The sequence below is a fragment of the Lentibacter sp. genome (genome assembly GCF_965657785.1).
Taxonomy (GTDB): Bacteria; Pseudomonadota; Alphaproteobacteria; order Rhodobacterales; family Rhodobacteraceae; genus Lentibacter.
The window spans coordinates 1-56,427 of the sequence record NZ_CBFHPP010000014.1; the positions used below are offsets into that span (position 1 = coordinate 1).

Genomic DNA, 56,427 nt, shown 5'->3' on the forward strand with positions numbered 1-56,427 from the left:
TGTGCGAACAGTGCAGCGGTTCGATCCCGCTATGCTCCACCAAAACCCTTTCATCACGATTGATCTCCCAGCACTCCCAACAGCGCACAGGCGCTGACTTAACGCACAAAAATGTGCGAACAGTTCAGCGGTTCGATCCCGCTATGCTCCACCAAAACCCTTTCATCACGATTGATCTCCCAGCACTCCCAACAGCGCACAGGCGCTGACTTAACGCACAAAAATGTGCGAACAGTGCAGCGGTTCGATCCCGCTATGCTCCACCAAAACCCTTTCATCACGATTGATCTCCCAGCACTCCCAACAGCGCACAGGCGCTGACTTAACGCACAAAAATGTGCGAACAGTGCAGCGGTTCGATCCCGCTATGCTCCACCAAAACCCTTTCATCACGATTGATCTCCCAGCACTCCTAACAGCGCACAGGCGCTGACTTAACGCACAAAAATGTGCGAACAGTACAGCGGTTCGATCCCGCTATGCTCCACCAAAACCCTTTCACTACGATTGATCTCCCAGCACTCCCAACAGCGCACAGGCGTTATGTGTTTGCGTGACATATGAAAGGGCGCGTTTTCTTCGCAGAAAACGGGGCGGAAAATTCGAATTTTCCGTTGGGGGATGGGTGGCGCTTACAGGGCGCCGCGCAGGTTCCAGAGCTCGGGGAAGAGCTCCACTTCCAGCATTTTGCGCAGGTATTGCACGCCACTTGTGCCGCCTGTGCCGCGTTTGAAGCCGATGATGCGCTCCACTGTCGTCACATGATTGAAGCGCCAGCGGCGGAAGTAATCTTCCAGATCAACGAGTTTTTCGGCGAGCTCGTAGAGGTTCCAGTATTTGGCCGGATCCTGATAGACTTTGAGCCACGCGGCCTCCACCGCCTCATCGGCCTGATGGGGCGCACGCAGGCGGAACACCTCGGGCGCAAAGCTTGTGCCTGTTTCGGCCGCCAGTGCGCGCAGGGCGACGTGATAGAGCGAGGGGCGGGCCAGCTCGTCTTCCAGCAACTGGTGCAGCTCGGGGCGGTGCTCATGCACTTTCATCAGGTTTTCATTGCGGTTGCCAAGGACATATTCAACGAGGCGGTATTGGTGCGACTGAAAGCCCGATGAGCGGCCCAACGTCTCGCGGAAGGCGGTATAATCGGAGGGCGTCATGGTGCGCAGAACGTCCCATGCAGAATTGAGCTGATCGAAGATGCGCGACAGGCGGGCACACATCTTGAAGGCGGGGGCGTAATCGCCTTTCTCCAGCAAGGCGCGGGCGGCTGAAGCTTCGTGCAGCGCGAGTTTGATCCAAAGCTCGCTGGTCTGGTGCTGGATGATGAAGAGCATTTCGTCATGCGCGGAAGAGAGCGGCGTTTGGGCCGAGAGGATTTGATCTATGTGGAGGTAGTCGCCATAGCTCATGTCACGCGCGAAAGACATTTGCGCGCCGTCTGTATCGGGGTTGTAGCTGTCGCTCATGACGTATCCTTTTGGCTTTGGGCGAGGGTATGTCTGCCTGTGCTCTCATTCAATCGCAACGCCGTCGCGCTTGCGCGTCTGCGTATTGCGCGCGCACTGGTCTGTGCGGCGCCACGAGTGAGAGGCGCCGCCCTTGCTTAGGGAATGAGAAACAACGTGATCGCGGGGAACATCACAAGGATCACCACGCGGACCAGATCGGAGCCGACGAACCACATCACCGCGCGGTAGGTGTCACGCATGGGGGTTGTTTTGTCCATTGCGTTGATGATGAAGAGGTTCATGCCCACGGGGGGCGTGATCAGCCCGACTTCGACCACGATCAGCACGAGGATGCCAAACCAGATCGCCACGTGTTCTGGCGTCATGCCGAAATCAAGCTGGCTGATCACCGGAAAGAAGATCGGGATGGTCAGCAGGATCATTGACAGGCTGTCCATGAGGCAGCCGAAGACGAGGTAAAACGCCAGCACGATGATGAGCACGGTCCAGGCGCTATAGCCTTGGGCGACGACCCATCCAGAGAGTTCCTGCGGCACTTGGGAGAGCGCAAGGAAGCCGTTGTAGAGGGCTGCGCCGAGGACGATGAAGAAGATCATGCCTGTGGCTGTGGCTGTGGCGATGATGCTTTCTTTGAAGACGGCCCAGCTCATGTTGCCCGAAGCGAGCGCGATCAGGCCTGTGCCAGCCGCGCCGATGGCGGCGCCTTCTGTCGGCGTGAACCAGCCCGCATAGATCCCGCCCACAACGAGGCCGAAGACGACAAGCACGGGCCAGACATCAAGCAAGGCGCGCCAGCGCTCGGCCATGGGGACAGGCTCGCGTGTGCCTGCGGCGTCAGGGTGCACGCGCACATAGATCGAGATGGTGATGATATAGCCAAGGGCGGCGAGAATGCCGGGGATGAAGGCGGCGAGGAAGAGCTTGGCGATGTTTTGCTCTGTCAGGATCGCGTAGATCACAAGGATCACCGAGGGGGGGATGAGAATGCCGAGGGTGCCGCCTGCGGCGAGTGTGGCTGTGGAGAAGCCGCCCGAGTAGCCGTAGCGGCGCAGCTCTGGCAGGGCCACGCGCGACATGGTCGCGGCTGTTGCCAGCGAGGAGCCGCAGATCGAGCCAAAGCCTGCGCAGGCGCCGACGGCGGCCATAGCCACACCGCCTTTGCGGTGGCCGAGGAAGCTTTCGGCGGCTTTGAACAGCGCTTGGGACATCCCCGAGAGGGTCGCGAACTGGCCCATCAGCAGGAACATCGGAATGATCGTCAGGGAGTAGGAGGAGAAGGTGCTATAGGTCTCGTTTTTGAGGCGCGCCATGAACATATTGGTGTCGCCTGTGGCAAACCAGAGGCCGCCGATCCCTGCGAGGAGCATGGCAAGGCCAATGGGCGCGCGCAAAAAGATCATCAATAGCAGGGCGGGGAAGGACAGAAAGCCCAGTTCAAGCATAGTCAATGGGACGCTCCTTCGGAGTGAGGCAGGTAGGCGCGGCCTGTGGCCAGCTCGGCGATGCGCGCAAAGGCACAGTAAAGCGCGACAACACAGGCGACGAGAGAGGCCGCAAAGCTGGCGGCGTAGGCCCACCAGATCGGAAACTGTAGCAGGAAGGTTGTCTCGTTATACTGCATTTTGTCGAGCATACCGACATAGAGACGTGCAGCGATGAGCAGGATAACCGCTGTCAGAACGACCTCCCAGAAGGCCATCAGGGCCTTATTGGTGCGGCGTGGCAGGGCCGAGGTAAAGATATCGACAGTGGCATGGGCCCCGTAGAGTTGGGTCAGCGGTAGGAAGGCAAAAATCGCAAAGGCAACGCCCGCTTCGAGCAGCTCGAAATCGCCTGTGATCGGGCCAACGCCTGTCTGGATCAGCCAGTCGCCAAGCCCCCCGAGGCTGCCAGCATGGCCCAGTGTATTGAGCGCGCGGCCCGTGACGCTGACAAAGGTCAAAACGACCAAGGCACAGAGCACAAGGCCGCCAAGCACCGCCATAATCCGCGCCAGTTGTGAAACATACTTAAGCATTGGATCCCTCCCAAGACCGCCATATCACCGACCGATCGGTCGAAAATATGGGTTGCGCGCATACCTACACAGAACCCTAGGGCGATCAAGCCCGTGTTTCTACTTATTTCGATTTATCGGGTGACTTCTGTCGGCTGGAAGATCGGGCCTTGGGCGGTATTTTCATAAAACACCCGAATGCCAAAAACCTCATTCAGCCGCGTCTGCGTGAGCACCTCGGCCGGCGGGCCATCGGCCACAAGGCGGCCTTGGGAGAGCATCAAAATACGCGTGCAGTGCCGTGCGGCAAGGCCAAGGTCGTGCAGCGAGACGATCACAGATTTGCCCGCGTCTGCGAGGGCGGCAAAGCTTTCCATTGTGCTGATCTGGTGGGCGGGGTCAAGGCCGGCGATGGGCTCGTCCACCATCAGAAGCGGCGTTTGCTGCGCCAGCGCACGGGCAATCAGCACGCGCGCCTGCTCGCCGCCAGAGAGCTGGTTGGCGAGGCGCTCGGCGAAATCTGTCAGGCCCATTTCGGCGAGGGCCGTATCCACGGCGGCCTGATCTTCAGGGCGCAGTTTGGTGCCGCGCGGCAGATGTGGGATACGGCCCAGCGCAACCACGGTTTCAACCGTCATCGGCCAAGCGATATCGCGCGCTTGAGGCAGCCACGCCACAGCGCGGGCGCGCGCAGCAGGCGACAGCGCCGTCAGGGAGCTTGTGCCTTTGGCGGGCAAAAGGCCGAGAGCGGCGCGCATCAGCGTGGTCTTGCCCGCCCCGTTTGGGCCGATCAGCCCGACACATTCGCCCGCCCCGATCGACACGGTGACATCATCCACCACAGGGCATTCGCCGCGCAGGGCTGTGAGGCGCTCAAGCGAAAGCAGCGGGCTCATGACAGCTCCTTTCGGGTCTTGAAGATAAGATGCAAAAACAGCGGCGCACCGATGAGGGCCATAACGACCCCGAGCTTGAGATCGCGGTCTGGCATGATCAGGCGCACAGCAATATCAGCCGCCAGAACCAGCGCCGCCCCCCCGAGCGCCGAAGCCCAGAGCAGCCGCGAGGGGCGACCCCCCACAAAGGGGCGCAGGATATGCGGCACAACAAGGCCGACAAAGCCGATCGCCCCCGCAACAGCCGTCCCTGCGCCAACCACGCAGGAGACGCCAACCACCAGCGACAGCCGCAGGCGGGAGAGATTGACCCCCATCGAACTGGCCGCATCTTCGCCCAGCGTGAGCGCATCAAGGCCGCGGCCCAATGTGCCAAGCAAGCCCCACCCCAGCGCCATAACCGGCAGGGCCAGCCAAACGTGAAGCATGGAGCGGTCGGCCAGCGACCCCATCATCCAGAAGACAATCTCGTTGGCGGCGTATGGGTTGGGCGACAGATTGAGCACCAGAGAGATCAGCGCGCCCGCCATCGCAGAGATCGCTATCCCCGCGAGAATAAGCGTCATGGAGGCCCCGCGCGGCCCCGCCAGCATCAGCACAAGCAGCACGCCGACAAGCGCCGCTGCCAGCGCCGAAAGCGGCAGCGCCAGCGCAAAAGCCGCCGCAAAGCCTGTTTGCAGCGAGAGCACAGCCCCGAGCGCCGCCGAAGAGCTGACCCCGATCAGCCCCGGCTCTGCCAGAGGGTTGCGCAAGTAGCCCTGCATCGCGGCCCCCGCAAGGCCGAGCGACGCACCAATCATCACGGCAAGGAGCGCTCGCGGCAGGCGGATTTCGCGCATCACCAATGTGAAGGGCGTTCCGTCATCGGCCAGAAGGGAAGACAGGCTTTGGGCAAAACTCGCTTCGGCAGGGCCAATAGCGAGCGAGGCCGCAAACAGCAGCGCAACAACGGCACCGAGAAGACACATCAAACGGATCATGGGAAAAGCGCCTCGCGTTTTGCCACCAACTCCTCAATGGCGCGCAGAACGAGAGGCGTGCCACAGGCCCAATCGCGGCTGACCATGCTGACGGGTGCGCCGCCGCCTGTGACCGCGCGCACAACAGGGTGCTGCGGCACCTCTTCGGCGCGCGAGGCCCCAGCGTAGGGCGTCGAGCTCATCACCAGATCTGGTGCGCTCATGGCAAGGCGTTCAAGCGGCATACGGCCACCATAGTCTATGCCCAGCTCGGACGCGATATTGATAAAGCCGGCGGCGGCGATCATTTCGTCAGGCAAGGTATGCGCGCCCGAGGTATAGCCGTTGGCGGCATATCCGACAGCGCGCGGGCGGATCACCGGAGCCGCGGCCGCAAGGCGCGCAAGCCCCGCCTCAAACGCCTCCACAAGCTCGGCCGCGCGCGCCTCGCGGCCCAGCGCCGCGCCTATCTGACGCAAGCGCAGCGGCACATCTGCAAGGCTGCTCGCCGGAGCCAAGCGCAAAACAGGCACGCCCAACCGCTCCAGCATTTCGACAGAGGCACGCGCCGTATAGGTGCCCGCCAAGACAAGATCGGGCTTCATCAGATAGATTTCTTCGGCGCGGGCGGAGTTGATATGAAAGGCGCGCGCCTCCTCCACCATCCCCGAAATGCGCGGATCAATCGCGAGGGCCGAGAGCGAATAGAGCTGGCCTTCGCCCGCGACCAACATGGCAAGCTGATCGGTACAGACATTCATCGAGACAACCTTCTGAGGTGTCTCGCCATAAACTGCTGCGCCAGCCACAATAGCCAGCGCAGCGGCACTTATGAGCCTAGAAAGACGCACGAACGCCAAAGTATAGCGCGCGGTCGGAGGTGCCGTAGCCACCTGATGTTTGATACTCTTTGTCAAAGAGGTTCTCGACGCGCAGGTAAAGCTCTGACGTGTCTGAGACGGCATAGTTTAGCGTGGCATTGGCAACGGTATAGTCAGGCATGGCACGCAGTGGTGATCCATCTTGCGCGCGGCCAGCGATATAATTGGCGCTCAGACCAAGCGAAAGACGCTTATTTAGGTCAGCCTGCACACCAATCACCAAGTCATGATCTGGCACGCGGCGCAGTTGATTGCCGCTAGCATCAGCCGTATCAGTGTAGGTGTAAGAGCCTGTGAGCATCACAGAATCAGACAGTGCAAATTCACCATAAACCTCAAGACCTTGGGTCACGCTTTTACCTGAGATTTGATCATAGGAATATGTCGACAAGCTGTAATCGATCAGATTGTCGATCTCGTTATAAAATACGACAGCCTTGATTATGGAGCCTGACGTATATGCGTGCTCCAAACCGATATCAAAACTCACTGACGTTTCGGCTTGCAGTGCTGTGTTGCCAGACCATACGTCATAAAGCTCGTAGAGCGAGGGCGCGCGCGCACCATTGCCAAGCGAAGCACGCAGAGTTGTCGCCTCAGACGTCCGCCATGCCAGAGCTGCTCGGCCTGTCAGTGCGCTGCCAAACGTGGAATGATCTTCGAAGCGCGCTGCGAATGAAACATCCACATCAGAAGACAGTGGCGTCAGAACCTCGGCAAAAACAGCAGAGGTCTTTGTCTCTGCATAAAAGGCATCAAGTTGGGCCGTTTCTTTTGCATGGGTGAAACCAAAGGACATTTGCCCGGCTGGAAGCGCGGTTGTGCCCTTATAATCAAATGCGGTCCGCTCCCCTTCAAACGACTTGGTATAGATTGAGGAGGGCTCACGGCTGTGATTGTTAGACACTGCAATCCCAATTTCGTGATCAACACGCTCGCCATCAACCCGGGCAAAGACACGCGCTGCCTTGCGTGTGTTGAAATAAGGAACTTCATCGTCAACCACGCGAAACCCCTGCGAGGGGTCTGACTGCTCAATGTTAGTGTTTGTATCCGTGTAAAGAAGCGAAGCGCCCAGCGTCAGCACATCAGTTGCCGCAAACGTCGCGCTCAAGAGAGCGTTTGTTCCTTTTGAGGCGTCCCGCTCTATATTGCCATCATTTTCCTCTGCTGAGGAGAAGCCGTCTGATTTAAACTGGGTCAGTGAAAAAGACAGGTCTATGCGCTCAGTCTTACGCAGATACCCAAAAGTTGCGCTTTGCGTATCATATGAGCCGACTTCAGCGCCAAACGTGTAGCGCTCACCCTCTTCGCTCAGGCGCATCGCTGCCATGTTGACCACGCCACCAACAGCAGAAGATCCATAAAGCGCAGATTGCGAGCCCTTCAAAAGTTCGACACGGCCGATACCCTGATTGAGAATACCGCCCCAGTTGAAGAGATTTTGCGGGCCTGTTGTGTCGGTTAAATTGATGCCTTCAAAGAACACAGGCACATATTTTGAGGGCAAGCCGCGAACAGACATCAACTGTGTCGCTCCAACAGACCCGTTACCCGCAAAAGCAACACCCGGAAGCGCATCGATCTTGGAAATCACCTGCTGCGTGCCACCGCTTTGCAGCGCGTCTTCCGTTACAACCTCGGTTGTTGTGCCTGTCTTGCTCAGCGCAGTCGGGACCGAGCTTGAAAACAACGTAATCTCCCCAAGATCAAACGCCTCCTGAGCGTAGGCGGGTGTATGGGCGATGAGCAACGCCAGAGCGGCGGATGCCTTGAGTGTAGAGTGCATTTGGTCCTTCCCCTGCGCGATCCGCGCAAGTCATTTATACGGGAGAAGGCATAGCCCCCCCGTGGTTACAGCGAATGCCACCACGACGGAGTGTCCGTTACCTATGCGCCCCTCGCACACGGGTAGGGTGAACATCCTGGCAGGTCTCCTGACTTGCGGGTCGGGGCTTGGCTGGGCCTTCCCACCCTTTTGAGGCAGTGGCTTTGATCAGCTTCGCTCGCCGCTTACAGTTGCGGGGGCAGTTGTGGAGTTGGCTCAAAAGCCGCACCACATTCCCTATTCACCGGCAAATGCCGGACCAGAATGTCGCAGTCCTATTACGACTCCTTCATTTGCGTCAAGCGCTCAGAGCCTCAAAGCCGCAATTAACTTTTTCTTTCCAAAAATATCCACGGGGGGAGTGGCCGAAGGCCGCGGGGGGCGCGTGCGCCCCCCCTTAATCAAACCTGCGGGCGCGTGCGCCCCGCTAAACAAACCTGTGCGCGCAGAGCGCGCGCCATTGGGCCGCCTTGTGGGCCGCCTCGCGGGGCCTTTTGGCTCAGGTGCGCGCCGCCTCAAAACCCGACCAGGCCGCTTCAAAGGCCTCAAAGTCAAAGCCCTCTTTGCGGGCGGGGTCCAGCACCAGCTTTTCTGTTTCCAAAAGCTTCAAGATGGCCTCTTCCAGCCCCTCCATCACCTCAGGCGGGATCACCAGCGCGCCGTGGCGGTCGGCGTGGACAAGCTCGCCCTCCTCCACGCGAAGCCCCATAATATCGGCTCCCGTTCCAATTTCGCGGACATGGACAAAGGCGTGGCTCGGCCCGATCGAGCCTGCCACAACAGGAAAGCCCGAAGGCAGATCGCCCAGGTCGCGCATCACGCCATTGGTGAGCGCGCCTGAGAGGCCGAAGCCTTTGTGCACCGTTGTGTTGATCTCGCCCCAATAGGCGCCGACAGCGTCGGGATAGTCGAGATCCTCCACAACAGCCAGCGCGGGGCGCGGCCCGCCTGCCATGTGGCGGTAGTAGTCCATGCGCCGCGCCTTGATCACCTCAGGGGCCTCTGTGGGCGGGGCCAGTGCCGCGATTTTGGCGGTGCGGGCGTAGCCGACCATCGCCCCCTCTTCGGGCGCGGAGGCAAGCATCGTGCCACGGGTAAAGCGGGCAAAGCCGCGTTTGCCTTGGGCCACTTCTATGGCGTTGCAGACTGTGGGGGTATCGACCTTTTTGAGCAGGTCCAGCAGGGAAGGTGTCATTTGACGCGCGCCGCCCCATCTGAAAGAGATTTTAGCTTGGCATAGGCAATCGCAGGGTCGACAGCGCCAAAGCCTGCAAAGGTTCCAAAGCCGCAATCAGACCCGGCAATCACCCGATCCTGCCCCACAATATCCACAAACCGTGTCAGCCGTTCGGCCACAAGATCGGGGTGTTCGACAAAGTTTGTAGTGGTGTCCACAACGCCCGGAACCAGCACTTTATCTTCGGGGATGTCTGCCTTGCGGTCGCGAAACACCGCCCATTCGTGGCCGTGGCGCGGGTTGGAGGTTTCAAACAGCATATAGCGCGCTTTGGTGCTCATCAGGGTGTCAAACATCTTGCTCATCGGGATATCGCAGCAATGCGGGCCTTCGTAATTGCCCCAGCAGATATGCACGCGGACTTTCTCGGCGGGCACGTTTTTCAGCGCGTGGTTGAGCGCCTCGACATGGCTGGCGGCCACTTTGAGGAAGGCCTCATCGCTCATCTCAGTAAACAGCATATGGCGCGAGAGCGCGAGATCAGGGCAATCGAGCTGCAAATCCAGCCCCGAGGCGACGATGGTTTCGTATTCTTCCTTCATCGCGTCTGCCAGCGCGGCCAGATAGGCTTCGCGGGTTTTGTAGTGATCATTCTGCAAGAACAGCGAGATCACCCCGGGCGAGGCCGCGTTCATAAAGCCGCGCTCGACCCCTTCGGCCGCCATCGCGCTTTTGAGGTTGGATATATCTTTTTGCAGCTCGCCCTGGCCTTTGGATTTCACCTCACCGACGCACATGGGCCGCGCATATTGGGGCGTGCCGCCATCATTGGCGAGGCGCTCCAGAAAGCTTGGGAACATCTTGAGATCGGCGGGCGCATTGCGCGGGCTGTCGCCGTCAAAGCCTGTGTAGCGGTCTTTGACGTAGGTGGCATAGCTGATCTTTGATGTCTCGCCATCGCTGACAATATCAATGCCAGCGTCCTTTTGCTTGGCCACCGTGTCGCGCACAGCCGCCGTCATGCAGGCGTCAAAGGCGGCTTGGTCATAGTCTTTGCCGTGTTCGCGCGCAAAGATGAAATCAACCACCTCCTGCGTGCGGGGCAAGCTGCCGACATGGGTTGTCTTGATCGTCATTGTGCAATCCTTTCAGTCTTTGCGCGCCATCAGAACGGAGTGGCGGCCACAGTCGGGGTCTTCGGCCAGATAGGCCGTGAGGCGCAGCCCGTTGGCCTCAAGGCTATGTGCATATTCGGCGGGAGAGAGGCTGGCATGAAAGACGGTGCTGCCCGCAACCGTCCCTGTTGTCTGGCCCGCGTGGGGGCCAACCGTTGTCATCAATGTGCCGCCCTGATTGAGCAATGCGGCGAGGCGGGGCAGCGTCTCTCTCTGTTCGTTTTCTGTCAGGTGGAAAAAGCTGTTCCAGGCAATCACGCCATCAAAGCGTTTCTCCATTTTCAGGCTGCGCATATCGCCAAGTTGCCAGTCTTGGTCGGGCCAGCGGGCACTGGCGATTTCAAGCATCGCTGGCGAAAAGTCGACGCCCGTATAGGCAAAGCCCTCGCCGATCAGCCACGCCGCAATCGGCTCGCCCGCGCCACAGCCAAGGTCGAGCACAGAGCCGCCCTTGGGCAGCCCGTCGCCGAACCGTGTCAGCCAGCGCGCCTCCGAAAGCGTGCGCGAGCGCGCTTTGTCATATGCGCTCGCGTTGGCCTCATAAATGTCGCGCGTCTGGTCGGACAGGCCGTTCAGCTCGTCCACGTCAGACCTGCGGGATCATTGGTTGCGACAACGCGGTAAAGCCCTGCCTCGCCTGTCATCGACGGCTCGCAGGTATAGGCTGTGTTTTCAGGCACTGACATCGTATCGCCCGGGGCCAGTGTTTTGCTCAGCCCCGCGCAGCGCACACGCCAATGGCCTGTGACAGGCATCAGCACGGTGGGTTTGTCTGAGGTTTGCTTTGTGGTGAGGGCCGAGCCACGGGTGATGAAATCAACCTCAAAGCCGGGTTTGTCGCGGATGCTGGCTGTCTCGCCGATCACCTTTGCGGGCGCGGTGTCGGCCATGCCATAGAGGTCAAGATAGCGGCGGACATAGCCTTGAATCACCTCGGAGCTTGTGGGCGCGCCGAAGCTGTTGGCCTCTTCTTCGGAGAGCTTCGCCATGGGCTTCACCCCGTCAGGCAGGCTTTGGCCTTTCTTGGTGTCATAAAGCTTGCCTGTTTCAGCGAGGATCAGCCCGTGATCAGCCGCGTCCTCGATCACCTGTGGCGCCCAGACCACGCCGCCGCCTGCATCGTCGCCGCCGAGCACCGCCATGATCATGGCGTAATCTTCGCCGATATTCTCAAAGCCGCGAAAGATCCCTGTCGGGATATTGAAGATATCGCCCTTTTCAAGGATCACTTCGCCTGCGTCGCCATAGCGGCCCCAGAAGAAGCGCCAGCGCCCCGACAGCACAAAGAACACCTCCGCGGTGCGGTGGGTGTGCAGGCTGTTGCGCACGCGGGGCGGCTGGCCTGCTGCGCCGATGTTGAAGCCGTGCGGCAGCCCGATATGCACGTGTTGATCGGGGCTTTCGGAGACGCCGCCGCCAATAATTGTGAAGTTTTCTTTTTGGTCACTTCCGGGCGTATGGGCGTCGATAAAGGCCGTTTTGCAAGGCTGAAGCTCGCCGTAGCGCACAATGCGGTTTTCGAGGTCTTGGGGTGTCATGGGGTTTGTCCTTATCTCAATTTTCTGTTGTCTTTGTCCTGTGTGAACGGCGCTAGGAGCCGGGCGGACGCAGATTGAGCCGCCTTGCGCGGCGGCTCGCCAGAAAGCCGTGACGGCGCTTGAGATGTCGAGCACGAAAGGTCATCAAAGGTCGCCTGTTTGCATCAGGATCTGCTTCCAGACAGCTGTTTCGTCAAACAGGGTCCATTCACGGCGCAGGCGGATATCGCTGCCGACAAGCTCGCCCCATTCGGCCTGAGAAATCCCGAGGAGATAGACCTCGGCCCCTGTGGGCACACCGAACGCGCCCCAGCCTGTGTGTTTGCCATGAAGCGACCAGCGCAGCGCAGAGCGCGGCGGCATATTCGGATCATCGCGGCCAATGACGTGATCAATCTTGAACTCGGCATCTGGAAAGGCCGCGCGCAGCCCCATCCAGAACTCATCGACCGCGCCCCAGCCGTGGCCTGTTTCGCCACCGGGATAATGCGAGGTGACGGCGCGGTCATAGCTTTGCTCTATCAGGCGCATATCAGCGTTCATCATGCCTGTGAGCAGCGCGGCGTGACGCTGGCCCCATTCGTTCTCGTTGCCACGGCCTTTATAGGGGCCGACTTTGTCAGTCTTGGGCGTGAGCGGCTGCACGCAGCGCTCGGGGCCGCCTTCGCGGGCGATCAGATCGCGGGCGAAATCCTTGGCCTCCCAGCCGATCTGGCGGACAATCGCGGTCTGGTCGCGGATCAGCCATTCGTCATTGATCTGGTTGTCGATCGCGTGACAGTCCGCAAGAATCCGGTAGCGCAGTTTTTTGCCCGAGGCCGCGCCATAAACGCCGTCATGGGCGTGGGTCGCTGTCGAGATGATCCGGTGTGAGGACAGCATCCCGTCATCGGGCGTGCCTGACCAGATCACATCTTCGCCCAAGAGCTGACGATCAGGGAATTCGGCGAGTGTTGCCATTGTCGCGCCAATGACCTTTTCGTTGCCGATCACCACCGAGGCAGGAGAGCGCACGACGATATCGGGCGAATAATAGTGGTGAAGCGTGGCGATACCACGGTCTTCCCAGATTTCTTTGGTGATGCCGATAATGTAATCGGGGAAATCCTTGAAGTGGTTTGAGAAGCCTTTCATGAGGTCCATCCTTTGGGAATTTTGGCAGAGCCGCGCACAACAAGGGGGCCGTCGATCCGGATTTGTTGAGGCGCGGCGGACTGCGTGTTGATCTGGCTCAAGAGGAGCGAAACGGTTTGGGCCACCATACGGCCAGCAGGCTGGCGCACCGTGGTCAGGCTATAGGCAGGCCAAGCGGCCATGGGCACATCATCATAGCCCACCACCGAGACATCTTGGGGCACGCTGAGACCAAGCTCAAAGCGCAGCGTATCCATCACCGCGAAACACATATGGTCATTGGCGACAAAGACCGCTTCGGGCGGATCGGCGGCAAACATCCGCAATGTCGCCTCGCGCGCGCCTTGCATGGTATATTGGCCGACCTCACGGCTGTGCAGCGACAGGCCCGCTTTGGCAAGCTCTTGCGTGAAGCCAAGCTCACGGTCGCGTTGTGTCGAGGCGCCTTCCCAGCCTGCGATATAGCCAATCTTTTTGTGGCCCGCAGCGAGCAGGAACTCGGCCACTTTCTGGCCACCGGCAAGGTTGTCTGATGTGACGGCCGAAATTTCGGCACTGTCCTGAGCACGGTTGAACAGCACAAGCGGCACCCCCGCCACACGACAGCGCTCTGTCAGATCAGACGACATCGCCACCGAGGCGGCGACAATCCCGTCGACTTGATAATCAAGGATCTCTTCGACCACCCCGTCAATATCACCCGCCGTTTGGGAGGCCATGAAGACCAGCACATGATAGCCCTCGGCCTGAAGCGCATTGGAGAGCCGTTGCAGCGCTTCGGGGTAGAACTGGTTGTCGAGATAAGCGACCACAAGCCCGATGATACGGCTTTTGCCCGAGACCATGGCCCGCGCCAGAACATTGGGACGATAGCCCAGCTCTTTGGCGGCTTTTTTCACTTTCGCCGCTGTGGCAGAAGAAGCCGACGCCCCAGGCGTAAAGACACGGCTCACCGCAGACTGGCTCACGCCTGCCTTGGCTGCAACTTCTGCCGAGGTGACCTTGCCCATCCCCATCAGTCGGCTGTCCAACCTCCGTCAATCAGCATCGAGCTGCCTGTGACAAGGCTTGAGGCCGGCGAGGCCAGATAGAGCACCGCACCCATGATATCCTCGACTGTGCCCGTGCGGCCCAGCTTGATTTTCTCTTCGATCCAAGCGACGCGGGCGGGGTCTGCGAAGGTTGGCTCTGTCAGAGGCGTGCGAATGAAGGTCGGGCAAATCGTATTGATACGGATGCGCGACTTGCCCCATTCGATCGCCATGGCTTTGACCATGCCTTCAAGGCCGAATTTCGAGGCACAGTAGACCGCGCGATCAATCCCGCCGACATGGCCCATCTGGGAGGAGATGTGAATAATGCTGCCTTCAATCCCTGCGTCCTGCATGGATTTGGCAGCCCATGCCGAGAGAAAATAGGCTCCGCGCAGATTGATATTCATCACCGCATCAAAATCTTCGGGGGCCGTGTCAAAGGCGGGGCCGTGCTTGGCATAGCCCGCCGCGTTCACGACAATATCAAAGGGCGCCTGCTCTGTCAGAACGCCTTGAATGGCCTCAAGGTCAGACACATCGAGCGCCAGAGCTTCGGCAGACCAGCCCAGCGCTGTCATTTCTGCCACTGTTGCGTCAAGCCGCTCCAGCCCGCGTGCGGAGCAGACCACGTGAGCGCCCGCTTCGGCCAAGGCCACAGCGCAGCCCTGACCAATACCGGAGGAGGCACCTGTGACCAGCGCACGCTTGCCTGAAAGTTTCATCGAAGGGGTTTTGGGAAGGGTCATGAGCTTAGTCCTGTCGGGATATTGAGGGGCGATACGTGACGCACCTTATTGAACTCGCGCAGGCGTGCAAAGACATCAACCCCAAGTTGGCGATAGGCATCAAGCAGGTCGACCAAGACCCAGTTTTCGCGGATCTTGCCGTTTTCCAGCCGCCAGAAATCGAGGCTACGCATGGTGATTTTTTTGCCAGACGGCGCAATGCCCATCCAGCCATCATGGGTGACGGTCTGGATCATGTTGGGCCAGCCCGTCACAGCCGCATACTCGCCCTCGCCAAAGAAGTGATAGGTTATGTCGCTGACATATTGGCCACGGTCGGGCATGGCGCTGAGAAACGGGATTTGATGCCAGTTGCGAAAGCCCGAAACGCCACGGCCTGTGCCGATCCCTGCGGGGCCATACCAGCTCATCCGTTCGTGCCAGAAGCGGTCCATTTCCATAACCTCAGGCCCGCCTTGGGAGGGGTGACGCTTCATATGCTCCAGCATATCGACGATGTGACGCTTGGTTGCCTCGCCTTTGGCGGCATCATAGGGCGCAGTCTGGAGGCCATCGCAGGTTGCTGGCGCGGGCACCGCCCACTCACGGCCCAGTGAGGGCGCCATTGGCCAAGCGCTGGCCTGCATCATCAGCTCGGGGATATCCCAGATCGCCTGAAACTCGACGATCTTGCCCTCTTCCATGCGGTAAAACTCGTGAAAGCGCATATGGGCCATGTGGCCTGTGGGCGGAATATCAAGCCAAGGCGCGGCAAAGGTTCCTGTGTAATAGCCGCCACAGCCGACCCATTCGGCACCGTTATCATCAGGGCCTGCCATGACGATGTAATCACGGCGCTCCAGATCGGGGAAGGCCGCAAAGAGCCCCCCATAGGCGGCCTCATAAAACGCATCTGGCCCTGTGCTGTCGCCCAGCGGGTGGCAGTGGTGAAACACCGCATCAGGCACAGCGGCCGCTTTGAGCGCGGCGCGCACGCCCGCTTCGCTGAAGTCATACATCGCGGCGCGCAGGGGCGCTATGACTGCTTTGTTCCGGGTTTGAAGATCTGTCACCGAGCTTACTCCGCCGCGTCGCGATAGGGGGCGCCTTCGCCGTAAGGCACATTCAGCCCGCCGTAGCGGCGCACGCGAATGTTGCATTGCTCGGCATGGCCGACAAAGCCTTCGAGCATACAAAGGCGCGAGCCGTATTCACCGATCATCGTGGCGGCCTCGTCTGTCAGAACGCGCTGGTAACTGTGGGTTTTGAGGAATTTGCCAACCCAGAGACCGCCTGTGTAGCGGCCTGCCTTTTTGGTGGGCAGGGTGTGGTTTGTGCCAATGACCTTGTCGCCATTGGCGACATTGGTGCGCGCCCCAAGGAACAGCGCGCCATAGCAGGTCATATGCTCAAGGAACCAATCATCACGATCTGTCATCACCTGCACGTGCTCGGAGGCGATATCGTCGGCCACAGCGAGCATCTCGTCATAGGTGTCGCAGACAATCACCTCGCCGTAGTCTTCCCAGCTTTTGCGGGCGGTGTCGGCTGTGGGCAGGATTGTCAGGATGCGTTCGATTTCGGCCATGGTGGCGCGGGCGAGCTTTTCGGAATTGGTCAGCAAGACGCAGGGCGAGTTGTAGCCGTGCTCGGCTTGGCCCAAAAGATCGGTGGCGCAGAGCTCGGCATCGGCCGCGGTTTCATCCGCGATCACCATTGTCTCTGTCGGGCCTGCGAAGAGATCGATTCCGACACGGCCAAAGAGCTGGCGCTTGGCTTCGGCCACAAAGGCATTGCCCGGACCAACGAGGAGGTGCACGGGGGCGATCGTTTCGGTTCCGATCGCCATGGCACCGACGGCCTGAATGCCGCCGAGCACATAGATTTCATGGGCGCCGCCAAGGTGCATCGCAGCAATCACCGCAGGGTTGGGCACCCCATTGAAGGGCGGCGTGCAGGCAATAATACGCGGCACACCCGCAACGCTCGCAGTGGCGACAGACATATGCGCGGAAGCCACCATGGGGAATTTGCCGCCCGGCACGTAGCAGCCGACAGATTGCACAGGGATATTCTTGTGGCCAAGGATCACACCGGGTAGCGTTTCGACTTCGATATCCAGCATGGAGTCGCGCTGCGCTTGGGCAAAGTTGCGCACTTGCTCCTGAGCAAATTTCAGATCGGCCATTTCCTGCGGCGAGACCTGCGCGATGATCTCTTCGATCTCGGCGTCAGAGAGGCGGTATGTCTCGCGGTCATAGCCATCAAACTTATTGGCCAGTTCGCGCACGGCCACGTCGCCGCGGGCTTCGATGTCTTTCAGCGTGGCGGCAACCGCATTGGCAACTTGGGCGTCGTCTTCGGCGCGGTCGGCGGCGGGTTTGCCTTGTTTGAGGTATGTAATGCTCATGCCAGTATCCTTCTTAAATGTTGTTCGGTTGGGGCGGCGTGCGCTCGCCCCTGTCAAATGTTTCCCAGCCTTCGCCTGCGAAGACGTCATGGCCGAGTTGTGCCAGCACATGGGGGAAATCAACCATCACGTAATTGTCTGTGATCTTGCCGTCTTCCACTTTCCAGAAATCCATATAACGGATTTCGATCCGCTTTCCTGTGGCAGGAATGCCCATGAACTCGCCGTGATGTGTCGCCTCTTGGCGGCCAAAGGCGGCGGCCCACTCGCCCATAAAGAGGCGGGCTTCATCAACACAGACCTTGTCGCCAAAGGCGGCTTGGAAGGGCTTTTGCCAATTGTCCTGAAACGCCTGAAGCCCGTGCTTTGTGCCGCAGCCTGTGTTGCCCATCCAGCGGAAGCTCTGGGCAAAAAACTCACCGATGTCTGCGATGCGGTGGTCATTCAGGCCATCAACCATCCCTTCGATCACCGCTTTGGTCTCGGCGGTTTTGCCAAGGTCGGTGTCGCGGGTGAGCGTGGCTTGTTCGGGGCGTGCGCCTGCCATGGGTCTGTTCTCCTAGCCTTTCACAGCGCCAGCGGTCAGCCCGCTGACGATCTGACGTTGAAAAATCATCACGAGCAAAAAGAGCGGTGCCGTGATGGAAACGGCGGCAGCGACGGCCACGACCTGATCTGTGGTTGTGGTCTCCATGTTGAACATCCCTGCAATGGCGGGAACCATGGTCTGGTTTTGCGCATCAAGCAGCAGGGAGGTGACGAGGAAGTCGTTGTAACCGAGCAGAAAGCTGAACAGACCTGTGGTGATCACACCTGGCCACATCACCGGCATAATCACACGGCGAAAGGCCTGAAAATGCGAGCAGCCGTCAACGCGCGCGGCTTCGTCCAGCTCGGCGGGAATGTTCTGAAAGAACGAGCGCAGCATCCAGATTGTGAAAGGCTGGTTGATCGCCACCAAAACCGCAATCACCGCCCATGGCTTGCCATAGAGTGTCGGGGCGTTCTCGCCCAAGATCGGCGCGAGCCATTCAGCCGAGCTGATGAAAACAGGCAGATAGCCCGCCACCAGAACCGAATGCGGCAGCGCCCGAAACACCAGCGCGACAATGAGAATCCAGAACGCCAGATTGGAGCCCGAGCGCGCAAGGCCATAGCCCGCCAGCGTGCCGACTGTTAGCGAAACAGTGACCACGCCCGCTGTCACCAAGAGAGAGTTCTGGAAGTTCTGCGAGAAGCCGCGATCAACCCAGACCGTGACATAATGTTCGGTCGTGAAACCCATGATGTTCTGACCGAGCGGGCCGAGCCATGGCCCCAGAACGGAGCTGAGCCAAGGCGCAACACCAAAGAGCAGCACCAGCGCGCCAAGCGCCACAGCCGCGCCACCGACCAGCCAGCCAACCACCTGAACGCCACGGGGCGAATAGGCCTCGACCAACCCGCCCAAGCGCTTGATCACAAAGCGCGCGGTGAGCCAGACAACGCCCGCAAAGAGCGCAATATCAAGAAGCGAAATGCCCTTGCCTGCGGCCAAAGTATTAGGGCCGAAGACAACACTGAGGGCATTGTCGTTGAAGGCATCAACCGGAGCCTTGAAGCTCATCACCAAGATCCAGAAGATCGGGAAGGCGGCCACAAGGCACCAAAAGGCAAGGAAGGACGCCGAGGCAAGTTTGAGGCCCGCAGGCTGCTGCATGGTTTTGGCGCTCATGTCAGTGGCTCCCTTTATGTTCGCGCCATGTGCGGCGCAATGGTGCGATCAACAGCAGAACAATGCCGATCATGGTGAGCATGGCACTGGCCGAGGCGCGGCTGATCGAGCGGTTGCCGGCCTGATCAGGCACGAGGAAATCATAGGTCAGCCATTGCAGCGAAATCACGTGGCCCTGACTTGAGAAGCCGACAATTTCTTCAAACACGCGGTAGCTGTCCATCAGGTGAATCATGGTGACAAACACAATCAGCGGCATCAGATGCGGGATGACCACATAGCGCAGGCGCTGCCAGCGGCTTGCGCCATCAATCACTGCGCTTTCAAGGCTGTCTTGATTGACGGTTTGCAGACCCGCGTAAAAGACAATGGCGGCAAAGGGGGCCACGTGCCAAACGCGGTAAAACATCATCAGAATTTCGATGGTCCAGGCTTGGGCAAACATGGCAATGTCGCGCGCCAGCCACCATTCGAGCGTCGCCGTCAGAATACCGTCGCCGCGAAACAGCCAGTTGATCGACAGAGCGCCGATGACAGGCGTGATAATAAACGGCAAGAGAGAGACAAAAATAACGGGGCCGCGCACACGCTTTGAGGCGTTGTTAATCACCAAGGCGATCAGCAGGCCAAAGCCGAGCACGAGCGGCAAAGTGATCAGCGTAAAGGAGAGCGTAAAGCGCAGGGCTTTCCAGAAATCAATCGTCTGGAAGGCGCGCCAACTGCCATTGAGCAACGCCTCTTTGGCGCGGCCCAGTTCCAGAACATTGGCATAGCTCTGAAGGCCGATGAACTTCTTCACCTTGATAATTTCGCCGTTCTCATCCAGCCGCGGAACCGATTTGATCTCGGTTGTGCAGGTCTGCGTGAGGAAACCCGGGGTGCAGGTTTCGACTTCGACGCTCTCATAGATCGGCTGATGGAGATAAAAGCTTTGCGAAAACACGCTGAGCAGCGGGAACGCTATGAACAGCAGCATCATGACGATCGAGGGGCCGACAAAGGCGGCAAATGTCTTGAATGGCAAGGAACGACCCTCCGAGAGTGCCGCCAGTCTGGCGGAGTTTCTTGAAAAATGCGGGGCCGCACCACCGGTGGCACAGCCCCGCTAAAGGCTTACTTCACAAGACCTGCTTCTTTTGCAGCTGTCATGTAGGCGGCTTCGATATCAGCCAAAGTGGTTTCGGCGTCTTTTGCACCATTGAGGTAATCGGCGATGCCGTTGCCCAGAACAGTGTGCATGATGCCCATCGGGCCAGACGCAGGATAGGGACGTGCGCCCGCAGCAGCAGTCGCAGCCGCACCAGCGGCGAGCGGACCTGCGGTGAAGCCGTCAACGAGCCAGACAGCGGCGTCATTGTTGGCTGCAATCACTTCAGGCTTCAGGCCTTCCATAACCAGCTTGAAAGCGGCTTCGGCTTCTTCATCCGTGATGTTGGCTGCAATCACGATACCATCCCACCAAAGCGAGCTGGCTGGCGCAACTGAGCCCATAGGCGCGGCTGACATCTTCACTTTGCCAACAACCTGGCTTTCGGCCGCGTCATTCATAGCACCTGCGCGCGAGGCCCAGAGGTTTGCCATGGCGATTTTGCCTTGCTGGAACTGCTGCTGAACATATGTCGAGTCCGAGACAAGATACTCGGGGTCCATATAGGCTGTCAGCGATTTCATCACTTCAAGCGCCGCAACGCCTTGGGCGTTGTTGATGTTTGGCATATTACCTTCAGCGATAAAGTCACCGCCTTCACCAAGGAAGTTGTTGACGAATTCTTCGGCGAGGTTCCAGCCTGTTTTGAAGGTGCCGCCAATCGCGTAATCCACAACGCCAGCGGCATTGATCTTTTCGGCAGCCGCCATCATTTCGGCGTAGGTTGTTGGCTCGGCGATGCCGAGATCAGCCAGAATATCTTCGCGATACATCAGGTGCTGGGCATTGACCATCATGGCGACAGCATAGGTTTTGCCATCGATTTTGATCATCTGGTTTGGCTTGATGCTTTGGCCGTATTTGGCAATCAGATCATCGAGCGGACGGATTGTGCCTGCGTTGAGCAGCGGAATAAGCGTCGCGTTGGCCACACCACCGATGTGGTAAAGAGACGGGTTCGCGGCAAAGGCTTCTGGCTGCTTTTCCTTGAACTCCTGATCGAGTGAGGCTTCGAAGTTGCCACATTCTGCCATGGCGTCTGTGACGACTTTCCAGGCTTCAAAGCCCGCTGACAGCGACTTGAGCGGAACGGTGTTTTCGTAAGAACAGGCCATTGCGCCTGTGCCCAGAAGCGAGGCCGCGCCCGCAAGAAGAAGATGTTTCAGTTTCATGAGATACTCCCGGTTGTGGTTTGGTCTGCCGTGCACGCGCAGACCTTGGTGACGCGCTCTTGTTTTGCGAGCGCTAAGGTATCGGGGGTTTAGCCCCCAATTCGGTCGCCACTTGCTGTGTCAAACAGGTGGCAGTGATCCAGCGGAATAGAGATGGAAACCTCTTCGCCGATTTTGGCGCGGAATGTCTTATCGGCCTTCACCGAGACAAGCGCGCCGCCAATGCGAACTGCGATCATGGTGGCGTCGCCAAGAAGCTCCATTGTATAGACGGGCGCTGTGATCTGGCCGCCGCTTTCAACGAGGCTGGCGTCTTCGGCGCGAAAGCCGAGCGTGACCTGACCATCGGGCGCGCTCAACCCTGCGAGCGCAGTGTTCTGTGCGGCGAATTTACCGCCTGTTAAGGTGCCTTCGATCAAATTCATCGCAGGAGAGCCGATAAAGCTTGCCACAAAGGTATTGGCGGGGGTGTCGTAAATTTCGGTCGGGCTGCCGACCTGCTGAACGATACCTTTTTTCATAACCACAACGCGGTCGGCCAGTGTCATCGCCTCGATCTGGTCATGCGTGACATAAATCGTGGTCACGGCCAGCTCGTGGCTCAGGTTTTTGATTTGGGCGCGGGTGGAAACGCGCAGCTTTGCATCAAGATTGGACAGGGGTTCATCCATGAGAAACACGTTTGGCTCACGCACAATCGCACGGGCAAGCGCAACGCGCTGGCGCTGGCCGCCAGACAGCTCGGCGGGCTTGCGATGAAGGAATTCATCCAGCTCAACCATCGCCGAGGCGCGGCGGACTTTTTCATCATGGGTGGCAGGGTCAACGCCGCGCACCTTGAGCGGAAAGCGGATATTTTCATAGACGTTCATGTTGGGATAGAGCGCGTAGCTCTGAAACACCATGGCGACATCGCGGTCTTTTGGCTCAAGGTCGTTGACGACTTTGCCGTCGATCAGGATTTCACCTTCGGTGACATCTTCAAGCCCTGCGATCATCCGCATGGTTGTGGTCTTGCCGCAGCCAGAAGGGCCAAGCAGCACAAGGAACTCGCGGTCATGAATTGTCAGGTCAAAATTCTTGACCCCAACAAAATTGCCCCAACGCTTGCCCAGATTGCGCAGTTGAATTTCAGCCATCTTCCCCCCTTGAACCGTATGTTTTGCATACGCTTGCAAGAACAGTAGACAAGGCCATTGCCTTTTGGCAAGATAATTTTGCAAGCGTATGCAAAAGCGAATACGCAGAACAATACGTGCTGGAGAAAAGCGTGAGTTTTCAAGACGAAAAGCAAGTGGTGCGCGCCTATTATGCGGCGCTTGAAGCGGCCAATGTGGAAGATCTGAGCACCGTCACGACACAGTTTTATGCCGCCGAATCTCTCTGGCGCGGGTTTCATCCGTTTGACGAGATCACCTCGCCAGAAGAGATTGCGACACGGTTTTGGGCGCCTCTTAAAACAAGCCTCACCTCGCTGCAGCGGCGCATGGATATCTTCATGGCGGGCGAAAACAAGCTCGGTGCGGGCGTCTGGGTCTGCTCGATGGGCCACCTTATGGGGCTGTTTGATGCGCCATGGCTCGGGATCAGGCCCACAGGCAAACTGGCCATGCTCCGCTACGCCGCGTTTCACCGTGTTGAAGGCGGAAAAATTCATGAAACGGCGATGTATTTTGATATCCCGCATTTGATGGTGCAGGCGGGGCAGGATCCTTTTGGGCCGCAGACGGGGCAGCATATGGTGCAGCCGGGGCCGCGGACGCAGGACGGGCTGATGTTTAACGCACAGCCCGCTGCCGAGGGCGAGGCCACTTGGGCTGCGATTGATTCGATGATCAATGACCTTGGCACATGGCAGCTGGGGCTGCCTTTGGAAGACGAGCTGCGGCGGACGTGGCAGGAGGATATGCTTTGGTGGGGGCCAGAGGGCATTGGCGCGACCTATACGATCGAGCGCTATGCCAAGCAGCATTCTGGCCCCTTCCGCGCGGCCTTTGCCGAGCGCTCCAAGACCCAGCATATCTGCCGCATGGCAGAAGGCCACTATGGCGGCTTTTTTGGTTGGCCGAACTTCACCGCCCTGCAAACCGGCGGGTTTATGGGCCTGCCTGCGGGGAAAGAAAAAGGCGAGTTCCGTGTCATTGATATTTATCGCCGTGAGGGCGACAAACTGGCCGAGAACTGGATTTTCATCGACCTGTTGCACTTCCTTAAAACGCAGGGTGTTGATGTGTTGGGACGGATGGAAAGCCTCGGCAGCGGGCACGCAAAATGATTGATGCACATCATCATTTGTGGGATCTGAACGCGGTCCATTACCCATGGCTTATGGCCAAGGGCGTCACGCGGTTTTTCGGCGATCCAGCGCCGATCCAGCGCGATTATCTCCTCCCCGAATTTCGAGAGGATGCCGCAGGTTTTCATGGCGCAGACTTTCATGGCTCTGTGCATATTCAGGTGGGTGCAGAGAGCGGCTTGGCAGAGGCGAAATGGGTCCAATCTGTTGCGGATACTGCGCCTGATTGGGCCATGGCGCAGGTGGTTTTTTGTGATCTGACATCAAGCGACCTTGACGCACAACTGACTGAATTTGCGAGTCTTTCCACGGTGCGGGGCCTGCGCCAAATTGTCGGGCGCGCGCCCGAAGAAGACGCGGTCAGCGGGACCAACACGCTTTTGCAAAGCGACGCCTTCAAAGACGGGCTGCGCGAGGCCGCCGCGCGGGGCCTCAGCTTTGATTTGCAGCTCACGCCGCCTTTGATGGAGGCGACGGCCAAGGTTTTATCAGACGTCCCCGCGCTCAAGGTGGCGCTGTGCCATGCGGGCAGCCCGTTTGACAGAACGCCCGAAGGCATAGCGCTTTGGGCCACGCAAATAAGAGATCTGGCCGCCCTGCCCCATGTCAGCTGCAAGCTTTCGGGGCTGGGTATGTTTGACCACAGCTGGACCGCAGCGCGCATTGCTCCGATTGTGCAAACCTGCCTTGACCTTTTCGGGCCAGAGCGGGCGATGTTTGGCTCCAATTTCCCTGTCGACAGCCTCTCTTCAAGCTATGCCACGCTGCTCGGTGCCTATCAGGAGCTGATCCCCGAAGCGATGCAGCCAGCCGTCTTTGGCGAGACGGCGCGCGCCTTTTACAGACTTTGAGTTTGGCCGCTTTGGGCATGGCAGGGTTAACCAAGGCTTAAGCCTGCGTTGGGCGTGCTTAACGCCGCCTCGGAGGGCTGATTCTAGGGGGGTGATAAGCGTGCACCCCCCGTGCACCCTGCGTGCACCCCCCAAACGCCCGAACGTTAAGCGAAATTAACTTAACGCGGCGCACGGCGGGGCAACAGAGCTGTCAGGTTTTGCCCCCAATATCGCCCGCTCGCCAGCGCGGGCCTAAGCCGTTTTGAAAATCCTGTAAATCGCAGGGATCACCAGCACGGTGAGCAACGTAGAACTCAGAAGCCCGAAGAGCAGCGAGATGGCGAGGCCTTGAAAGATCGGGTCTGTCAGGATCACCACCGCGCCAATCATCGCCGCAATCGCTGTGAGCAGGATCGGCTTGAAGCGGATTGCGCCGGCCTCGATCAGAATGTCGATCTCGGTTTTGCCTGCGGTATCGGCGTGGCGGATGAAATCGACCAGAAGGATCGAATTGCGCACAATGATACCCGCAAGGGCGATAAAACCGATCATCGAAGTGGCCGAGAAGGGCGCGTTGAAGAGGAGGTGGCCCAGCATGATCCCGAGAAAGGTGAGCGGAATGGGCGTTAGAATGACAAGCGGCAGGCGGAAGGAGCCGAACTGCGCCACGACGAGAATATAGATCCCTAACAGCGCCACGCCAAAGGCGGCCCCCATGTCGCGGAAGGTCACCCATGTGACCTCCCATTCGCCATCCCACAAGAGCGTGACATGGCTCTCGTCATGGGGCTGGCCATTGAGGCTGATCACAGGCTTTGTGCCTTCGGGCCAGTCCATCGCATCAAGCTCTTCAGAGACAGCGATCATACCATAGAGCGGGGCCTCAAACTGGCCTGCCATCTCGCCTGTGACCATCTCGGCAAAGCGGCCATTGTGGCGAAAGAGCGGGAAGCTGGCGCGCTCTTCCGATAGGGTAATCACATCGCCCAGCTCGACCACGCCTTTGGCTCCGGGAAGGAGATTGGCGGGAATGGGGGTGCTGAGAGTGGCTTCATTGAGCAGGCGCGCCGATTTGGGGCGCGCGACTTCAAGCGGGATCGGCCTGCGGCCTTCGCCACGGTGTGAATAGCCTACCGTTGTGGCGCTGTTGAGCAGGGCCATTGTGGAGAAGACATCGCTTTCGGCAACGCCGAAGAAATCCATGTTGTCGCCTGCAATCGTGGCGCGCAAGCGGCGGGGCTGCTCTCCGAAGCTGTCATCGACATCGACGATATAGGGCACGGCCTCAAAGGCGGCGCGGATCTTGCGGGCGGCTTCGCGGCGAGCCTCGGGCGTGGGGCCGTAGACCTCGGCCAGCAGCGTCGAAATCACCGGCGGGCCGGGGGGCGGCTCGACTGTTTTGAGGCTTGTATTTGCGGGCAGATCAAGCGCCTCAAGGCGGCTGCGAATATCGAGCGCGATCTCGTGGCTGGTGCGGCTGCGCTCGCCTTTGGGGGTGAGGTTGATTTGCACATCGCCGAGGTGTGGCTCGGCGCGCAAGTAATAGTGCCGCACGAGGCCATTGAAATTGAACGGCGCGGCTGTGCCTGCGTGGGTCTGGGCCGAGAGCACTTCGGGCATGGCCACGACCGTGCGCGCCACCGCTTGGGCGACCGCATCTGTCGCCTCGGTCGAGGCGCCTTCAGGCAGATCAACCATGACCGAAAGCTCTGATTTATTGTCAAAGGGCAGCAGCTTGACTGTGACATCTTGGGTGTAGAGCAAGCCGAGCGAGCCAAAGGAGAGCACGACCGTGACAAAGAGAAAGAGCGCGCTGCGCGCCTTTGTCTTAAGCAGGGGGCGGGCCACGGCGCTATACATCCGCCCCAGCGTGCCGCCTGCATGGCCGTGGCCCGCGTCATGGTCTGCCATCGGGGCTTTGCCTGCGACTTTGACCATGAGCCAGGGGGTGATGATCACGGCGACAAAGAAGGAAAACACCATCGCTGCCGACGCATTGGCGGGAATCGGGCTCATGTAAGGCCCCATGAGGCCCGAGACGAAGAGCATGGGCAGAAGCGCGGCCACCACTGTGAGCGTGGCAACAATGGTCGGATTGCCGACTTCGGCGACAGCGTTGATGGCTTGTTCTGCGCGGGAGGTTTTGCCACTCGCGTTTTGCGGCATCCCCCAGTGGCGGGCGATATTCTCGATCACCACAATCGCGTCATCCACGAGAATGCCAATCGAGAAAATGAGCGCAAAGAGCGAAACGCGGTTGAGCGTGTAGCCCATGATATAGGCGGCAAAGAGCGTGAGTAGGATGGTTACGGGAATGACAATCGCGACCACAATGCTTTCGCGCCAGCCGACGGCTATGAGCACCAGAGCGATAATTGAGACGGTCGCGAGGCCGAGGTGAAAGAGCAGCTCGTTGGCTTTTTCATCGGCGGTTTCGCCGTAGTCGCGGGTTATGTCGACGCGCACGCTGTCGGGGATCAGGCTGCCTTTGAGGCTGTCGACCTGCTCAATGAGGTGTTCGGCGACGACAACGGCGTTGGCCCCTGCCCGCTTGGCGAGCGCGAGGGTCACGGCGGGGGTGCGCACGGCGGTGCCGTCAGCGGCGCGGGTGACATTGGCGACGATCTGTTCGGAGGTGTCGGGCACAAAGGAGACATCGGCGACATCACGCAGATAGACGGGTCTGTTGTCGCGCGTTGTGAGCAGAAGATTGGCAACCTCGGAGGGCGCTGTGAGGGTCTGGCCTGCGACGAGGCCGATCATCTCGCCACCGTTTTGGCCAGTGTCGCGCACAAGGCCTGTGTTGAGCGTGCGGTTTGCGCCTTCGACCTTGCCGACAAGCTGCTGGAGCGTGACGCCATAGAGCGCGAGGCGCTCGGGGTCGGGGGCGATACGGATCGCTTCCTGCGCCTCGCCGACGATATAGGAGAGGCCAAGATCGGGCGTTTTGGAAAGCTCGGTGCGCAGCTCGCGGGCGATGCGCGTCAGGTCATTGGCGGTGATGCCCGTGTCGGGCGCAGGCGAGAGTGTCAGCGACACAATCGCAACATCATCAATCCCGCGGCCAATGATCAGCGGCTCGGGAATACCCACCGGGATCTGGTCCAGATTGGCGCGCATCTTGGTATGGACCCGCAGGATCGCGGCGTCCGCAGGTGTGCCCACATCAAAGCGGGCGGTGACCATGGCGGCGTCATCGCGCGTGGAGGAATAGATATGCTCAACCCCGTTGATGCCTTTGACGATGGTTTCCATCGGCTCTGTCACAAGCTTGACGGCGTCTTCGGCTTTCAGGCCAGAGGCGGTGATATGAATATCGACCAGCGGCACAGAAATCTGCGGCTCTTCCTCGCGGGGCAATGCGCCAAGCGCGACGAGGCCCACGGCGAGCGAGGCTATGATAAATAGCGGGGTCAGGGGCGAGGCGATGAAGGCTTTGGTGAGCCAGCCCGCAAGGCCGAGAGAGAAGGGCTTAGTTGTCATGGGTCTGCTCCCGAGGCGCGGCGAGCGTGTCACCTGCGCGCAGGCCTGTGAGAACTTCGACCATCTCTGCGCCGTCATGCTCCAGAACGCCGCCAAGCACCACAGCGCGCCGGACGCGGGCCTCGCCCTCGGACAGCGTGACAAAATCAAGCCCCGAGACGGTCTGCACAGAAGCAGACGGCACCAGCAGCGCCTTGCGCACCCCGACAGGCAAGCGCACGAGAACGCGGGTGTTGACGAAGCTGTCAGACAGCGCCGCCACCTCGACATCGGCAATGACGCGGCCATTTTCGATCAGCGGATAAATCTTGGCGAGCGTGCCTGTGGCAGGGCCAGAAGGTGTTTCGATATGGATGGTGGCACCCTCGCTCAGCACAGAGACAAAACGCTCTGGCACAGCGAGGCGCAAAAAGGCTCCGCCGCCGCCAATCAGCACCACAGGCTCACCCGGCATCAGCACCGAATCGCGCGTCACAGGCACGCTCAGGACGCGGCCCGCAACAGGCGCGAGGACTTTGCCCTCGCTCGCTTGCTGCGCAACAACCCGACGGTTGGCACGGGCGGCGGCGACCTGATTTTTCACAACGTCGGCCTGTGTGCGGATGGCGTCAAGGCTTTGGGCCGTGATGACGCCGCGCTCCAGCAGCGCTTCGCCACGGGTCAGCTCGTCTTGGGCGTTGGCGAGCTGTGCGCCAAGGGCCTCGATCTGGGCGTCGATTGCGCCAAGTTGAAAGGTCAGTTTGTCATCAACAATCTCGGCAAGCACCTGCCCTGCGCGCACGCTGTCGCCCTCGGTAACGGTCAGCGACAAAAGCGTCCCGCCGATACGGGCGCGCGCCGAAATCCTGTCGCGCGTGTCAATCTGACCATAGACCGCCTTCCACTCGGTCATCAAAACAGGCGCAAGCGGCTCGGGCGCTTGGGCCAGCGTGGCAAGGGGAAGAAGCGCAAGACAGAGCGCAACGAACGGGAGACGCAAGCTAAACATCGGGCAAATCCTTCGCGTGATTGCGGGAAATAATTTATACATATGAAAATTAGAATATGTTATTTGGGTGCAAAAGAAAAGAGGCTTTCTGTGCGGCTTGAACATGGCTTGGCCATTTATGTTTACAAAACTAGATATATAGTTATATTGTAGGTATGATGACACAAGCCACAACAGCCCTCGCCCTTGCCGCCCTCGGCCATGACACCCGTCTGGGGATCTTCCGCCTTTTGGTGCGCGCAGGGCATGAGGGCATGAACGTCGGCGAGATTGGCCAGCACCTCGGCATGGCCCCCTCGACGCTGGCGCACCATTTGGGCGCGCTTGTGGAGGCGGGGCTTGTCACGCAGGAGCGGCAGGGCCGCCTGATCCTCAACCGTGTGGATTATGACGTTATGAACCAGACGCTCGCCTTTTTGACGGCGGAGTGCTGTGTCGGCGTCAAGCTCACAGAGGAGGACGCGGCCTGACACGCGGCTTTGTTTTTTTACCTCAAACACACCGACTTTTCTAGGGATATAGATATGAGTGACCACGCCCTCCCCCCGCGCCCTCAGATGGCTGCGTTTCTGCATATGATGTGGAGCCGCGAGAAAGTCTGGCTTTTCTCTGCGCTATTGCTTGCTGTTTTGTTTCTGCTGATCCCTGCGCAGGGCGCGACGAGCGCCGCGTTTGCAGCGCAAAATCTACTCAATGTCGCGCCTTTTCTGATCCTCTCGATCGGGATCGCGGCCTATGCGGGGGCGACGGGAGCCGACGGCTTGATCGCGCGGGCCTTTACCGGCTCGCCTGTGGTGATGATCTTGATCGCGGCGCTCGCGGGCGGGCTTTCGCCCTTCTGCTCTTGCGGGGTCATTCCCTTGATCGCGGCGCTTTTGGCTATGGGCGTTCCTTTGTCGGCGGTCATGGCCTTCTGGCTGGCTTCGCCTGTGATGGACCCGTCGATGTTTATGCTCACCACCGGCGTTCTCGGCTTTGAATTTGCGGTGGCCAAGACGCTGACGGCGGTGGGCCTCGGGGTCTTTGGCGGGGTCACTGTGCATCTGATTGCGCGGGCGGGCGGGCTTGCCGACCCTCTGCGCGAGGGCGTGGGCAATGGCGGCTGCGGCGCGTCAAAGGTGCGCAGCGTGCAGCCTGTTGTCTGGCGCTTCTGGAGCGAGGACGAACGGGTGCAAAAGTTCTGGCGCGAGGGGGTGAAGACCACGCTTTTCTTGGCCAAGTGGCTAACGCTGGCCTTTCTCTTGGAGAGCCTGATGCTGGCGTGGCTGCCTGCCGATCTCGTGGCCTCGGCCTTGGGCGGCACGGGGCTTGCGCCGATCGGGATTGCTACGCTTGTGGGCGTGCCTGCTTATCTCAATGGCTATGCTGCGCTGCCGCTTGTGGGCGGATTGATGGAACAGGGCATGGCGCCTGGCGCGGGTCTTGCTTTCCTTGTGGCGGGGGGCGTCAGCTCTTTGCCTGCGGCGGTGGCTGTCTGGGCGCTCGTCAAGCGGCAGGTGTTTGCGCTTTATATTGCCTTGGCGCTGGTTGGCTCCTTTGCCAGCGGGCTTCTGTTCCAGCTTTGGGTGACTGTCTGAGGCGCGTCAGACTTTGCTGAAGAGTTTGAGCCAGAGCGCGCGGGGCGTGAAGCGCGCGAGCGAGAAGAGCCAAGCGAAGGGCTTGGGGAAGGCTGTTTCAAAGCGGGTGCTTTTCATGGCTTTGACAACATGGTCGGCCGCCACTTCGGGGCTCATCAGCTGGGGCATTTTGAAGGCGTTTTTTGCGGTCAGGCGGGTGGCGATAAAGCCCGGGTTGATGGTCTGGACCTTGACGCCTGTTTTGTGCAGGTCAGCATAGAGCGTTTCGCCCATATGCATGAGCGCCGCTTTTGACGCGCCATAGCCTATGGACCCCGGCAAGCCGCGATAGCCCGCGAGCGAGCCGATCAGGACGATATGGCCCGCGTCTTTGGCGACAAAGGCTGGCACGGTCTCGCCCAGCACGTGAAGCCCGCCTGTGAAGTTGACCGCGCACATCTGCTCGACGGCCTCGGTGTTCCAGCTTTGGGCTTTCATCGGGTCGTAATAGCCAGCGAGATAGACCACGCCATCCAGCGGGCCAGCCTCTGCGGCGGCGGCGGCCACGGAGGCGGCGTCTGTGACATCAAGCGGCGCAATGCGCGCCTTGGGCAGGCTGGCGGCCAGCGCGGCGAGCTTTGCTTCGGAGCGGGCCGAGAGCACGAGATGCGCACCCTCCGAGGCGAGCGCACGGGCCAGCGCCTCGCCAAGGCCCTCGCTGGCGCCAACGAGCCAGTATGTCTTGCCAGCCAAGCTCAATTGACAGGCCGCATGGTGGCGATCAGCTCGGCGACTTTGATGCCGAATTTGCGCATCTCTGAGCGGTTGAGGATATTGCCGTTTTCCATGAGATAGAGCCAGTCTGTGACATCCAGCACATGGCTGCCCGCCTCTTGGGGCAGGCGGATCTTATAGGTCATACGCACGGCGTTGCCGATTTGCTGGCCTTTGGCCTCGCCGATCACATCGCTGGCTGTGGCTGTGAACTGGCCGTTTTCGCCCATGGTCAGAAACCATTTGCGCGACTGGGTGTTGCCTGTGTCATAGGTGAACTCTTCGGCGAGAGAGCCTGTATTGCCGTCCCACTGGCCTGTGAAATCGGCAATAAAACGCGAAGTGACGCGGCCTGTGGGGCCATAGATCATGCCTTCGGACACAAGCGTGCCGCTGAGGGCCACGCGGATATCAAAGGCAGGCGTATTGCCCGCATAATCCGCCAGCTTCTGGCTTTTGAAGGAAAACCCGGGGCGAAAAGCGATCAGCGCCAGAACGAGTATGACAAGGAGCATGAGGATCTTCATGGTGTGTTTACCTCCTGAGGTAGGCGGGCGACAAGAATGATCGCCGCGATTTTTATGATGCAGGGAACGACCGCATAGGCAAGGGTGAGCGTTGTCAGCGCTTGCGGTGTATTGGCAGCGTTTGGCGTATATCCCGCGAGCTGAAGCGCGGGCAGTGCGAGGGCAGCGGCGAGCGCCAGCGAGAGCTTGCCCGCAAAGGACCAGAGGCCAAAGGCCGCCCCCGCAGAGAGGCCCGCGCGCGCAAGCGCTGTGGAAAAGAGCACCGGCAGAATAACCATATCCGCCCCCAAAGCCGCCCCGGAGGCCAGACAAATGAGCGCGAAACCCAGCGCCGCGCCTTGCGGCAAAAGGGCCGCGCCCATGAAGCTCACAATCGCCAGCGTCATGGCGATGGGAAGGATACGGCGCGCGCCAAAGCGGCGCACAAGCCCGCTCCAGAACGGAACGCTGAGCGCAGCGGCGAGAAAGAAGAGCATGAGCAGCGGACCTGCGAGCGTGTCGAGGCCAAGCTTGTCTTGGACGAAGAAGAGAAAGAGCGTCGAGGTCAGTGCCACAGGCAGGCTGTTGATCAGCGCGATCCAGAGAAGCTGCACGCCGCCCGCGCTTTTGAGGGCAGACAGCTGCATCGGCGAGGTGGCCGGGCCAGCAATGTGCCAGAGCGGGCGGGTCAGCAGCCAGACGGCCCCCGCCAGCGCCACAAGACCAAGGCCGAAGGCAGGATATCCGCCGCCCCCCGCGCCTGCGGCCACAAAAAGCGTGGGCGCGAGGGCGGCGAGAAGCACGCCGACAAGACTGCCGCCCTCACGGTAGGCGGCAAGCGTCACAAGGCCTGCTTCGCCGCCCGCGAGCGCTGTGGACTGGCCATAAAAGAGGATACTGCCAAGACTATGCGCCGTAAAAAGCAACGCGAGGCCCAAGATAAGCCAGAAGATCTGGCCCGCCGTTGGCAAGACCGTAAACACCAGCGCAAAGCCGAGCGCGAGGCCCAGAAGCGCCAGCGCCGCAAAGAGCGCGCGGGCCTTGGGAAAGCGGTCTACCATACGGCCCAAGAGCGGATCTTGGACAAAATCAAGCACCCGTAGCCCGATCAGCAGGCCGCCCAAAGCGCCAAGGCTCATGCCCAGCTCGCCACTCGCATAGGCGGGCAAGTGGATATAGAGCGGCAAGCCCGCAGCCGCGAGCATCAGCGCAAAGAGGCTGACTTGGGCGTTGGTGGCGCGGGACATATCAGAGGCCTTTGAGCTTGCGGGAGGCGCGAGACGAGCGACTGTTGTCAGAGAGCCAGATATTGAGAAAACGCTTGCCAATGCTGGCTTGAGTGAGCCTGCAGGTTTTTGCGCCGTTGAAGAAAAGATCAACCGAGGCGGCGTTGCGCGCCACGGCTGTGAAGCGGTCTCCGCGCACAACGTCGCGCAGGCAGCGATCAAGATCAGCCACAATTTCGGGATGATCGGCGCGGTTGCCTTCAAGGCGCTTCAGCTCGTCACGGGTCGCGTTGACGAGCTTCGTGCGCGGCAGTTTGCGCGCATAGGTCAGCTCGATCGCCATCGGATTTTGCCAGCTGAAGGCGGCGCCATTCGGGGTATAGAGCGCGGCGTCATAGAGCTTGAGGCCGAGCCATGTGAAGGGCACATCAGAAATCGCCTTGGCATTTTTGACGCCTGCCGCGTCGATATAGGATTTGGCCGCCACAGGGCTGACCAGCAGGGGAAAACAAAGCACTAGATACAGAAACAGTTTAGGCATGAGCCAACTCCACTTGAACAACATCGGTTTGTTTGACGCCGAAGGAGGCGGCGCAAATCTGCAAATAAAACTGCCAGCTGCGCAGGTGCGCCTCAGAATAACCGATCTCTTTGATGCGCTTCACATTGGCGTCCATGCGCGCGGACCAGTGGCGCAGCGTCTGGGCGTAATCCTGACCGAAGGCAAAGCTGCCTTTGACGCGCAGCCCCGCGCGGCGGGCCTCATCGGCAATCACCGCATCAGACAAAAGCATCCCGCCAGGAAAGGTGTATTGGCGGATGAAATCAGAGCTGGAGCGATAAATATCAAAGTAGGCATCTGGCACTGTGATCGCCTGAACAACGGCGCGGCCATCGCGCGCCAGACGCTGCTTGAGCATCGCAAAGTAGCTCGGCCAGTAGCGTTCGCCCACGGCTTCGATCATCTCGATGGAGACGATATTGTCATAGGTGCCTGCGGTGTTGCGATAGTCGCAAAACTCGATTGCGGCGCGGCCATCAAGGCGGGCATCGGCATAGCCTTTTTGAGCCTTGGAGATGGTGATGCCTGTGACATTGCGGCCCTGATCGGCGGCGCGCTCGGCAAAGCTGCCCCAGCCGCAACCGACCTCAAGCACGCTTTCGCCGCCGCCAAGGCGCGAGAGGACACGGTCAAGCTTGCGGTTTTGGGCGCGGGTGAGGTCGGTGTCGCCCGAAGTGAAGAGCGCCGAAGAATAGCTCATGCCCTCGTCCAGCCAGAGCTGGTAGAATTCGTTGCCCGTGTCGTAGTGCGAGCGGATGTTGCGCGCCGCGCCTTTGACAGAATTGGCCCGCAGCAAGCGGTCCACGGCGCGGAACTTGAGCGTGTTCCAGCGGTTTGGATAAGCAAACGGCTCAAGCGTGGCGAGATTGGAAATCGCCACACGGCCCAGCGCCTCAATCGACGGCGTGGTCCAGAGACCCGCGACATAGGTTTCGCCGAGGCCGACATCGCCGCGCGCGGCAATGGCGGCTATGGCAGACCAGTCGCGGATCACCATTTCGGCGGCATCGCCTGTGCCGTTGCCAAAGCTGTGGCGGTGGCCCTCGGGCGTGACGACTTCAAGCGCGCCATCATCAATCTGGGCGCAGGTGTCGAGAAAGTCATGCGCAATGCGGCGTGTGATAAAGCCCATCAGCTTACCTCTTCTTCTGGTGGCAAAGGACGGCGACGGAACGGCGCGCCTTTGATGTAAAGTTTGACTGCTTGCCAGTGAATCAGCGCAAGCGCCCGCAGCGGCCCGAACGGGCGACGCAGGGCTGCGCCCAAGATGCGCCTGTTGGAGAGCGGCGCACGCGGCCCGAAGAGCGTGGCAATCAGCCCCTCCTCGCCGTTTTCATGCGCGATACGGATCGAGATACGCTCTGCCGTGATATCAAAGTTGAACTGGTAGATGCCCTGCACCTCCTGAAAGGGCGAGACGTGAAATATCTTTTCTGCCACGATCCTGTCTTCACGGCGGATCGGGGCAAAGCCTTCTCGCTTGCACAGATAGCTGTGACGGTCGCCCATGGTGTTGCTGACTTCGGCAATCACGGCGACCAGATCTGCGCCCCTATAAGCCAGCCAGAAACTCACAGGGTTGAACACATAGCCCAGAAAGCTCGGCTGCGTCAGAAGCCGGATACGGCCAGTCTTTAGCCCCGCTGCGGCGAAAACCTCTTGCGCCCACGCCAGCCCCTTGCCCTGTTTGGGCGGGCCGCCATGGTTTTTGTCGTGCACCGAGGCAAGATTGAACGCATTGCGCGAAAACAGCGCGACCTTTGACGGCGCTTCAGGGTCGATCAACACATAGTCGACACTGTAGCGAAAAGCGTTGTGAACATTGCCACGGCGCGCATGGGTCGTGGCACCGGCGATATGTTCGGCTCCGCCCGTCATACACTCACCCGCTCAATCTCGCGCGCGACACGCACCGCGCTGGCAAAGCCGTCTTCGTGAAAACCGTTGCGCAGCCATGCGCCCGCAAACCATGTATTGCGTGTGCCCTGCATCTGTTTGATCTCTTGCTGCGCCTTGAGAGCGGGGCCGTCAAAAACAGGGTGGCGGAAGCTCTTCTGATCATAGATCAACTCGTCGCGCACAGGCGAATAAGGGTTGAGCGAGACAAACAGCGGGTCTGTCTCGGGAATATTCTGCAAGCGGTTCATCCAGTAGGTCACGCCGATAGAGGGCGCGTCGACATTGCCGTCTGCCTTATAAATCCAGCTTGACCAGCAGGCCTTGCGCTTGGGCATCTGCGCGGTGTCACGGTGCAAGACCATCTGGTTGTCCTGATAGCCGACAGCCGAGAGAAGCCGCGTCTCCTCGGCGCTCGGATCGGCCAGAAGTGCGAGCGCCTCGTCGGAGTGACAGGCCATAATGACCTGATCAAACTCTGCTGTGCCGCCCTCGGCCTTGATCATGACGCGCCCCGCCTCCCGCTTGACCGCGGTGATCGGCGCGCTGGTGCGCAGTGTGACACCCGTGGCGCGCAAGTGGCGCTCAAGGCGGGTGACGTATTCAATCGAGCCGCCCGAGACCGTATACCACTGGTGTGGCTGCGTGGCGGTGAGCAGCGCGTGATTGGAGAAGAAGCGCACCAGCGATTTGGCGGGAAAGGCGCGGATGTCTTGTGTGGGGCTTGACCAGATCGCGCCACAGATCGGCATCAGGTAATAGCGCTCAAACCATGTCCCAAGGCCAAGCTCGCGCACCAGCTCGCCGATTGTCATATCATCAGAAGTGGCCGTGGCTTCGGCGCGGGCATTGAAGCGCAGGATATCGCGGATCATCCGCAAATATCCGGGCCGTAGCGCATTGCGGCGCTGGCCAAACACACTCTTGAGCGTTTGCAGCCCGTATTCCACGCGCCCGTTGTCAATCGTGGCACCAAAGCTCATATTTGACTTTTCGACAGGCACATCCAGATCATGAAACATCCGCGTAAGATGCGGATAGTTCACATAATTGAAGACAATAAACCCTGTATCAACAGGCTGATCGCCGTTGAGACCCGCAAGCTTGGTGCGGGCATGGCCGCCCAGACGCGGCGCAGCTTCGTAGAGTGTGACGTCGTGCTGCGGCGCAAGCTTATAGGCTGCGCTCATGCCGGAAATTCCGCCGCCAACAATGGCAATGCGCTGGCGCTTCTGAGGGGGGGCATCAAATGACATGGAAACTCCGCTTGGATTTGAGCAGGTTACGCCCTGAACGGCGCAACAGATCATTTTTGCTTACGATATATGATCTGACCGCCAACCGCCCGCGTAAAAGACATATGTTGAGCTTTGAAACAGAACCAGATCTTGCGCCTGCCCCCGTGATCGCTAGGGTGGCGGCCGAGCAAATTATTCATTCTTTTCAAGGCAAACCAAAGTTGAACCCTTACTCTGAAGAGACCCGCCTTATGCTGGCTGTGCGCGACAACCGCGACAAGAGAGCCTTCGGGAAGCTGTTTGACCACTTCGGCCCGAGGCTGAAGGGGGTTGCCATGCGCTCGGGCCTCAGCTCGGGACAAGCCGAAGACATGGTGCAAGATGTGATGCTGACGCTGTGGCGCAAGGCGCATCTGTTTGATCCGACCCGCGCCCAGGTTTCGAGCTGGCTCTACCAGATTGCGCGCAACCGCCAGATCGACATTCTGCGCAAAGAAAACCGCCCGATGCCTGAGGCGCTCAAAGCCGAAAGCGAAGCGACAGAGGAAAGCGCCGCCGACTCGCTGGCGCTTGATCAGGAGGTCAGCGCGCTCAAACAGGCGCTCGCCAAGCTCAAGCCGGCGCAGCGCGAGATGGTCGAAAAGGCCTATCTCGGCGAGCTGTCGCACACAGATATAGAAGCCGAAACGGGCCTGCCACTGGGGACAATCAAATCGCGCATCAGGCTCGGCCTCGAAAAACTGCGCCACGAACTGGACGGAATACGCAAGTCATGACCATCAAACATCATATCCCCGATGCCCTGATGCTGGAATATGCCAGCGGGCGCATGGCCGAACCTTTCGCCCTTGTCGTCGCGACACATATCTCGCTCTGCGACGAGTGCCGCGCACGCCTGGCCGCGCATGAAATGGCCGGTGGCGCCGTAATGGAAGCCCATGAGGGCGCCGATCTGTCAGGCGGCTTGCGCGAGAACGTCATGGCGCAGCTCGATGACGCCGTAGAAGACGCGCCCGTCTACGAGCGCTCCAGCATTTTTCCCGCCCCCGTCATGGAGGCGCTCAAAGGCCGCCCGCCAAAGTGGAAGCCCTTGGGCCGCGGCGTGCGCCAATCGATCCTGCGCCACGGCAAGTCAGGCTCGGTGCGCCTGCTTTATATTCCACCGGGGCTTGATATGCCCGACCACTCCCACGGCGGGCTTGAGCTGACACTTGTGTTGCAAGGGGCCTTCAGCGATGAGGGCGGGCGCTTTGGGGTTGGCGATGTCGAGGTCGCAGACGACCACGTCGAGCACAAACCCGTGGCCGCCAAAGGCGAGGCCTGCATCTGCCTTGCCGCCACAGACGCGGCCCTGAAATTCAACGCCTTTATTCCAAAGCTCTTCCAGCCGATCTTCCGCATCTAGGGATTCCTCTTTCCAGAAATATCCCAGGGGGTCTGGGGGACTGGTCCCCCAGCTTGGCCTGTGGTCTGGGGGACTGGTCCCCCAGACGGTCGGATTGTGCGAAGCACAATTCGAAGTCTCAATAAGCAGAACGTGACCTGTTCCGCGAAAGCTTGCTTAGAAACGCGCCAATAAATATCCCCGTCTGGATCAGGATAATCGTCGGCGCAGGCGCGCTGTCGATGAAAAAGCTCGCGTAAACCCCGAGCAAGGACGAGCCAAAGCACACCAGAACCGACACCCAAAGCATGGTGCGAAACTCGCGCACCAGCAAAAACGCAATCGCGCCAGGCGCAATCAAAAGGCCAATCGCGAGGATCAAACCCACCGCCGACAGCGTGGCGACAATGGTGGCCGAAAGGGCAACCAACAGGCCGTAGTGCAGCCAGATCACAGGCAGCCCCGAGGCCTGCGCTTGCGCGGGGTCAAAGGCGTGCAAGAGCAGGTCTTTCCATTTGATCAGAAGCGCGGCGGACACAAGGGCCGCGATAGCTGCTGTGGTCCAAAGCTCTTGGGGCGAGATTCCGAGCATATTGCCAAAAAGAATATGGTCCAGATGCGCGTTTGTCTCCACGCCAACATAGAGCACAATCCCAAGGCCAAACATCCCCGAGAACACCACGCCCATAACGGTGTCCTGCTTCACACGGCTGTTCTCGCTCAGATAGCCCGTGGCCAGCGCACAGACCATGCCCGCAAAGAACGCGCCCAAAATCAGCGGCGCGCCAAGGATGTATGCCAGCACAATGCCCGGCAGAACCGCATGGCTCACAGCATCCCCCATCAGCGCCCAGCCCTTGAGCACGAGAAAGCAGCTCAAAAGCGCCGTCGGCACAGAGATCAGCGCGACAATGAGAAAGGCCGTTTGCATGAACGGGAACTGGAACGGGAGAAGAAGCTCGCTCATGGCTGCGCCCCCTCCAGAGCTTGCCGCGCCATACGGCGTGCTGCGAGGCGGCCATGCTTGGGCGCAAAGACAAAGGCGAGGAGGAAGAGCGTGGTTTGCAAACACACAATGATGCCGCCTGTGGCCCCGTCAAGAAAGTAGCTGACGTAAGCGCCAAGGAAGCTGGTCAGCGTGCCAATGGCGACAGAGGTCAGGATGAGCCGTGGGAAGCGGTCACACAGAAGATAGGCCGTGGCCCCGGGCGTCACCACCAAGGCAATGACCAGAAACGCACCGACAGTTTGCATGGCTGCGACAACAGACGCCGAGAGCAAAATAAAGAACACAGCCTTGAGCCGCGCAGGGTGTAGCCCGATCGAGCGGGCGTGGCTTTCGTCAAAAAACGTCACCATCAGGTCTTTCCATTTCGCCAGAAGCACCGCGAGGGTGACGCCGCCGATCAGCGCCAGTTGCAATGTGTCTTCCGGCGTGATGGCGAGGATATTGCCCATGGTGATGCTTTGCAGATCAATGCTGACAGGCGAGATCGAAACAATGAAGAGGCCAAGCCCGAAGAAGCTTGTAAAGATCAGGCCGATGATCACATCTGTCTTGAGGCCCGAGCGCTCTGTGAGAAAGAGCATGGCCCCCGCCGCAAGCCCGCCCGCAAGGAAAGCCCCCAGCGCAAAGGGCAAGCCGAGCATATAGGCCCCCGCCACCCCCGGAACGACAGAATGCGAAAGCGCATCGCCGATCAGCGACCAGCCCTTGAGCATGAGATAGGCCGAAAGAAACGCACAGACCCCACCCACGAGGGCCGAGACCCACATGGCGTTGAGCATATAGCCATAGCCGAACGGCTCAAGCCAGCTCATGGCTCGCGGTCCTGCCGTTGGGTCTGTTCGCCATATTGCACAAAAGGGCGCTCGTCATCTGTGAGGATGGTAACAGCGCGCTCGTCACTGTCTTCATGAAGCGTGTCGCCGCCGATTGTGATGTGGCGCAGCACCCCTCCGAAGGCCTCTTCCAGATTGTCGCGGGTAAAAACCTCATCGGTATGTCCAAAGGCCAGCACTGTTCCTTTCACAAGCACCGTGCGGTCGCAAAACTCGGGCACAGAGCCGAGGTTGTGTGTCGCCACAAGCATGACGCGGCCTTCGTCGCGCAGCTCGCCCAGAAGCGTTATGATCTGGTTTTCTGTCGTCACATCAACGCCTGTAAACGGCTCATCCAGCAAGATCACCTGCCCCTCTTGCGCCAACGCGCGCGCCAGAAAGACACGCTTGCGCTGCCCGCCCGAAAGCTCGCCGATCTGGCGCTTGCGGAACGCCTGCATATTCACACGGGTGAGCGCCTGATCCACCGCCGCGTGATCCGCCGCTTTGGGGCGGCGGAGCATCCCCATGTGGCCATAACGGCCCATCATCACCACATCTTCGACCAGAACAGGGAAGGCCCAATCGACCTCTTCGGCCTGTGGCACATAGGCGACCAGATTGGATTTGAGCGCCTCGCGCACGGGCTTGCCCAGCAAGGTGATCTCGCCTTTGGAGGCGGGCACAAACCCCATGATCGCCTTAAAGAGGGTCGATTTGCCCGCGCCGTTGACGCCCACCAGCGCCGTGACGGTGCCACGGGGGATGTCAAAGCTCGCATCGCGCAGGGCGGTGTGGCCGTTGCGATATGTGACTGTGACGCCTTGGGCGCGGATACCGTCCATCACTCGGCTCCCTTGAGGCCGCGCGCGACCGTTTCTGTTGTGACGCGCAAAAGGTCAAGATAGGTCGGCACGGGGCCATCCTCGGCGCTGAGGCTGTCAACATAAAGCACCCCGCCGTAAGCCGCGCCAGTTTCACGGGCGACTTGCTCGGCGGGCGCGGTGTTGACTGTGCTTTCGCAAAAGACAGCGGGGACATTATGTGCGCGCACGCCATCAATCACACGGCGGACCTGTTGGGGCGTGCCTGTCTGATCGGCGTTCATCGGCCAGAGGTAAAGCTCTTGCAAGCCGAGGTCGCGCGCCAGATAGCTGAAGGCGCCTTCACAGCTCACAAGCCAGCGGCTTTGAGCGGGAACAGTCTCGATCTCGGCCTTGAGCGGCGCGAGCGTTGCACGCAGCTGCTCTGCGTAGGCCTCGGCATTGACCTGATACAGCGCCGCATTGGCGGGATCGGCGGCGCTGAGCGCGCGCTCGATATTGGCGATATAGACCAGCGCATTTTCAAGCCCCATCCAAGCGTGGGGATTGGCCTTGCCCTCATAGCTGCCCGAGCCGATCGAGATCGGCGTGATCCCGTCAGAGAGCGTGGCGGAGGGGACATCGCCCAGATTGGCGAGGAACTGCTCAAACCAAAGCTCGAGGTTCAGCCCGTTCCACAAGATCAGGTCGGCGTCAGAGGCGCGGACAATATCGCGCGGCGTGGGCTGATAGCCGTGAATCTCGGCCCCTGCCTTTGTCACAGAGACAACATCCGCCGCCTCGCCAGCCACATTTCGGGCCATATCCGCGAGGACAGTGAAGGTTGTCACAACTTTGAGCCTGTCTTGGGCGGCGAGGCTTGTGGCGGGCAAAAGCGCAGCAAAGACCAGCGAGGCACGGAGCATGAAAGAAGACCTTTCTATAAGTTTCGAAACTGTAATTGCAAATCACTCGCAACTACAAGGGGCAGAACAGAAATAGTCAACCGGCAAGCGCTTGCAATAGGCGCGCGAAGGGTTAGCTTGGCAAAATGACACAAAACGCCCTCATCATCGGCGCATCTGGCGGCATCGGCGCCGCCGTGGCGCAAGAACTGGAAACGCGCGGCTGGCACGTCACGCGGCTGTCGCGTGCGCAAGACGGTTTGGACATCACCGATCAGGCCAGTGTAAACACACATCTGGAGGCGCTGAACGCGCCTTTCGATCTTGTCTTTATGGCCTCAGGCGTGCTTGCCGCCGAAGGCTGCGCGCCTGAAAAAGCGCTGAGCCAGATACGGCAGGAGAGCTTTGAAGAGGTGTTTCGGGTCAATACCTTCGGGGTGGCCTATGTCTTGCGCCACGGGCCCAAGCTTCTGCCCAAAAAGGGCCGCTCTGTGCTGGCTGTTCTGACGGCGCGGGTCGGCTCTATCGGCGACAATCATATCGGCGGCTGGCACGCCTATCGCGCCTCAAAAGCAGCGGCCAACCAGCTTGTCCGCGGCGCGGCCATCGAGCTGGGCCGCAGCCACAAAGACGCAATCGCCGTGGCCCTGCACCCCGGAACCGTCGCGACAGAGTTCACAGCCAATTATGCGGCACGCCACAGCACTGTGCCGCCGCAAACCGCGGCTGAAAATCTGGTCAATGTGATGCTGGGGCTGACCGCCGCAGACAGCGGGCAGTTCTTTGACTACGCCCAGAAGCCGATTGAATGGTAAGCTGGAAAGAGGGAACAGGCGACACCCTGCATCTGAAGCATTTGAGCCAAATTCTTTGGCGGATGTGCACCCGTTATTGACGAGTTTGACAAAACAAGGTTAGCGCAGGGTTAATGCGCCTGACAAAAAGGACATCGCCATGAGCGTTCCCTCTCTGGACGCAAGCACCGTGATCGAGCCGATCCGCCAGCTGTCTGCTGCGGGGGGCCAAGGCGTGCTTTGTGTGATCACCCATGTTGACGGCCCCTCCTACCGTCCGCTCGGCGCGATGATGGCCGTGCTCGCGGACGGGCGGCGCATTGGCACGCTCTCCTCGGGCTGTGTCGAGGCCGATATTGCGCTTCATGCCGCCAAAGCGCTGGAAAACGGCGCGCCCTATCAGGTCCGCTACGGGAAAGGCTCGCCTTTTGCCGATATCGTGCTGCCCTGTGGCGGCGGGCTTGAAATATTGCTGATGCCGCGCCCTGATGTGCGCGTGCTTGACGCACTGCTGAGCCATCATGCGGCGCGCGAGGCCTGCGTTTTGGAAGTGGATCGCCGCAGCGGCGCGCTCTGCGCTGTGGCAGAGGGCGAGACAGGCTGGACGGGCGATATCTTCAGCGTCACAATCGAGCCTGAGATCTGCTTTTTTGTCTTTGGCAAAGGCCCAGAAACCGCAACCTTTGCAGGGCTTGTTCAGGCGGCGGGCTATCCCAATCTTGTGCTCTCCCCCGACACAGAAACGCTTGAGGCCGTGGCCCGCGCAGGTTGCGCCACGCGTCATCTGACCCACGCACACTGCCCTAAAGACCTGCCGATTGATGCGCGCAGCGCTGTTGTCTTGTTTTTTCATGACCATGAATGGGAGCCGCCCATTCTGGCTCCGGCCCTGACCAGCGCAGCCTTTTATGTCGGCGCACAAGGCAGCCAACGCGCCGCCGACCTGCGGCGGATGGAGCTTGTGAGACTTGGAGCCAACGAGACCGCTCTGGCGCGCCTCCACGGCCCCATCGGCCTCGTCCCCTCCGCCCGCGACGCCCGCAAACTCGCCGTCAGCGTCCTCGCCGAAGTGCTGAGCCTGTGAGCGGCAGGGCTTGTAACCGGACCAGCCCCCATGAGCCTCCTCAACCGCCCCGCGTTTGCCTTGCATAGGCCAATCATTGGGGCGACACGTGCTTTGTCTGGCAATCTCGTCTTCATTTTTAGACGCAAGTGCAAGACCCGCCGCCAAGGTTCAGTTTGGGATTTTTCCTTTGGAATGCACTCCGCTTTTGGCGCCATACTGTTTAACAAAACAACGTGTCCAGAAGGCACCTGCCAGACTGCGTCAGGGCGTATGAAGCGTGAGGCAACCCGTATCTCGCTATCACCAGAAGCCCTTTACCAACAGTTGCTTCAATCCCCACTGAACCGGGGCATTGACTGCTGCCCTTTAGCCTTGGGGGGACAGGGTGTTTAGGACAGGGAAGGCGCTCTGAGATATAGTCTTATAGGGCGGTGTGGATTGTCTGGACGGAGACGCGCTTGATTTTGTCGCAAAATCGGGGTCCTGATGAAAGGCTGTCGGATATGAGAGGGCTAAGCCTGCTCGCGCTTCTGCGCCGTTTGGCGTGGAGTCCCACCATGAAAGAGCTGATGGAATGAAGAGACTTGCCCTTGATGCCGCGGACATCCGCATCTTAACGGCTTTGCAGCAGCATGGCCAGTTGAGCAAATCAAGGCTGGCGGAGATTTGCAACCTGTCCGCCACCCCCTGTTGGGCGCGGCTGACGCGGTTGAAGGCTGCTGGCTATATTCGCGGCTATCACGCCGATATCGGCTTGGATCAATTGGCTGATTTTGCCCAAGTGATTGTTACGGTCTCGCTCAGCCGTCATCGCAAGGCCGACTTCGACCGTTTTGAAGCCTTCATAAACGGTAGAGACGAGATCGTTGATTGTATCGCCACGGGCGGGGGCGTTGACTATATCATGAAAGTGATCAGCCCCAGCCTGACTGCATTTCAGGATTTTGTTGAAGACCTCCATGCCGAGGATCTTGGCATCGACCGCTACATGACTCACTTTGCAACCCGACAAGTGAAAACAGCATTGCCCAATATCCCAAAGCTGGCGAACACACGCGCCAAATAGAGCCTCCAGTCCAAATGGTCCAGTTTTCGTGTCCCAAACGGCCTGGTTGGGCTGCAAATGTGGAATCTTAAGACCATTTTTTTGTTCGCCTCAGAGTACATCTCGGACAAAGCCTAACAGGTCTTGATTTGGCTGATCACAGGGAAACGGAAGGACGTTACAATGCAAGCAGAAGATTTTGGCTTCGGCACTCAAATCCGCAAATCGCCTTACTTTGACGCCACAGTGCGTTGGGGTGCACAAGGATTTTCAGTTTATAATCATATGTATATCCCGCGCGATTTCGGCAACCCCGAGCAGAATTTCTGGAACCTCGTCAACGATGCAATCCTGTGTGATGTAGCAGTCGAGCGTCAGGTCGAAATCACTGGCCCGGATGCGGCCAAGTTTACGCAGATGCTCACGTGCCGTGACCTGTCAAAGATGGCTGTGGGTCAGTGCAAGTATATTCTGATCACCAACGCCGATGGTGGCATTCTGAATGATCCGATCCTGCTGCGCCTTGCCGAAAACCATTTCTGGATTTCGCTGGCCGACAGCGACATCCTGTTGTGGGCGCAGGGTGTTGCGATCCATTCAGGTCTTGATGTCACAATCTGTGAACCTGACGTATCGCCACTTCAATTACAGGGGCCCAAATCTGGCGAGATCATGCGTGCGCTTTTCGGGGACGACATTATGGACCTGCGCTACTACTGGCTGCGCGAGGTTGAACTTGATGGCATTCCCCTGATCGTGTCCCGAACAGGTTGGTCGAGCGAATTGGGCTACGAAATTTACCTGCGGGACGGCAACAAGGGCGACTTGCTCTGGGAGACCATCATGGCTGCGGGTCTGGAGTTCGGCCTAAAGCCTGGGCACACATCGTCGATCCGCCGGATCGAGGGCGGTATGCTCTCCTATCACGCGGATGCGGACATGAGCACCAACCCGTTCGAGCTTGGCTTTGACAGGCTAGTCAATCTTGAGATGGATGCAGACTTCATTGGCAAGGCTGCGCTGCGCCGGATCAAGGCAGACGGCGTCAGCCGCAAACAGATCGGGCTGATCATTGACGGCGCACCGCTCACAGGACCGAACACGACATTTTGGCCTATCAATCTTGGCGGTGAAACCATCGGCAAGGTCACATCTGCCGTCTACTCGCCGCGTCTGAAACAGAATATCGCGCTGGCCATAGTTTCAGCCGAGCACGCCAACATCGGGGCCGAGGTTGAGGTTGTGAGCCACTCTGGCGTCAGTCGTGCCACACTCAGCGAGCGTCCGTTTTACGACCCTAAAAAGCAAATCGCAGCAGCCTAACGCCTCAAGAGAAAGGCCACCCGTATGTCAGACCTCGCGATTTCATTGCATTGGCACCGCGCGTCACCCGAGTTGCAAGCGGGTGGCTACTCAAACGAGCACACGGTGCAGTATAACAACCGCTATGACTTGCTCGTCGATTCCGCCCCTGATTGGGGCGGACATCCAGACAACACAAACCCCGAGCAGGCTCTCGCCTCAGCGCTTTCCAGCTGTCATATGATGACTTTTCTAGCCCTCGCCGCAAAGGCGGGCTGGCCTGTTGCAAGCTATCATGACTACGCCGAGGCGCATTTGGGCAAGAACCCCAACGGCCAGATGTCGGTGACACGGATTGATCTCAATCCGGTGGTGCGCTTTGACACAGGCTTTGCCGTCAGCGCCGAAGACATGGCCGAGATGCAAGACCGCGCGCACCGCTACTGCTTTATTGCCAATACGCTGGCCGACAGCGTCCAAATCAATATAAATTAAGCTGAAAGAAAGCGTCTCATGACCACATCCGACATTCTCATCCGTAATCTCAACGCTCAGGGCATCCTGCGCCTAACATTGAACGATGTGGCGCGCCGCAACGCTCTCTCCGAGGCAATGCTGGCCGCACTGGGGCAAGCGTTTGAAGACGCCGCTTCCGATCCGGCCGTGCGCGTGATTGTTCTGGCCGCCAACGGCCCCGCCTTTTGCGCAGGCCACGACCTAAAAGAAATGACAGCAGGGCGCGCGCATAAGGATGGTGGCAAAGCCTACTTTGCAAAGGTCATGTCTCTTTGTGCAGGCGTTATGCAGGGCATCGTAAACTGCCCCAAACCCGTGATTGCCGAAGTCACAGGCGTGGCCACTGCCGCAGGCTGCCAGCTGGTCGCAAGCTGTGATCTGGCCATCGCAGCCGATACGGCTCTGTTCAGCACACCAGGTGTGCATATCGGGCTGTTCTGCTCGACACCCATGGTCGCCCTGTCACGCAATGTCGCTGACAAACACGCAATGGAGATGCTTTTGACGGGCGACATGACACAGGCAGATCGGGCGGCTGAAATCGGCCTTGTGAACCGCGCTGTCGCCCCCGACCTGCTGGAAGAGACAGCCATGGAACTTGCCCGCAAGATCGCATCCAAATCCAGCATGACCCTCGCAACAGGCAAGCGCGCCTATTACACCCAGCGCGAAATGACCCTGCCTCAGGCCTATGACTACGCCTCAGGCGTGATGGTTGAAAATATGCTCGCCCAAGACGCTTGCGAAGGCATCGGTGCCTTCATAGAAAAGCGCGCACCCGAATGGCAGGACGCCTGAGCCATGAGCCCAAACCCCTACAACATAGGCCTTGATCGCACTCCTGCAAACCATCAGCCACTCACACCGCTGACATTTCTGGAGCGGGCGGCCTCGGTCTTTCCCGATCATACCGCAATGGTTCATGGCTCTTTGCGGCGCAGCTATGCCGAGTTTTACGCACGCGCCCGCCAGCTGGCCTCGGCCTTGGTGCAACACGAGGTTATGCGCGGCGATACTGTCTCGGCCTTGCTGGCCAATACGCCCGCGATGCTGGAGTGCCACTATGGTGTCCCTATGAGCGGCAGTGTCCTGCACTCGATCAACACACGCCTTGATGCCTCCGTGATCGCCTTTCAGCTGGATCACGCCATGTCCAAAATCGTGATCGTAGACAGCGAATTCATGCCCCTGATGCGCGAGGCGCTGGCGCTGGCCTCTGTCTCGCCCCTGCTGATCGAGTATGAGGATGCAGAGTTCAACGGCCCCGCCTCGGGCACCGCGGCGCAAGACTATGAAGCGTTCCTGAGCGCAGGCGACCCTGCGTTTGAGTGGCTTATGCCACTTGATGAATGGGACGCCATTTCGATCAACTACACCTCCGGCACAACGGGCGACCCAAAAGGTGTCGTCTCGCATCACCGAGGAGCCTATCTTCTGGCCCAAGGCAATGCGCTGACCACGTCGATGGCCAAGCACGCTGTCTATCTCTGGACCTTGCCAATGTTTCACTGCAACGGCTGGTGTTTCCCTTGGACACTCTCCGCCATTATCGGCACCCATGTCTGCCTGCGTCAGGTGCGCGCCGAGCCGATCTGGGCCGCACTCGCCGAGGAAAAAGTCACTCACCTCTGCGGCGCACCCATCGTTATGTCTCTGATGATCTCGGCTCCCGAGGCCGATAAACGCGCGCTCGATCACACGGTGCAATTCTTCACCGCTGCCGCCCCTCCCCCCGAAAAGCTTCTGGCCGACATGAAAACCGCTGGCTTCGATGTCACCCACCTTTATGGGCTGACCGAAACCTACGGACCCGCCGTCGTGAATGATTGGCATCAGGAATGGTCGGCTTTGCCCACCGCCGAACAGGCAACCCTGAAGTCGCGCCAAGGCGTGCGCTACCTGCCACTTGAGGGTCTCGATGTGCTTGACCCCGAAACATTACAGCCCGTGCCGCGCGACGGCAAAACAATGGGCGAGGTCATGTTCCGCGGCAACGTCGTGATGAAAGGCTATTTCCGCAACCCGACAGCCACAGAAGAGGCTTTCGCAGGCGGCTGGTTCCACTCTGGTGATCTGGGCGTGCGATATCCCGACGGTTATATCCAGCTCAAGGACCGCTCAAAGGACATCATCATTTCGGGGGGCGAGAATATCTCCTCCATCGAAGTGGAAGAAGCGCTCTACCGTCACCCCGCAGTCGAGATCGCGGCCGTGGTTGCCATGCCCCACGAAAAATGGGGCGAAACGCCCTGCGCGTTTGTAGAGTTGGCCCTAGGTAAATTTGCGGATGCTGCCAGTTTGCGGGCTTGGTGCAAAGACCAGCTTGCCCCCTACAAAGTGCCAAGCCAGTTCGTGTTCATGCCGATCCCGCGCACATCAACTGGCAAGATCCAGAAATTTGTTTTGCGAGACAAAGCCAGAGACATCGCGCAAAATGCAAACGCGATCAAATAGGCTCAGCATAAGAAATAAGAGCTTGTCTTACACGATAAGGCGGCTCTCTCGAGCGTTACATACACCCGCCAAGAATGCCCCAGGTCTTCAGCGCACTCGGCCCATTCCTGCCGCGCACCAGCCCGTCAAGTTCGCACAGCCGTAGCCCGCATTGCGGCCATTTGCTGCTATAGCAAAATGAAGCGGCTCAGGAGCCAGCGTTCTACGGGGATTTTCTGCCGTCTATCTCAAATATGCGAAGGACGGCCTCCACACTAACGACAATTGCTTCAGCCTCAAAAAAACCGTGCCAGCTTTTCCGTATCAATCGCCTTACAGATCGCGCCTTTGGGTTTCACTGTTGCGACATCCTCACCCGCGACAATTGCGTTGATGACGGCCTCTTCAACAGCTTGCACCGCCGCAAGATAAAGCGGGTCGATGAACTCGGTGTTGATCTCTTGTTTTTGGATAACGACATCATCGTGCCCCGGCATTGGCCGTTCATTGGCCACCGAGAAGGCTAGAAAAATGTCACCTGAGTTGTTGCCTCCAGGCGAGCCTCCGCGGCCAACGCCGATAGCTGCGCGTTTGGCGATCTGTTTAAGGGCGAGACCGGAAAGAGGCGCATCTGTTGCCAGAACCACGATGATTGAGCCAGTTTCTTCTTTCAGAAGCCTGTCTTCCATCATGTTTTGGCCGACGGGTTTTCCCAACACGGTCAGCCACGGCCGAATACCATGATTGGCCTGCACCATAGCGCCAATGGTATATGTCTTTTCGCCGAGCTTGACGCGCCGAGAAGATGTTCCCGTGCCGCCTTTGAACTCGTAACAGATCATGCCATTGCCGCCTCCCGTCGAGCCTTCGGCGACGGGGCCTGATTTCGCGGCATTCAGGGCGTCAAGGGCGTGCTCCGAAGTGATATGTAACGCGGTGATGTCGTTGAGAACGCCGTCATATGTCTCGGCAACGACAGGCATGGCCCATGCGTGCTCAGACTGAAAATAACTCGAGTAGCGCTCGATCATCCATTTGGTTGCGCCGTGGTGAACTTGCCCGACACCATGGGTGTTGGTGATGCAAATGGGGCCGGCGAAATAGCCAGCATCATTGATCCAATGCGTGCCAGTCATCTCGCCATTCCCGTTGAGCGCATATTGCCCTGCCCAGACGGGTTGTGGCGCGCCCTCATCCTGTCGCGGGACGATTGCGGTGACGCCTGTGCGCATATCCTTGGACGGGTCCGTCAGCGTCGTGAAGCCCACTGTGACACCTGCCACATCGGTGATCGCGTTATAGGGTCCTGTCTCGCCGGGAAAGGGCAGGCCCAAATCACGGGCGCGCGGCTTTGTGGAGAGATTGTTTGCTTGTTTGTTCATTCTGTTCACTCCACGCGGCGGTTTCTGAGATACAATCCAATCATCGCAATTACCAGTGAGGCGAGGATAATCAGCGTTGCGATGGCGTTGATCTCGGGCTTCACGCCACGGCGCACCATCGAAAAGATAAACATCGGCAAGGTTGTGCTGTCAGTGCCCGCGATGAAGTAGGTGATCACCAGATCATCCATCGAGATGATGAACGCCAAGAGCGCGCCACCGACAATGCCGGGCATAAGCTGAGGAAGCAGCACTTTCTTGAACGTCACCCACTCGTTTGCGCCCAAGTCGGCGGAGGCCTCTTCCAGCGCCGGATCAATCGACGCCATGCGCGCCGAGACGACTATGAAAACGTAAGACGAAAGAAATGTGCAGTGGCCAATGATGATTGTCATCAGCCCGAGGTTCACGCCGAGCGTCACGAAGAAGATCAAAAGACCAATGCCGAGCACAATGTCAGGCATCATCATCGGAAGCATCATCAGGCCCTGATAGGCCCCGCGCAGGCGGAACCTGTAGCGCGCCATAGCGATTGCTGTCGCGGTTCCAATCGTTGTCGAGATCAGAGTTGTTGTTGTCGCCACGATAAGGCTGTTGCGCAGCGCGGCGAGCAATTGGTCTGTGGATTCAACGTAAGCGCCCGAGCTGCCAATCGCAGAAGTCTTATCGGAAAGACCAAAGATGCTGAGATACCAGTCAAAAGTGAAGCCTGTCCAGACAGTCATATCAAGGGTGTTCGAGTTAAAGGAATAATAGATAATCACGCCGAGCGGCAGATAGAGAAAGATAAAGAACGCCACGCTGAACAGTGTCAGAGACAACCAACCTATGCCAAGACGGGCTTTCATCATGATGCTCCCTGCTCTGATCCCGAACGGGCAATCTTGCGCACATAAAACAACATCACAGTGAGGACGACAGCCATGATCAACATCGAAAGGGCTGCCCCGAAGGGCCAGTTGCGCGCCGACAGAAACTGCTGCTCGACAAGGTTTCCGATCATCAGGCCTTTGGCCCCTCCGAGGATGTCAGGGATAACAAAGTTTCCAACCGACGGGATGAACACAATCACAGATCCGCCTGCGATCCCCGGCATTGTTTGAGGCAAGATGACCTTCAGAAATGTCTGCCAAGGCTTTGCGCCCAGATCGGCACTGGCCTCCAGCAAAGAATCGTCGAGTTGCTCAACGCTTGAGAAGACGGGCAGGAACATAAACGGAATCATCACGTAGACCATGCCCAGCACAACAGCGAAGCGGGTGAACACCATATCAAGCGGTTGATCCAGCAAGCCGATGCCAAGGAGCACATCATTGATCAGGCCAGATGGCTTGAGCAACATCAACCACGCATAAAGCCGGACGATGAGGCTCGTGAAAAACGGCAATGTCACGAGGAACATGAAAAACATCTGCCATTTTTTCTGCAGTCGGCTCACCCAGAAGGCAACGGGGTAGGCGATAATCAGGCAGAGAACAACTGTGATCAATGCCATGAGAAGCGAGCGGCCCAAGATCCGCAGATAGACGCTTTCGTAAACTTCGATAAACCCGTCAGCCCAACCAAAGATGCGGCCATAATTCCAGTGATAGAAGTTCCAAACCACGCCGCCGTAAAGGCCCGGCTCAAGGAATGAGAAAACGGCGATGATCAGCAGCGGGCCAATGAAAAAGATGCCCAGATATATCGTAACGGGCGAGAGCAAGCCGAGCAGAAAAGCGGTTTGACGACGCATCTATTCAGCCTCCATCAAATGAATAGACTCAGGCGCATATGTCAGGCGCACCCTCTCGCCGACAGAGCGCTGCGTGCCAATGTCACGGGCTGTCACGCGGATCGCTTCGCCCCCGACGTCGGGTTTGATTAGATAATGCAGATCAGAGCCTAGATAGATTTCTTGGGCGAGCACACCAGCGATTGCAGACTGGCTTCTGGTGCCCTCATCCATCACGTTAAGCTCGGTTGGGCGTAGCGCTAAAACCCTGTCGCCGGTTTGGCCTTTTGCGCTCTCCGGGAGCGTGAAGGTGAGACCATGCTCGGTGCGTGCGCCCTCAGACGACACTGTGACAGGAAACAAGTTTGTCTCACCTATAAATTCGGCAACAAATCGCGATTTTGGCCTGCGGTATATATCACGGGGCGCGCCAATTTGTTCGATCAAACCTGCACGCATCACAACGATTCTGTCCGACATCGTCAGGGCTTCTTCTTGGTCGTGCGTCACGAAAACAAATGAAACACCAAGCTCATTCTGTAGCGATTTAAGCTCAACTTGCATTTGCTGTCGCAGCTGCCGGTCAAGTGCGGAGAGCGGCTCATCAAGCAACAGAAGTTTCGGTTTGGCAACCAAAGCGCGGGCAAGAGCAACGCGTTGACGCTGGCCGCCCGATAGCTGTGACGGCTTGCGATTTTCCATACCATTGAGGCCAACAAGCTCAAGGGCTTGACCGATTTCGCGGGTGCGCTCGGGCTTTTTCATGCCCGCAACTTCAAGGCTGTAACCGATGTTGCGGCCCACGCTCATATGCGAAAACAGAGCGTAGCTTTGGAAAACAGTGTTGATCGGTCGCTTGTGCGTTGGCACGCGTAGCATATCTTGACCATCTAGATGGATCGATCCTGCATCAAGGTTTTCGAACCCTGCGATTGCGCGCAGAAGTGTTGTTTTCCCACAGCCCGAAGGCCCAAGAAGCGTCACAAACTCGTTTGTATTGATCTCTAGGTCTACGCCACCCAAGGCCTTGACGGTGCCGCCTTCTGGCGTCGGGAAAATGCGGGTTGCATCGCGTATCTCTAACAAGCTGGACATGGCTCACCCTTGGCAAAACTGCGGATTTATCAGGAGGCATAGGCCAAGCGGATGATCGCTTGGCCCTCTAGGGTAGAGCTTAGTCAGCCGTGCGGATCGAGTTCCAAGCGCGGTCATACTGTTTGACGGCCGCGCCAATATCCTTGAACATCTCAAGGCGCTCCATCGTGGCTGCTGACACGTTGATGTTGGGGTTGTTCTTGATCGCATCGGGCAGCAACGCGCGGGCAGGAATATTAGCAGAACCGTTAAACTGCTGCGCTGTGTTCATGGCTGAGATTTCAGGCTTCAGGAAGAATTCCATAAATTTGCGAGCGTTTTCCTTGTTCGGGGCTGAAGCCAGCACACACATATTTTCCTGATACATCGTCGCGCCCTCGCTCGGAATGACATACTCCATACCGTCCACGTTCGTGGCCATCGCATTGAGCCCGACAAAGAACTGTCCCGCAGCAATGTCACCACTCGAGATCATTCCTGGCACTGCATAGGTGAAGGCAGAGATCGCGTCTTTGTGGCTGATAAGTGTGTCCATCGCAGCTTTGATCTCGGCTGGGTCCGAAGCGTTCACGCTGTTGCCGTTCATGATCAGGCCGACGGCCATAACCTCACGCATATCGTTGAGCATGGTGATTTTGTTGCCCGTTTTCTCTGGAATGGCAAAGAAGTCAGCCCAGCTGGTAATCTCGTCGCCAGCGGCTTCGGAGTTGTAAAATAGACCGACTGTGCCCCAGCCATAGGGCATACAGTATTCGCCGTTGGGATCGGAGGCGGCTGTCATAAACGCGGGGTCAATGTTGCCCCAATCCGCAGCTTGGTTAATGTCGGTTTTGGCGAGTAAGTCGAGTTTCACCATGATGTCCTGCATATGCACAGACGGGAACACAATGTCATAGCCTGTGGCCCCAGCCTGGATTTTGGCAAGCATTTCCTCGTTTGAGGCATAAGTATCGAGGCCAACTTCAATCCCTGTTTCTTCGGTGAATTTTTTGAGGATTTCCGGATTTATATAGTCGCCCCAGTTATAGAGGCGAAGCTCTTCTGCGGCGGCCCCGTTGGCCGTAACCGCTGCACCGAAAAGTGCGGCAATGATGCTGGTTTTTATGGTCATGAGTGTTCCCCTGATGTTTCGCTTAAGGGCTTCGCGCCCTCTTATCGGAGAAGACTTGCACAAAATGGTTTCAAAATATACAAATTGGTAAGAATGACAGAATACTGTCTTTTGTGGGGGGGGGCCATGGCAGATAACAGAGTTTCGAGCCATATTCGAAGAGCCTTACCAAGGCTGACAAAGTCGGAAGCCAAAGTCGCTCGCTACATCTTACAGAACCAACAGAAAATAAGCCTTGAGACTGGCGCATCTCTTGCGCAGGCAACCCAGCTCAGCGAGATCACCATCAGCCGCTTTCTCAACAAAGTCGGTTACCGAGGTATGCGCGCCCTCAAAGAAGACTTGAGGCTAGGCCTGCCCGAGCAAGACGTGCAAAGCCACGAGCGCCTTCATAGCCTGATGTCGTCAAGCCAAAGCGCGCTGATCAACGAGGAAAGCGCAGCCATTCTGAAACTTGCCGAGCAAGTCGCAACGCAGGAATGGCGCGACGCAACCGACCTGATCGCACAGGCAGACCGCATTTTTCTCACGGGGTTTCAGACTGTTAAAGGTGTCTCGGAAGACTTCGCCCGTCGCCTGTCCATCGTCCGGGATGCGGTGCGGTTTGTGGCTGTGCATGATGGCGGGTTGGTTGAATGGACCATGCCCTCAAAATCTATAGAACGCGGCAGCAACGTCTTGATATTGACAGATGTTACACCCTACGCGCGCGAAGCAGAGATGATCTGCAAGATCGCGACAGAGCGGGGGATAGCGATCATCGTTTTTACCGATGAGTTCAACAACTGGGCCTATGCCTACACCTCATATGTGTTTCATGTTCATACGAAAACAGGGTCGTTTCTGGAAACGACGGCGCCGTTGGTGTCTCTCATGAACTTCATGGTGCATTCAGTCGCAGAAAAGCAGCCCGACATCGTGAAAGAGCGCATCGAGAACTGGCAGGATATCACGGGGCATCTTGAGTTATTCTAACGAGCGCCACGCGCTGGTAAAACCTGTAGGGTGCGAACCAAGGGCCCAAGCTGTGGATGACTTATGCTTAGAAGAGGCCAATCATCGTCTCGCGAGTGCATTGTCATACGAAACAGCTTGCGTGCCCCAGACAGGCTCCATCAGTGGGTGCAATTCAACCTCCGCTTCGCGCCCGCTAGAGCTTTGATCACGTCATGCTCGGCGCTCGTCACAGCGTCACGTTGGCCGCTGTCCGTCTCAGCGCCCCGCACCCAAACGCGAAGCGGATCAGAAGCAAAGCCGATCTTGGGCGCAATCGATGTGAGCGCGCTTGACGGACACTCAAATTCGCCCTGATGTTTGCACACCATCCGCACAGCACCTTCGCGCACCTCCCCTCTCACCGCTACTGCGTATCGATGGCCAGACAACGGGCTGAATATCTGTTTCCACATTTGGTCTATCCCCTAACCCAGTGTCCTTACGTCTCGGGCTGGAGCACATAAGCGGCGGCTCCCTACTGACTGGACCAGATTTTGCGCCGCCGTTCCTTGACCAGTTCATTGCCGTCGGCAGACCCGTCGTGGAAGGTGCCAAACCAGCGATCCCAAGGTGTTTCCCCAGTTCCGTAATTGCAATCAAAGAACCGGTGATGAAGTTGGTGAAAGAAGTCACCAACTTCGATATCCACACCGCGTCCGAGCTTCACCTTTTCGAACCCTGCATGGGAGGTGGGCGCACCGACCCCGTGGTGAAACATCAGGAACAGGATATGGATGGGATGCGCAGGGATCAGCAGGAAGATCAACACATCGGTCATCAAGATGAAGCTCTCGACCGGATGCATTGCAAGGCCGGACCATGGGCCTGTGTTGATGTTGCGGTGGTGCCAAGAATGCACATGGCGATAAATAAACCTCATGTGCAATACGCGGTGGTGAGCGTAAAAATACAGGCCCGCATAGATCGGGATCAGCACGATAAGCACAACGAACCAAACGGGGTTGCTGTCAAACGTGATCATTGTTGCCCAGCCGTTCGCATAGGCATACCACATCAGGCATTCAAAGAATGTCCAGAAATGTAGGGCAACATAGGACCAGAATATATTGTCCCAGACCTGATTCTTGAACCAGAAAACCTTTGCGCCCTTCATCATCGGGCGCATATCATAGCGGTAGTCTTCGCCCTGTGTCGCAAACCGCCAGAGCAGCAAATGAAGCCCCCCCGCCACGCAGGTCAGCAAGATAACGTTGCGCAGCCAAACCTCGAACACCCAATCAAATTGCAGCGTTTGGGCACGCGATATTTCGGGGGTGAAGAACGACCAAACTATCACGGCTAGCGCAAGAAACATGAGCCGCGTTCCAACAGGGTTCCAGCTTTTGAGCAGATAACCCAGCGAAGCGAGCGGACGCAGCGGCCAATCCCAATAGGGCGCAAGCTGCAACGGCAACGCAGGCGTAAAATTCCAGATGCGGCGCGGGGC

At 58.8% G+C, this 56,427-nt stretch carries 55 protein-coding genes and 1 riboswitch (1 of these 56 only partly in view); of the genes, 14 read left to right on the forward strand and 41 right to left on the reverse strand.

Features of this window, described 5'->3' with window-relative positions:
• Positions 1–632 precede the first annotated feature (632 nt).
• From ACTF58_RS09385 to ACTF58_RS09485, 21 genes are all read right to left on the reverse strand, one after another.
• Complete coding sequence (locus ACTF58_RS09385) at positions 633–1,466, reverse strand: tryptophan 2,3-dioxygenase (protein WP_438991716.1); 834 nt, start codon at positions 1,464–1,466, stop codon at positions 633–635.
• Positions 1,467–1,603: 137 nt separating this feature from the next.
• Positions 1,604–2,917: a TRAP transporter large permease gene (locus ACTF58_RS09390; protein WP_438991717.1), complete on the reverse strand. Its 1,314-nt coding sequence runs from the start codon at positions 2,915–2,917 to the stop codon at positions 1,604–1,606.
• Positions 2,914–3,486 carry a TRAP transporter small permease gene (locus tag ACTF58_RS09395; RefSeq protein WP_438991718.1) on the reverse strand — a complete coding sequence of 191 codons (573 nt, stop codon included), beginning with the start codon at positions 3,484–3,486 and terminating at the stop codon, positions 2,914–2,916. Before ACTF58_RS09395 ends, ACTF58_RS09390 begins: the two co-directional genes overlap by 4 nt.
• Before the next feature lie 113 nt (positions 3,487–3,599).
• Positions 3,600–4,361, reverse strand: a complete 762-nt coding sequence (locus ACTF58_RS09400; RefSeq protein WP_438991719.1) for an ABC transporter ATP-binding protein — start codon at positions 4,359–4,361, stop codon at positions 3,600–3,602.
• Positions 4,358–5,341, reverse strand: a complete 984-nt coding sequence (locus ACTF58_RS09405) for a FecCD family ABC transporter permease (RefSeq protein WP_438991720.1) — start codon at positions 5,339–5,341, stop codon at positions 4,358–4,360. The genes ACTF58_RS09400 and ACTF58_RS09405 overlap by 4 nt, the downstream gene beginning before the upstream one ends.
• Positions 5,338–6,081: an ABC transporter substrate-binding protein gene (locus tag ACTF58_RS09410; protein ID WP_438991721.1), complete on the reverse strand. Its 744-nt coding sequence runs from the start codon at positions 6,079–6,081 to the stop codon at positions 5,338–5,340. Before ACTF58_RS09410 ends, ACTF58_RS09405 begins: the two co-directional genes overlap by 4 nt.
• A 76-nt stretch (positions 6,082–6,157) precedes the next feature.
• The gene (locus ACTF58_RS09415; protein ID WP_438991722.1) at positions 6,158–7,990 is read right to left on the reverse strand and encodes a TonB-dependent receptor plug domain-containing protein; all 1,833 of its coding nucleotides are present in this window, start codon (positions 7,988–7,990) and stop codon (positions 6,158–6,160) included.
• A 121-nt stretch (positions 7,991–8,111) separates the two neighbouring features.
• Positions 8,112–8,308: riboswitch (cobalamin riboswitch) on the reverse strand.
• Between the two features lie 220 nt (positions 8,309–8,528).
• Positions 8,529–9,224, reverse strand: a complete 696-nt coding sequence (locus ACTF58_RS09420; RefSeq protein WP_438991723.1) for an RraA family protein — start codon at positions 9,222–9,224, stop codon at positions 8,529–8,531.
• Positions 9,221–10,342 (reverse strand): cobalamin-independent methionine synthase II family protein, encoded by a 1,122-nt coding sequence (locus tag ACTF58_RS09425; protein ID WP_438991724.1) that lies wholly within the window; start codon positions 10,340–10,342, stop codon positions 9,221–9,223. Before ACTF58_RS09425 ends, ACTF58_RS09420 begins: the two co-directional genes overlap by 4 nt.
• Before the next feature lie 12 nt (positions 10,343–10,354).
• Positions 10,355–10,966: a class I SAM-dependent methyltransferase gene (locus ACTF58_RS09430; protein WP_438991725.1), complete on the reverse strand. Its 612-nt coding sequence runs from the start codon at positions 10,964–10,966 to the stop codon at positions 10,355–10,357.
• Positions 10,954–11,919 carry a cupin domain-containing protein gene (locus ACTF58_RS09435; RefSeq protein ID WP_438991726.1) on the reverse strand — a complete coding sequence of 322 codons (966 nt, stop codon included), beginning with the start codon at positions 11,917–11,919 and terminating at the stop codon, positions 10,954–10,956. Before ACTF58_RS09435 ends, ACTF58_RS09430 begins: the two co-directional genes overlap by 13 nt.
• Positions 11,920–12,063: 144 nt before the next feature.
• Positions 12,064–13,053, reverse strand: coding sequence for an ester cyclase (locus ACTF58_RS09440; protein ID WP_438991727.1), 990 nt, complete (start codon positions 13,051–13,053; stop codon positions 12,064–12,066).
• Positions 13,050–14,069 carry a LacI family DNA-binding transcriptional regulator gene (locus ACTF58_RS09445; RefSeq protein ID WP_438991728.1) on the reverse strand — a complete coding sequence of 340 codons (1,020 nt, stop codon included), beginning with the start codon at positions 14,067–14,069 and terminating at the stop codon, positions 13,050–13,052. Before ACTF58_RS09445 ends, ACTF58_RS09440 begins: the two co-directional genes overlap by 4 nt.
• Complete coding sequence (locus tag ACTF58_RS09450) at positions 14,069–14,833, reverse strand: SDR family NAD(P)-dependent oxidoreductase (RefSeq protein ID WP_438991729.1); 765 nt, start codon at positions 14,831–14,833, stop codon at positions 14,069–14,071. The genes ACTF58_RS09445 and ACTF58_RS09450 overlap by 1 nt, the downstream gene beginning before the upstream one ends.
• Positions 14,830–15,885: an ester cyclase gene (locus ACTF58_RS09455; protein WP_438991730.1), complete on the reverse strand. Its 1,056-nt coding sequence runs from the start codon at positions 15,883–15,885 to the stop codon at positions 14,830–14,832. Before ACTF58_RS09455 ends, ACTF58_RS09450 begins: the two co-directional genes overlap by 4 nt.
• Before the next feature lie 5 nt (positions 15,886–15,890).
• Positions 15,891–17,222, reverse strand: a complete 1,332-nt coding sequence (gene hisD / locus ACTF58_RS09460; RefSeq protein WP_273498615.1) for a histidinol dehydrogenase — start codon at positions 17,220–17,222, stop codon at positions 15,891–15,893.
• A gap of 13 nt (positions 17,223–17,235) precedes the next feature.
• The gene (locus tag ACTF58_RS09465; protein ID WP_438991731.1) at positions 17,236–17,769 is read right to left on the reverse strand and encodes an ester cyclase; all 534 of its coding nucleotides are present in this window, start codon (positions 17,767–17,769) and stop codon (positions 17,236–17,238) included.
• Positions 17,770–17,781: 12 nt separating this feature from the next.
• A complete protein-coding gene (locus tag ACTF58_RS09470; protein ID WP_438991732.1) occupies positions 17,782–18,936 on the reverse strand; it encodes a carbohydrate ABC transporter permease in 1,155 nt (384 codons plus the stop codon).
• A 1-nt stretch (position 18,937) separates the two neighbouring features.
• Positions 18,938–19,960: a carbohydrate ABC transporter permease gene (locus tag ACTF58_RS09475; protein ID WP_273498612.1), complete on the reverse strand. Its 1,023-nt coding sequence runs from the start codon at positions 19,958–19,960 to the stop codon at positions 18,938–18,940.
• Between the two features lie 89 nt (positions 19,961–20,049).
• The gene (locus ACTF58_RS09480) at positions 20,050–21,255 is read right to left on the reverse strand and encodes an ABC transporter substrate-binding protein (RefSeq protein ID WP_273498611.1); all 1,206 of its coding nucleotides are present in this window, start codon (positions 21,253–21,255) and stop codon (positions 20,050–20,052) included.
• 89 nt (positions 21,256–21,344) lie between these two features.
• Positions 21,345–22,394 (reverse strand): ABC transporter ATP-binding protein, encoded by a 1,050-nt coding sequence (locus ACTF58_RS09485; RefSeq protein WP_438991733.1) that lies wholly within the window; start codon positions 22,392–22,394, stop codon positions 21,345–21,347.
• Positions 22,395–22,525: 131 nt separating this feature from the next.
• Here ACTF58_RS09485 and ACTF58_RS09490 point away from each other — a divergent pair, with 131 nt between their 5' ends.
• A complete protein-coding gene (locus tag ACTF58_RS09490; protein ID WP_438991734.1) occupies positions 22,526–23,530 on the forward strand; it encodes a nuclear transport factor 2 family protein in 1,005 nt (334 codons plus the stop codon).
• The gene (locus ACTF58_RS09495; RefSeq protein ID WP_438991735.1) at positions 23,527–24,402 is read left to right on the forward strand and encodes an amidohydrolase family protein; all 876 of its coding nucleotides are present in this window, start codon (positions 23,527–23,529) and stop codon (positions 24,400–24,402) included. Before ACTF58_RS09490 ends, ACTF58_RS09495 begins: the two co-directional genes overlap by 4 nt.
• Before the next feature lie 234 nt (positions 24,403–24,636).
• Here ACTF58_RS09495 and ACTF58_RS09500 read toward each other — a convergent pair whose 3' ends face one another.
• Together ACTF58_RS09500 and ACTF58_RS09505 are read right to left on the reverse strand one after the other, a co-directional pair.
• Positions 24,637–27,867, reverse strand: a complete 3,231-nt coding sequence (locus ACTF58_RS09500) for an efflux RND transporter permease subunit (protein WP_438991736.1) — start codon at positions 27,865–27,867, stop codon at positions 24,637–24,639.
• Positions 27,857–28,855, reverse strand: coding sequence for an efflux RND transporter periplasmic adaptor subunit (locus tag ACTF58_RS09505; RefSeq protein WP_438991737.1), 999 nt, complete (start codon positions 28,853–28,855; stop codon positions 27,857–27,859). Before ACTF58_RS09505 ends, ACTF58_RS09500 begins: the two co-directional genes overlap by 11 nt.
• A gap of 155 nt (positions 28,856–29,010) precedes the next feature.
• Between ACTF58_RS09505 and ACTF58_RS09510 the strand changes: the two genes are divergently transcribed.
• The gene (locus tag ACTF58_RS09510; protein WP_438991738.1) at positions 29,011–29,325 is read left to right on the forward strand and encodes an ArsR/SmtB family transcription factor; all 315 of its coding nucleotides are present in this window, start codon (positions 29,011–29,013) and stop codon (positions 29,323–29,325) included.
• Between the two features lie 54 nt (positions 29,326–29,379).
• Positions 29,380–30,432, forward strand: coding sequence for a permease (locus ACTF58_RS09515; protein WP_438991739.1), 1,053 nt, complete (start codon positions 29,380–29,382; stop codon positions 30,430–30,432).
• Between the two features lie 6 nt (positions 30,433–30,438).
• On the opposite strand, the gene ACTF58_RS09520 is transcribed toward ACTF58_RS09515, so the two are convergent.
• Genes ACTF58_RS09520 through ACTF58_RS09550 form a run of 7 tightly spaced genes read right to left on the reverse strand, consistent with a single transcriptional unit; the run spans position 30,439 to position 36,631 of the window.
• Positions 30,439–31,170, reverse strand: a complete 732-nt coding sequence (locus tag ACTF58_RS09520) for an SDR family NAD(P)-dependent oxidoreductase (RefSeq protein ID WP_438991740.1) — start codon at positions 31,168–31,170, stop codon at positions 30,439–30,441.
• Positions 31,167–31,712: a DUF3833 domain-containing protein gene (locus ACTF58_RS09525; protein WP_438991741.1), complete on the reverse strand. Its 546-nt coding sequence runs from the start codon at positions 31,710–31,712 to the stop codon at positions 31,167–31,169. Before ACTF58_RS09525 ends, ACTF58_RS09520 begins: the two co-directional genes overlap by 4 nt.
• Positions 31,709–32,938, reverse strand: a complete 1,230-nt coding sequence (locus tag ACTF58_RS09530) for an MFS transporter (protein ID WP_438991742.1) — start codon at positions 32,936–32,938, stop codon at positions 31,709–31,711. The genes ACTF58_RS09525 and ACTF58_RS09530 overlap by 4 nt, the downstream gene beginning before the upstream one ends.
• 1 nt (position 32,939) lies before the next feature.
• Complete coding sequence (locus ACTF58_RS09535; protein WP_438991743.1) at positions 32,940–33,458, reverse strand: chalcone isomerase family protein; 519 nt, start codon at positions 33,456–33,458, stop codon at positions 32,940–32,942.
• A complete protein-coding gene (locus tag ACTF58_RS09540; RefSeq protein WP_438991744.1) occupies positions 33,451–34,611 on the reverse strand; it encodes a class I SAM-dependent methyltransferase in 1,161 nt (386 codons plus the stop codon). Before ACTF58_RS09540 ends, ACTF58_RS09535 begins: the two co-directional genes overlap by 8 nt.
• The gene (locus ACTF58_RS09545; protein WP_438991745.1) at positions 34,611–35,357 is read right to left on the reverse strand and encodes a DUF1365 domain-containing protein; all 747 of its coding nucleotides are present in this window, start codon (positions 35,355–35,357) and stop codon (positions 34,611–34,613) included. The genes ACTF58_RS09540 and ACTF58_RS09545 overlap by 1 nt, the downstream gene beginning before the upstream one ends.
• Complete coding sequence (locus ACTF58_RS09550) at positions 35,354–36,631, reverse strand: NAD(P)/FAD-dependent oxidoreductase (RefSeq protein WP_438991746.1); 1,278 nt, start codon at positions 36,629–36,631, stop codon at positions 35,354–35,356. Before ACTF58_RS09550 ends, ACTF58_RS09545 begins: the two co-directional genes overlap by 4 nt.
• Positions 36,632–36,864: 233 nt before the next feature.
• On the opposite strand from ACTF58_RS09550, the gene ACTF58_RS09555 reads away from it, so the two are divergent.
• Both ACTF58_RS09555 and ACTF58_RS09560 read left to right on the forward strand, forming a co-directional pair.
• The gene (locus ACTF58_RS09555) at positions 36,865–37,389 is read left to right on the forward strand and encodes a sigma-70 family RNA polymerase sigma factor (protein ID WP_438991776.1); all 525 of its coding nucleotides are present in this window, start codon (positions 36,865–36,867) and stop codon (positions 37,387–37,389) included.
• On the forward strand, positions 37,386–38,018 hold the full coding sequence (locus ACTF58_RS09560; RefSeq protein ID WP_438991747.1) for a ChrR family anti-sigma-E factor: 633 nt from the start codon (positions 37,386–37,388) through the stop codon (positions 38,016–38,018). Before ACTF58_RS09555 ends, ACTF58_RS09560 begins: the two co-directional genes overlap by 4 nt.
• A gap of 118 nt (positions 38,019–38,136) precedes the next feature.
• Here the strand turns inward: ACTF58_RS09560 and ACTF58_RS09565 are convergent, their stop codons facing one another.
• The 4 genes from ACTF58_RS09565 to ACTF58_RS09580 are packed head-to-tail and all read right to left on the reverse strand — an operon-like array spanning position 38,137 to position 41,547.
• A complete protein-coding gene (locus tag ACTF58_RS09565; RefSeq protein ID WP_438991748.1) occupies positions 38,137–38,964 on the reverse strand; it encodes a metal ABC transporter permease in 828 nt (275 codons plus the stop codon).
• Positions 38,961–39,818, reverse strand: a complete 858-nt coding sequence (locus tag ACTF58_RS09570; RefSeq protein ID WP_438991749.1) for a metal ABC transporter permease — start codon at positions 39,816–39,818, stop codon at positions 38,961–38,963. Before ACTF58_RS09570 ends, ACTF58_RS09565 begins: the two co-directional genes overlap by 4 nt.
• Complete coding sequence (locus ACTF58_RS09575) at positions 39,815–40,663, reverse strand: manganese/iron ABC transporter ATP-binding protein (protein WP_438991750.1); 849 nt, start codon at positions 40,661–40,663, stop codon at positions 39,815–39,817. The genes ACTF58_RS09570 and ACTF58_RS09575 overlap by 4 nt, the downstream gene beginning before the upstream one ends.
• Positions 40,663–41,547 (reverse strand): metal ABC transporter substrate-binding protein, encoded by an 885-nt coding sequence (locus tag ACTF58_RS09580; RefSeq protein ID WP_438991751.1) that lies wholly within the window; start codon positions 41,545–41,547, stop codon positions 40,663–40,665. The genes ACTF58_RS09575 and ACTF58_RS09580 overlap by 1 nt, the downstream gene beginning before the upstream one ends.
• 125 nt (positions 41,548–41,672) lie before the next feature.
• Between ACTF58_RS09580 and ACTF58_RS09585 the strand changes: the two genes are divergently transcribed.
• From ACTF58_RS09585 to ACTF58_RS09615, 7 genes are all read left to right on the forward strand, one after another.
• Positions 41,673–42,341, forward strand: coding sequence for an SDR family NAD(P)-dependent oxidoreductase (locus tag ACTF58_RS09585; protein ID WP_438991752.1), 669 nt, complete (start codon positions 41,673–41,675; stop codon positions 42,339–42,341).
• 139 nt (positions 42,342–42,480) lie between these two features.
• Positions 42,481–43,404, forward strand: coding sequence for an XdhC family protein (locus ACTF58_RS09590; RefSeq protein WP_438991753.1), 924 nt, complete (start codon positions 42,481–42,483; stop codon positions 43,402–43,404).
• A gap of 556 nt (positions 43,405–43,960) precedes the next feature.
• Positions 43,961–44,452 carry an Lrp/AsnC family transcriptional regulator gene (locus tag ACTF58_RS09595; protein ID WP_438991754.1) on the forward strand — a complete coding sequence of 164 codons (492 nt, stop codon included), beginning with the start codon at positions 43,961–43,963 and terminating at the stop codon, positions 44,450–44,452.
• Positions 44,453–44,614: 162 nt separating this feature from the next.
• Positions 44,615–45,754, forward strand: a complete 1,140-nt coding sequence (locus ACTF58_RS09600; protein WP_438991755.1) for a glycine cleavage T C-terminal barrel domain-containing protein — start codon at positions 44,615–44,617, stop codon at positions 45,752–45,754.
• Positions 45,755–45,778: 24 nt separating this feature from the next.
• Positions 45,779–46,228: an OsmC family protein gene (locus ACTF58_RS09605; RefSeq protein WP_438991756.1), complete on the forward strand. Its 450-nt coding sequence runs from the start codon at positions 45,779–45,781 to the stop codon at positions 46,226–46,228.
• Between the two features lie 18 nt (positions 46,229–46,246).
• The gene (locus ACTF58_RS09610) at positions 46,247–47,047 is read left to right on the forward strand and encodes an enoyl-CoA hydratase (RefSeq protein WP_438991757.1); all 801 of its coding nucleotides are present in this window, start codon (positions 46,247–46,249) and stop codon (positions 47,045–47,047) included.
• 3 nt (positions 47,048–47,050) lie between these two features.
• Entirely contained in the window at positions 47,051–48,703 is a 1,653-nt protein-coding gene (locus ACTF58_RS09615) for an acyl-CoA synthetase (RefSeq protein ID WP_438991758.1), read from the forward strand.
• A gap of 275 nt (positions 48,704–48,978) precedes the next feature.
• Here ACTF58_RS09615 and ACTF58_RS09620 read toward each other — a convergent pair whose 3' ends face one another.
• From ACTF58_RS09620 to ACTF58_RS09640, 5 genes are all read right to left on the reverse strand, one after another.
• The gene (locus ACTF58_RS09620; protein WP_438991759.1) at positions 48,979–50,064 is read right to left on the reverse strand and encodes a DmpA family aminopeptidase; all 1,086 of its coding nucleotides are present in this window, start codon (positions 50,062–50,064) and stop codon (positions 48,979–48,981) included.
• A 5-nt stretch (positions 50,065–50,069) separates the two neighbouring features.
• Positions 50,070–50,912, reverse strand: coding sequence for an ABC transporter permease (locus ACTF58_RS09625; RefSeq protein WP_438991760.1), 843 nt, complete (start codon positions 50,910–50,912; stop codon positions 50,070–50,072).
• Complete coding sequence (locus tag ACTF58_RS09630) at positions 50,912–51,799, reverse strand: ABC transporter permease (RefSeq protein WP_438991761.1); 888 nt, start codon at positions 51,797–51,799, stop codon at positions 50,912–50,914. The genes ACTF58_RS09625 and ACTF58_RS09630 overlap by 1 nt, the downstream gene beginning before the upstream one ends.
• Entirely contained in the window at positions 51,800–52,873 is a 1,074-nt protein-coding gene (locus tag ACTF58_RS09635; protein WP_438991762.1) for an ABC transporter ATP-binding protein, read from the reverse strand. It abuts the gene before it with no gap.
• 79 nt (positions 52,874–52,952) lie between these two features.
• Positions 52,953–53,984 carry a polyamine ABC transporter substrate-binding protein gene (locus ACTF58_RS09640; RefSeq protein ID WP_438991763.1) on the reverse strand — a complete coding sequence of 344 codons (1,032 nt, stop codon included), beginning with the start codon at positions 53,982–53,984 and terminating at the stop codon, positions 52,953–52,955.
• 126 nt (positions 53,985–54,110) lie between these two features.
• On the opposite strand from ACTF58_RS09640, the gene ACTF58_RS09645 reads away from it, so the two are divergent.
• Entirely contained in the window at positions 54,111–54,959 is an 849-nt protein-coding gene (locus ACTF58_RS09645; RefSeq protein WP_438991764.1) for a MurR/RpiR family transcriptional regulator, read from the forward strand.
• A gap of 140 nt (positions 54,960–55,099) precedes the next feature.
• On the opposite strand, the gene ACTF58_RS09650 is transcribed toward ACTF58_RS09645, so the two are convergent.
• The gene (locus tag ACTF58_RS09650) at positions 55,100–55,309 is read right to left on the reverse strand and encodes a hypothetical protein (protein WP_438991765.1); all 210 of its coding nucleotides are present in this window, start codon (positions 55,307–55,309) and stop codon (positions 55,100–55,102) included.
• A 146-nt stretch (positions 55,310–55,455) separates the two neighbouring features.
• Positions 55,456–56,427, reverse strand: the 3' portion of a protein-coding gene (locus ACTF58_RS09655) for a sterol desaturase family protein (protein ID WP_438991766.1). It continues 30 nt past the right edge of the window; 972 of the gene's 1,002 nt are visible here — the last part of the coding sequence; its start codon lies off the right edge, out of view — the gene reads right to left on this strand; the stop codon is at positions 55,456–55,458.

Bases quoted from the DNA above. Each gene is read 5' to 3' on its own strand.
- ACTF58_RS09385 (WP_438991716.1), bottom strand. From the start codon at position 1,466: ATGAGCGACAGCTACAACCCCGATACAGACGGCGCGCAAATGTCTTTC.
- ACTF58_RS09395 (WP_438991718.1), bottom strand. From the start codon at position 3,486: ATGCTTAAGTATGTTTCACAACTGGCGCGGATTATGGCGGTGCTTGGC.
- ACTF58_RS09400 (WP_438991719.1), bottom strand. From the start codon at position 4,361: ATGAGCCCGCTGCTTTCGCTTGAGCGCCTCACAGCCCTGCGCGGCGAA.
- ACTF58_RS09405 (WP_438991720.1), bottom strand. From the start codon at position 5,341: ATGATCCGTTTGATGTGTCTTCTCGGTGCCGTTGTTGCGCTGCTGTTT.
- ACTF58_RS09410 (WP_438991721.1), bottom strand. From the start codon at position 6,081: ATGAATGTCTGTACCGATCAGCTTGCCATGTTGGTCGCGGGCGAAGGC.
- ACTF58_RS09415 (WP_438991722.1), bottom strand. From the start codon at position 7,990: ATGCACTCTACACTCAAGGCATCCGCCGCTCTGGCGTTGCTCATCGCC.
- ACTF58_RS09420 (WP_438991723.1), bottom strand. From the start codon at position 9,224: ATGACACCTTCCCTGCTGGACCTGCTCAAAAAGGTCGATACCCCCACA.
- ACTF58_RS09425 (WP_438991724.1), bottom strand. From the start codon at position 10,342: ATGACGATCAAGACAACCCATGTCGGCAGCTTGCCCCGCACGCAGGAG.
- ACTF58_RS09435 (WP_438991726.1), bottom strand. From the start codon at position 11,919: ATGACACCCCAAGACCTCGAAAACCGCATTGTGCGCTACGGCGAGCTT.
- ACTF58_RS09440 (WP_438991727.1), bottom strand. From the start codon at position 13,053: ATGAAAGGCTTCTCAAACCACTTCAAGGATTTCCCCGATTACATTATC.
- ACTF58_RS09445 (WP_438991728.1), bottom strand. From the start codon at position 14,069: ATGGGGATGGGCAAGGTCACCTCGGCAGAAGTTGCAGCCAAGGCAGGC.
- ACTF58_RS09450 (WP_438991729.1), bottom strand. From the start codon at position 14,833: ATGACCCTTCCCAAAACCCCTTCGATGAAACTTTCAGGCAAGCGTGCG.
- hisD (WP_273498615.1), bottom strand. From the start codon at position 17,222: ATGAGCATTACATACCTCAAACAAGGCAAACCCGCCGCCGACCGCGCC.
- ACTF58_RS09465 (WP_438991731.1), bottom strand. From the start codon at position 17,769: ATGGCAGGCGCACGCCCCGAACAAGCCACGCTCACCCGCGACACCGAC.
- ACTF58_RS09470 (WP_438991732.1), bottom strand. From the start codon at position 18,936: ATGAGCGCCAAAACCATGCAGCAGCCTGCGGGCCTCAAACTTGCCTCG.
- ACTF58_RS09480 (WP_273498611.1), bottom strand. From the start codon at position 21,255: ATGAAACTGAAACATCTTCTTCTTGCGGGCGCGGCCTCGCTTCTGGGC.
- ACTF58_RS09485 (WP_438991733.1), bottom strand. From the start codon at position 22,394: ATGGCTGAAATTCAACTGCGCAATCTGGGCAAGCGTTGGGGCAATTTT.
- ACTF58_RS09495 (WP_438991735.1), top strand. From the start codon at position 23,527: ATGATTGATGCACATCATCATTTGTGGGATCTGAACGCGGTCCATTAC.
- ACTF58_RS09500 (WP_438991736.1), bottom strand. From the start codon at position 27,867: ATGACAACTAAGCCCTTCTCTCTCGGCCTTGCGGGCTGGCTCACCAAA.
- ACTF58_RS09505 (WP_438991737.1), bottom strand. From the start codon at position 28,855: ATGTTTAGCTTGCGTCTCCCGTTCGTTGCGCTCTGTCTTGCGCTTCTT.
- ACTF58_RS09510 (WP_438991738.1), top strand. From the start codon at position 29,011: ATGATGACACAAGCCACAACAGCCCTCGCCCTTGCCGCCCTCGGCCAT.
- ACTF58_RS09515 (WP_438991739.1), top strand. From the start codon at position 29,380: ATGAGTGACCACGCCCTCCCCCCGCGCCCTCAGATGGCTGCGTTTCTG.
- ACTF58_RS09525 (WP_438991741.1), bottom strand. From the start codon at position 31,712: ATGAAGATCCTCATGCTCCTTGTCATACTCGTTCTGGCGCTGATCGCT.
- ACTF58_RS09530 (WP_438991742.1), bottom strand. From the start codon at position 32,938: ATGTCCCGCGCCACCAACGCCCAAGTCAGCCTCTTTGCGCTGATGCTC.
- ACTF58_RS09535 (WP_438991743.1), bottom strand. From the start codon at position 33,458: ATGCCTAAACTGTTTCTGTATCTAGTGCTTTGTTTTCCCCTGCTGGTC.
- ACTF58_RS09540 (WP_438991744.1), bottom strand. From the start codon at position 34,611: ATGGGCTTTATCACACGCCGCATTGCGCATGACTTTCTCGACACCTGC.
- ACTF58_RS09545 (WP_438991745.1), bottom strand. From the start codon at position 35,357: ATGACGGGCGGAGCCGAACATATCGCCGGTGCCACGACCCATGCGCGC.
- ACTF58_RS09550 (WP_438991746.1), bottom strand. From the start codon at position 36,631: ATGTCATTTGATGCCCCCCCTCAGAAGCGCCAGCGCATTGCCATTGTT.
- ACTF58_RS09555 (WP_438991776.1), top strand. From the start codon at position 36,865: ATGCTGGCTGTGCGCGACAACCGCGACAAGAGAGCCTTCGGGAAGCTG.
- ACTF58_RS09560 (WP_438991747.1), top strand. From the start codon at position 37,386: ATGACCATCAAACATCATATCCCCGATGCCCTGATGCTGGAATATGCC.
- ACTF58_RS09565 (WP_438991748.1), bottom strand. From the start codon at position 38,964: ATGAGCGAGCTTCTTCTCCCGTTCCAGTTCCCGTTCATGCAAACGGCC.
- ACTF58_RS09570 (WP_438991749.1), bottom strand. From the start codon at position 39,818: ATGAGCTGGCTTGAGCCGTTCGGCTATGGCTATATGCTCAACGCCATG.
- ACTF58_RS09575 (WP_438991750.1), bottom strand. From the start codon at position 40,663: ATGGACGGTATCCGCGCCCAAGGCGTCACAGTCACATATCGCAACGGC.
- ACTF58_RS09580 (WP_438991751.1), bottom strand. From the start codon at position 41,547: ATGCTCCGTGCCTCGCTGGTCTTTGCTGCGCTTTTGCCCGCCACAAGC.
- ACTF58_RS09585 (WP_438991752.1), top strand. From the start codon at position 41,673: ATGACACAAAACGCCCTCATCATCGGCGCATCTGGCGGCATCGGCGCC.
- ACTF58_RS09590 (WP_438991753.1), top strand. From the start codon at position 42,481: ATGAGCGTTCCCTCTCTGGACGCAAGCACCGTGATCGAGCCGATCCGC.
- ACTF58_RS09595 (WP_438991754.1), top strand. From the start codon at position 43,961: ATGAAGAGACTTGCCCTTGATGCCGCGGACATCCGCATCTTAACGGCT.
- ACTF58_RS09600 (WP_438991755.1), top strand. From the start codon at position 44,615: ATGCAAGCAGAAGATTTTGGCTTCGGCACTCAAATCCGCAAATCGCCT.
- ACTF58_RS09605 (WP_438991756.1), top strand. From the start codon at position 45,779: ATGTCAGACCTCGCGATTTCATTGCATTGGCACCGCGCGTCACCCGAG.
- ACTF58_RS09610 (WP_438991757.1), top strand. From the start codon at position 46,247: ATGACCACATCCGACATTCTCATCCGTAATCTCAACGCTCAGGGCATC.
- ACTF58_RS09615 (WP_438991758.1), top strand. From the start codon at position 47,051: ATGAGCCCAAACCCCTACAACATAGGCCTTGATCGCACTCCTGCAAAC.
- ACTF58_RS09620 (WP_438991759.1), bottom strand. From the start codon at position 50,064: ATGAACAAACAAGCAAACAATCTCTCCACAAAGCCGCGCGCCCGTGAT.
- ACTF58_RS09625 (WP_438991760.1), bottom strand. From the start codon at position 50,912: ATGAAAGCCCGTCTTGGCATAGGTTGGTTGTCTCTGACACTGTTCAGC.
- ACTF58_RS09630 (WP_438991761.1), bottom strand. From the start codon at position 51,799: ATGCGTCGTCAAACCGCTTTTCTGCTCGGCTTGCTCTCGCCCGTTACG.
- ACTF58_RS09635 (WP_438991762.1), bottom strand. From the start codon at position 52,873: ATGTCCAGCTTGTTAGAGATACGCGATGCAACCCGCATTTTCCCGACG.
- ACTF58_RS09640 (WP_438991763.1), bottom strand. From the start codon at position 53,984: ATGACCATAAAAACCAGCATCATTGCCGCACTTTTCGGTGCAGCGGTT.
- ACTF58_RS09645 (WP_438991764.1), top strand. From the start codon at position 54,111: ATGGCAGATAACAGAGTTTCGAGCCATATTCGAAGAGCCTTACCAAGG.
- ACTF58_RS09650 (WP_438991765.1), bottom strand. From the start codon at position 55,309: ATGGTGTGCAAACATCAGGGCGAATTTGAGTGTCCGTCAAGCGCGCTC.